The 43,831-nt window shown below is 68.8% G+C and carries 39 protein-coding genes (1 of these 39 running past the window's edge); 22 read left to right on the forward strand and 17 right to left on the reverse strand.

Annotation, left to right across the window (positions count from 1 at the left end; all coding sequences use genetic code 11):
• From ACTJIL_RS07465 to ACTJIL_RS07510, 10 genes are all read left to right on the forward strand, one after another.
• Window positions 1–18: the end of a chemotaxis protein CheA gene (locus ACTJIL_RS07465; RefSeq protein WP_440754906.1), read on the forward strand. Its footprint begins 1,803 nt before the window's first position; 18 of the gene's 1,821 nt are visible here — the last part of the coding sequence; the start codon falls outside the window, past its left edge; the stop codon is at window positions 16–18.
• Window positions 19–25: 7 nt separating this feature from the next.
• The gene (locus ACTJIL_RS07470) at window positions 26–766 is read left to right on the forward strand and encodes a flagellar motor protein (RefSeq protein WP_440754907.1); all 741 of its coding nucleotides are present in this window, start codon (window positions 26–28) and stop codon (window positions 764–766) included.
• A 6-nt stretch (window positions 767–772) separates the two neighbouring features.
• A complete protein-coding gene (gene motD, locus ACTJIL_RS07475; RefSeq protein ID WP_440754908.1) occupies window positions 773–1,879 on the forward strand; it encodes a flagellar motor protein MotD in 1,107 nt (368 codons plus the stop codon).
• A gap of 1 nt (window position 1,880) precedes the next feature.
• Complete coding sequence (locus tag ACTJIL_RS07480) at window positions 1,881–2,654, forward strand: ParA family protein (protein ID WP_440754909.1); 774 nt, start codon at window positions 1,881–1,883, stop codon at window positions 2,652–2,654.
• Entirely contained in the window at window positions 2,651–3,349 is a 699-nt protein-coding gene (locus ACTJIL_RS07485) for a chemotaxis protein CheW (RefSeq protein ID WP_440754910.1), read from the forward strand. Before ACTJIL_RS07480 ends, ACTJIL_RS07485 begins: the two co-directional genes overlap by 4 nt.
• Window positions 3,350–3,560: 211 nt before the next feature.
• On the forward strand, window positions 3,561–3,845 hold the full coding sequence (locus ACTJIL_RS07490; protein ID WP_440754911.1) for an STAS domain-containing protein: 285 nt from the start codon (window positions 3,561–3,563) through the stop codon (window positions 3,843–3,845).
• A gap of 87 nt (window positions 3,846–3,932) precedes the next feature.
• Complete coding sequence (locus ACTJIL_RS07495; protein ID WP_440754912.1) at window positions 3,933–4,304, forward strand: response regulator; 372 nt, start codon at window positions 3,933–3,935, stop codon at window positions 4,302–4,304.
• 23 nt (window positions 4,305–4,327) lie between these two features.
• A complete protein-coding gene (locus ACTJIL_RS07500) occupies window positions 4,328–6,319 on the forward strand; it encodes a chemotaxis protein CheA (protein WP_440754913.1) in 1,992 nt (663 codons plus the stop codon).
• A 50-nt stretch (window positions 6,320–6,369) separates the two neighbouring features.
• On the forward strand, window positions 6,370–6,891 hold the full coding sequence (locus ACTJIL_RS07505) for a chemotaxis protein CheW (RefSeq protein ID WP_440754914.1): 522 nt from the start codon (window positions 6,370–6,372) through the stop codon (window positions 6,889–6,891).
• A 233-nt stretch (window positions 6,892–7,124) separates the two neighbouring features.
• A complete protein-coding gene (locus tag ACTJIL_RS07510; RefSeq protein WP_440754915.1) occupies window positions 7,125–9,401 on the forward strand; it encodes a diguanylate cyclase domain-containing protein in 2,277 nt (758 codons plus the stop codon).
• A 230-nt stretch (window positions 9,402–9,631) separates the two neighbouring features.
• On the opposite strand, the gene ACTJIL_RS07515 is transcribed toward ACTJIL_RS07510, so the two are convergent.
• Entirely contained in the window at window positions 9,632–9,940 is a 309-nt protein-coding gene (locus tag ACTJIL_RS07515) for an energy transducer TonB (RefSeq protein WP_440754916.1), read from the reverse strand.
• 208 nt (window positions 9,941–10,148) lie between these two features.
• Window positions 10,149–10,460, reverse strand: coding sequence for an energy transducer TonB (locus ACTJIL_RS07520; RefSeq protein WP_440754917.1), 312 nt, complete (start codon window positions 10,458–10,460; stop codon window positions 10,149–10,151).
• A gap of 220 nt (window positions 10,461–10,680) precedes the next feature.
• Here ACTJIL_RS07520 and ACTJIL_RS07525 point away from each other — a divergent pair, with 220 nt between their 5' ends.
• The 10 genes from ACTJIL_RS07525 to tsf all read left to right on the forward strand — a co-directional run bounded on the left by ACTJIL_RS07525 (window position 10,681) and on the right by tsf (window position 24,656).
• Window positions 10,681–13,335, forward strand: a complete 2,655-nt coding sequence (locus tag ACTJIL_RS07525) for a methyl-accepting chemotaxis protein (RefSeq protein WP_440754918.1) — start codon at window positions 10,681–10,683, stop codon at window positions 13,333–13,335.
• A gap of 90 nt (window positions 13,336–13,425) precedes the next feature.
• On the forward strand, window positions 13,426–15,294 hold the full coding sequence (locus tag ACTJIL_RS07530; RefSeq protein WP_440754919.1) for a putative bifunctional diguanylate cyclase/phosphodiesterase: 1,869 nt from the start codon (window positions 13,426–13,428) through the stop codon (window positions 15,292–15,294).
• Window positions 15,295–15,316: 22 nt separating this feature from the next.
• Window positions 15,317–16,195 carry a CheR family methyltransferase gene (locus ACTJIL_RS07535; protein WP_440754920.1) on the forward strand — a complete coding sequence of 293 codons (879 nt, stop codon included), beginning with the start codon at window positions 15,317–15,319 and terminating at the stop codon, window positions 16,193–16,195.
• A complete protein-coding gene (cheD, locus tag ACTJIL_RS07540) occupies window positions 16,192–16,785 on the forward strand; it encodes a chemoreceptor glutamine deamidase CheD (protein ID WP_440754921.1) in 594 nt (197 codons plus the stop codon). Before ACTJIL_RS07535 ends, cheD begins: the two co-directional genes overlap by 4 nt.
• Window positions 16,786–17,889, forward strand: a complete 1,104-nt coding sequence (locus ACTJIL_RS07545) for a protein-glutamate methylesterase/protein-glutamine glutaminase (protein WP_440754922.1) — start codon at window positions 16,786–16,788, stop codon at window positions 17,887–17,889.
• Between the two features lie 54 nt (window positions 17,890–17,943).
• Complete coding sequence (locus tag ACTJIL_RS07550; protein ID WP_440754923.1) at window positions 17,944–19,125, forward strand: methyl-accepting chemotaxis protein; 1,182 nt, start codon at window positions 17,944–17,946, stop codon at window positions 19,123–19,125.
• Window positions 19,126–19,222: 97 nt separating this feature from the next.
• Window positions 19,223–21,013 carry an ATP-binding protein gene (locus ACTJIL_RS07555; RefSeq protein WP_440754924.1) on the forward strand — a complete coding sequence of 597 codons (1,791 nt, stop codon included), beginning with the start codon at window positions 19,223–19,225 and terminating at the stop codon, window positions 21,011–21,013.
• 199 nt (window positions 21,014–21,212) lie between these two features.
• Window positions 21,213–22,271: an HDOD domain-containing protein gene (locus tag ACTJIL_RS07560; protein WP_440754925.1), complete on the forward strand. Its 1,059-nt coding sequence runs from the start codon at window positions 21,213–21,215 to the stop codon at window positions 22,269–22,271.
• Between the two features lie 442 nt (window positions 22,272–22,713).
• Window positions 22,714–23,580, forward strand: coding sequence for a 30S ribosomal protein S2 (gene rpsB / locus ACTJIL_RS07565; RefSeq protein ID WP_440754926.1), 867 nt, complete (start codon window positions 22,714–22,716; stop codon window positions 23,578–23,580).
• 203 nt (window positions 23,581–23,783) lie between these two features.
• Window positions 23,784–24,656, forward strand: coding sequence for a translation elongation factor Ts (tsf, locus tag ACTJIL_RS07570; RefSeq protein WP_440754927.1), 873 nt, complete (start codon window positions 23,784–23,786; stop codon window positions 24,654–24,656).
• Between the two features lie 530 nt (window positions 24,657–25,186).
• Here tsf and ACTJIL_RS07575 read toward each other — a convergent pair.
• From ACTJIL_RS07575 to ACTJIL_RS07600, 6 genes are all read right to left on the reverse strand, one after another.
• A complete protein-coding gene (locus ACTJIL_RS07575) occupies window positions 25,187–25,747 on the reverse strand; it encodes a hypoxanthine-guanine phosphoribosyltransferase (RefSeq protein WP_440754928.1) in 561 nt (186 codons plus the stop codon).
• The gene (nagZ, locus tag ACTJIL_RS07580; RefSeq protein ID WP_440754929.1) at window positions 25,744–26,739 is read right to left on the reverse strand and encodes a beta-N-acetylhexosaminidase; all 996 of its coding nucleotides are present in this window, start codon (window positions 26,737–26,739) and stop codon (window positions 25,744–25,746) included. Before nagZ ends, ACTJIL_RS07575 begins: the two co-directional genes overlap by 4 nt.
• Before the next feature lie 94 nt (window positions 26,740–26,833).
• A complete protein-coding gene (locus tag ACTJIL_RS07585) occupies window positions 26,834–27,319 on the reverse strand; it encodes a CYTH domain-containing protein (RefSeq protein ID WP_440754930.1) in 486 nt (161 codons plus the stop codon).
• Window positions 27,320–27,437: 118 nt separating this feature from the next.
• On the reverse strand, window positions 27,438–28,766 hold the full coding sequence (gene rlmD, locus ACTJIL_RS07590) for a 23S rRNA (uracil(1939)-C(5))-methyltransferase RlmD (RefSeq protein ID WP_440754931.1): 1,329 nt from the start codon (window positions 28,764–28,766) through the stop codon (window positions 27,438–27,440).
• Window positions 28,767–28,888: 122 nt separating this feature from the next.
• Window positions 28,889–29,491, reverse strand: a complete 603-nt coding sequence (locus tag ACTJIL_RS07595; protein WP_440754932.1) for a DUF1318 domain-containing protein — start codon at window positions 29,489–29,491, stop codon at window positions 28,889–28,891.
• Window positions 29,492–29,559: 68 nt separating this feature from the next.
• Window positions 29,560–31,578, reverse strand: coding sequence for a hypothetical protein (locus ACTJIL_RS07600; RefSeq protein WP_440754933.1), 2,019 nt, complete (start codon window positions 31,576–31,578; stop codon window positions 29,560–29,562).
• A gap of 91 nt (window positions 31,579–31,669) precedes the next feature.
• On the opposite strand from ACTJIL_RS07600, the gene ACTJIL_RS07605 reads away from it, so the two are divergent.
• Window positions 31,670–32,398: a response regulator gene (locus tag ACTJIL_RS07605; protein WP_440754934.1), complete on the forward strand. Its 729-nt coding sequence runs from the start codon at window positions 31,670–31,672 to the stop codon at window positions 32,396–32,398.
• Here the strand turns inward: ACTJIL_RS07605 and recO are convergent.
• The 9 genes from recO to rpoE all read right to left on the reverse strand — a co-directional run bounded on the left by recO (window position 32,356) and on the right by rpoE (window position 41,464).
• On the reverse strand, window positions 32,356–33,138 hold the full coding sequence (recO, locus tag ACTJIL_RS07610; protein WP_440754935.1) for a DNA repair protein RecO: 783 nt from the start codon (window positions 33,136–33,138) through the stop codon (window positions 32,356–32,358). The genes ACTJIL_RS07605 and recO overlap by 43 nt on opposite strands.
• Before the next feature lie 162 nt (window positions 33,139–33,300).
• The gene (gene era / locus ACTJIL_RS07615; RefSeq protein ID WP_440754936.1) at window positions 33,301–34,206 is read right to left on the reverse strand and encodes a GTPase Era; all 906 of its coding nucleotides are present in this window, start codon (window positions 34,204–34,206) and stop codon (window positions 33,301–33,303) included.
• A gap of 42 nt (window positions 34,207–34,248) precedes the next feature.
• The gene (gene rnc, locus ACTJIL_RS07620) at window positions 34,249–34,923 is read right to left on the reverse strand and encodes a ribonuclease III (protein ID WP_440754937.1); all 675 of its coding nucleotides are present in this window, start codon (window positions 34,921–34,923) and stop codon (window positions 34,249–34,251) included.
• Window positions 34,913–35,299: a DUF4845 domain-containing protein gene (locus ACTJIL_RS07625; protein ID WP_440754938.1), complete on the reverse strand. Its 387-nt coding sequence runs from the start codon at window positions 35,297–35,299 to the stop codon at window positions 34,913–34,915. The genes rnc and ACTJIL_RS07625 overlap by 11 nt, the downstream gene beginning before the upstream one ends.
• Before the next feature lie 31 nt (window positions 35,300–35,330).
• Window positions 35,331–36,140: a signal peptidase I gene (lepB, locus tag ACTJIL_RS07630; RefSeq protein ID WP_440754939.1), complete on the reverse strand. Its 810-nt coding sequence runs from the start codon at window positions 36,138–36,140 to the stop codon at window positions 35,331–35,333.
• A gap of 139 nt (window positions 36,141–36,279) precedes the next feature.
• On the reverse strand, window positions 36,280–38,070 hold the full coding sequence (gene lepA / locus ACTJIL_RS07635; protein WP_440755875.1) for a translation elongation factor 4: 1,791 nt from the start codon (window positions 38,068–38,070) through the stop codon (window positions 36,280–36,282).
• 190 nt (window positions 38,071–38,260) lie between these two features.
• On the reverse strand, window positions 38,261–39,769 hold the full coding sequence (locus tag ACTJIL_RS07640; RefSeq protein WP_440754940.1) for a DegQ family serine endoprotease: 1,509 nt from the start codon (window positions 39,767–39,769) through the stop codon (window positions 38,261–38,263).
• Between the two features lie 103 nt (window positions 39,770–39,872).
• On the reverse strand, window positions 39,873–40,841 hold the full coding sequence (locus tag ACTJIL_RS07645; protein ID WP_440754941.1) for a sigma-E factor negative regulatory protein: 969 nt from the start codon (window positions 40,839–40,841) through the stop codon (window positions 39,873–39,875).
• Entirely contained in the window at window positions 40,838–41,464 is a 627-nt protein-coding gene (rpoE, locus tag ACTJIL_RS07650) for an RNA polymerase sigma factor RpoE (protein ID WP_440754942.1), read from the reverse strand. Before rpoE ends, ACTJIL_RS07645 begins: the two co-directional genes overlap by 4 nt.
• Before the next feature lie 240 nt (window positions 41,465–41,704).
• On the opposite strand from rpoE, the gene ACTJIL_RS07655 reads away from it, so the two are divergent.
• Window positions 41,705–43,759, forward strand: coding sequence for a 3-hydroxyacyl-CoA dehydrogenase NAD-binding domain-containing protein (locus tag ACTJIL_RS07655; RefSeq protein ID WP_440754943.1), 2,055 nt, complete (start codon window positions 41,705–41,707; stop codon window positions 43,757–43,759).
• The last annotated feature ends 72 nt before the right edge of the window (window positions 43,760–43,831 follow it).

The following is a 43,831-nucleotide window of genomic DNA, read 5'->3' on the forward strand; positions in this document are numbered from 1 at the left end:
CCCCCAACCAACCGATAACGACCCCATGGACAGACTCAGCGTCATCGGCGCAGTGCTCGCCATCTCCGCCCTGCTCGGCGGCAGCATGCTCAAGGGCGCCGGCCTGTCCGGCCTGTGGTCGCCCGCCGCCTTCGTGATCGTGATCCTCGGCACGGTGGCGGCGATCCTGCTGCAAACCTCGATGCCGACATTCAGGCGCGCACTGAAGATGTTCCGCTGGGTGTTCCGGCCGCCCGCGCACGACCGCACGGCGGTAATCGCGCAGATCGTCGAATGGTCCGGCACCGCGCGCAAGCAGGGCCTGCTCGGCCTGGAGCCGCAGGTCGCGGCGCAGACCGACCCATTCCTGCGCAAGGGGTTGCAGATGGTGGTCGACGGCGTCGAACCCGAATCGATCCGGCAGATGCTGGAGATCGAACTCGACGGCTACAGCACGCGCGACCTCGCCGCGGCCAAGGTGTTCGAGGGCATGGGCATCTATGCGCCGACCCTCGGCATCATTGGCGCGGTGCTGGGCCTGATGGCGGTGATGAAGAACCTCGCCGACCCGAGCAAGCTCGGTCACGGGATCGCCGCGGCGTTCACCGCCACGATCTATGGCATCGGTTCGGCCAACCTGCTGCTGCTGCCGATCGGCAACAAGCTCAAGACCCTGGTCAATGCACAGACAGAAGAGCGCGAGATGATCATCGAGGGCCTGATCGGCATCGCCCAGGGCGACAATCCGCGCAACATCGAGTCCCGCCTCAACGGCTATCTCGGCTGAGCTGCAATGTCGCGTCGGCACCGCCATGAGGAGCACGCCAACCACGAAGCCTGGGCAATCCCCTATGGCGACCTGATGACGCTGCTGCTCGCCTTCTTCGTGGTGATGTACGCGATCTCCTCGCTCAACGAAGGCAAGTACCGCGTGCTGGCCGACGCGCTGTCGTCGGCGTTCGGCGGCGCGCCGCGCACCATCACCCCGATCCAGCTCGGCCGCACCCAGCTCCGCGGTTCCGCGTTCGATCGGCCGTCGCTGCTGACCCCGGACGCCAAGACCGGGCCGACCTCGGTCAGCCCGGTCAGCAGCGTGCACGTGCGCCAGCTCCTCGACATGCCCACGTTCGGGCGCAAGGGCCACGCGGCGGCAACACAGGCACCGGCGGAAGCGGAATCGATGGCAGCCGCGCGCGCGCGCGGCGAACGCCAGCTCAACTCGCTCGGCAAGCGGATCCAGCATGCGCTGGCCGAACTGGTGCGGCAGAAGCTGGTCACGGTGCGACGCGGCCGCACCTACCTCGAGGTCGAGATCCAGAGCGACATCCTGTTCGCCAGCGGCGTCGCCGCGCCGAGCCCGGTGGCGACGGCGACGGTGCGCAAGCTCGCCGCCGTGCTGCGCGACGAGCCCAATGCATTGCGCGTCGAAGGCTATACCGACAACCAGCCGATCCGCACCGTACAGTTCCCGTCCAACTGGGAACTGTCTTCGGCGCGCGCCGCCAGCGTCGTGCACGTGCTGATCGACGAGGGCGTCAGTGCCGGACGCATGGCCGTGGTCGGCTACGGCGAACACCAGCCAATCGCCGACAACGCCACGGCGGGTGGCCGTAATTCCAATCGGCGCGTGCTGCTGGTGATCCTGGCGGCGCCGCAGGGTGCGGATGCGGTTCCCGATACCGGCCCGACGATCGCGATGGAAGCCGTTTCCGAGAATGTCACGCCTGCCGCGACCTCGGCGCACGCCAGTGATACCGATGTCGCGACCATCGCCTTCCCCTCGGATCCGTCCCATGCGGACGGCATCGACAACGGTGCGAGTCCCGCCGATTCCGATACCGACAATGCGCCGATGGTCCTTTCCTCCGCGCGGGCCTTGCCGCCACCGGGAGCCGGTTGACATGCAGACCTGGGCGATCGCCAACCAGAAGGGCGGAGTCGGCAAGACCACCACCAGCCTGTGCCTGGCACGCGGGCTGGCACTGGCCGGCAACCGCGTGCTGCTGGTCGACCTCGATCCGCATGCCTCGTTGACACGTGCCTTTGGCATTCCGGCCAACCCGCCGCCGGCCGGCACCCACGACCTGTTCAGCGGTGGCAGCGCGTCGCTGGCCTCGCTCGCGCGCACCACCGACATCACCGGCCTGAAGCTGATCGCCGCACAACCGGCACTGGCGACCCTGGAACGCCGCGGTGCCACGCAGCCCGGACTCGGGCTCGCGCTCGGGCGCGCATTGCACGCCGTGCACACGCTTTACGACCACGTACTGCTGGATTGCCCGCCGACGCTCGGACTGCTGATGGTCAACGCACTGGCCGCCGCCGACCGGCTGGTGGTGCCGACGCAGACTGATCCGCTGGCATTGCACGGCCTTGCCGACATGCTGCGCACCGCGGCGATGGTCGAACGCTCACGCCACCGGACATTGCCGCAGCACGTGCTGCCGACCTTGTACGACCGCCGCACGCGTTCCGGCGTGCACAGCCTCGAGCAGTTGCACGCGCTCTACGAAGGCAAGGCATGGCCGAGCGCAGTGCCGATGGACACGCGCCTGCGCGACGCGCGCGCGCTCGCCGGTCCGGTCGCGCCGAGCGGCCGCGGCGCCGATGCCTACCTGCGCGCGTTGCGCTGGTTGCTGCAGCAGACCGATAAGCCGTCGAGAAAGGCCGCATGAACCCGGCCGCGACCATGGACGTGATCGACGATTACCTCGAGGCTCTGCTCGACGACACGCCGACCGCGGATGCCGATCCGGACACCCGGCGCGACGCCGCCGGCCACGACGTCATCGCCGCGCCTGCGGCGCAGCCGCCGCATCCTGCCACGATGCATTCGGCCGCGGCACAACCCGCACCGGCCATGGCAACGCTCGTTACCGGCGAATCCGCGCCAGCGACGACTACGCCAGTTCGGCTTGCACCCGCACCTGAACCGGCACCCCCAACGCCCAGCGCATCGGCCCAGCCGCCGCGCTGGGTGCGCGTCACCGTGGCCACGGACAGCTACGCACTTGAACTGCTGTGCGTGCAGGAGGTCGTCCGGGTCATGCCCATCGTCGCCATGCGCGGCGCCGACCGCGCGGTGCTGGGCGTGATGAACCTGCGCGGCCGCATCGTGCCGGTCTTCGACCTCGGCCTGTGGCTCGGCCTTGCCTGCGTGCAACCCGACGACCGCAGCCGGATCGTCGTGGTCGAGCGCGACGACGAATTGATCGGCGTGCTGGTCAGCACCGTCGAGGACGTGGTCACCCTTGGCCGCGACCGCATCGAACCGCCACTGCCTGGCAACGATCCCGGCGCCATCCTCGGTGTCGCCCGCGTCGGCGCCACGCCGACCGTACTGCTCGATGCCAACGCGTTGTATGGCTGATCACGCGGACCGGTAACGGCATCTGCAGCGCCCTTGGATGGTCGAGCCGAAGCGGTCTTGCTCCAAAGCACCGCCCTGGCCCCTTGCCAGGAATGCGCCGCAACTCCGCGGATACTGAATGCGGCAACCGGCTTCGATGCGCCCACGCCGCTCAAGTCGCGTCGCAGCGGGCCGTTATATCGGTCGGACACCTCCGCCTGCGGCCAAACCGATGTACCAGATTCCCTTGCAAGCCGACCTCGGCATCGAATGCCTCGCCGAACTCCAGGCGGCGCTGCAACCGCACCTGGACACGGACGGTCCGCTGGCGCTCAGCGGCGACCAGGTCCAACGCGTGCACGCCGCCGGCCTGCAGTTGCTGCATGCCTTCGTCCGCGACCGCGCCGCATGCGGGCGCCAGACCACCGTCACCGCGGCCTCACCCACCCTGGCCGAAGCCGCGCGCCAGCTGGCGCTCGCCGCCAGCCTCGGCGTCGACGCGGCGGCGCAGTCCTGACATGCGCACGCCGCGATTCTCCGCCTTGATCCTTTCCTCGAAGATGCCCGGTGCCCCCGCGCGCCGCGCCTACACCGGAGCTCCTGCATGAGCGCGCAAAAAGAACTGCTCGTCGTCGACGATTCCACCTCCATGCGGCAGATGGTCGCCTTCGCGCTGACCTCGGGCGGCTACCTCGTGCGCGAGGCCGAGGACGGCGAAGCCGCGCTCGAGATCGCCCGCACCCAGCGTTTCGACGCCGTCGTCACCGACGTCAACATGCCGCGCATGGACGGCATCGCGCTGATTCGCGAGTTGCGCCAGCTGCCGTCGTACAAGTTCACGCCGCTGCTGATGCTCACCACCGAGTCCGGTGGCGACAAGAAGATGGAAGGCAAGGCGGCCGGCGCCACCGGCTGGCTGGTCAAGCCGTTCGACCCGGACCAGCTGGTCGCGACGGTCCGCAAGGTGCTCGGCTGAGGCCATCCGGCCAAGGCCCGATCATGGACATCACCCGCTTCCACGCCGCGTTCTTCGAGGAGAGTCGCGAAGGCCTCGATGCAATGGAAAGCGGCCTGCTCGCGCTGGAAAGCCGCAGCGACGACCCGGAAACCATCAACGTCGTGTTCCGCGCGGCGCATTCGATCAAGGGTGGCGCTGCAACGTTCGGCTTCACCGCGATCACCGACCTCACTCACCTGCTGGAAACCCTGCTGGACGAGGCCCGAGGCTGCCGCCGTGCGCTCGATGCCGACGCGATCGGTGCGCTGCTGCTGGCCGTCGACGTGTTGCGCACGCTGCTCGCCGCGTGCGAACACGGTAGCGCCATCGACCAGACGGCTCTGGACCGCGCGCGCGCCGGCCTCGACCGCCTGCTCGCGGGCGCCGCGACGGCGACGACTGCCACGCCAGCCGCGCCATTCATCGCTGGCGACACGACTTCGGCGACCGGCGACTGGCGCATCGGTTTCGCTCCCGCGCCCTCCCTGTTCATGAGCGGCAACGACCCGCTGCGGATTCTGCGCGAGTTGGCCAGCCACGGCGAACTCGGCGTGAGCTGCGTCGACAACCGCCTGCCACCGTTCGCGGAGATGGACCCGTTCGAGGCCTATCTGGCCTGGGACCTCACCTTGCCGGGCACGGTGCCCCGCGCCGCGATCGACGAAGCCTTCGCCTGGGTCGAGGACGAGTGCGAGCTGTCGATCGACACCGTGCACGCCGCCGCCCCTTCGCTGCCGGCCACCGCGGCCGACGGCGATGCACTCGCCGCACCCCTCGAACCGGCCACGTCCGGCGGCCGCCGCGCCAGCGATGCCGACAATTCGATCCGCGTCGCGGTTGCCAAGGTCGATGCGCTGATCAACCTGGTCGGCGAACTGGTCATCACCCAGGCGATGCTGCGGCAGCGCTCCGAACAGCTCGATCCGATCGCCAACGAGGCGCTGTTGTCGGGTCTGGTGCAGCTCGAGCGCAACACCCGCGACCTGCAGGAATCGGTCATGGGCGTGCGCATGCTGCCGGTCGAGTTCGCGTTCAGCCGCTTCCCGCGCATGGTCCGCGACCTCGCCACCCGCCTCGGCAAGAAGGTCCGGCTGCGCACCCACGGCGAGGCCACCGAACTGGACAAGGGCGTGATCGAGAAGATCGTCGATCCGCTGGTGCACCTGGTGCGCAATGCCATCGACCACGGCCTGGAATCGCCCGAAGAGCGCATCGCCGCGGGCAAGGACCAGACCGGCACGGTCACGCTGGATGCCGCCCACCAGGGCGCCTGCATCATCATCGAGATCAGCGACGACGGTCGCGGCCTCGATCGCGAACGGATCCTGCGCAAGGCCGCCGAGCGCAACGTGCCGGTGCCGGACAATGCCAGCGACGCGCAGGTCTGGGACCTGGTGTTCGCACCGGGCTTCTCCACCGCCGAGGCACTCACCGACTTGTCGGGCCGTGGCGTCGGCATGGACGTGGTGCGCAAGAATATTGCTGCGCTCGGCGGCCAGGTCGAGATCGGCAGCCGCCATGGCCACGGCACCACGGTCACGATCCGCCTGCCGCTGACGTTGGCGATCGTTGACGGCATGTCGGTCGCGGTCGGCGACGAGGTGTTCATCGTGCCGCTGAGCATGGTCGTCGAATCGTTGCTGCCGGCCGCCACCGACGTGCGCACCATCGCCGGCGAAACCCGCGTGCTGCGCGTGCGCGAAGACTACCTGCCGCTGGTCAACCTCGCCGAGCAGTACGGCCTGCCCAGCGAACGCAGCGGCGGCGAAGCGCCGGCGCGGATCGCGGTGGTGGTGGAAAGCGATGGCCGCCGGCTCGCACTGGAGGTCGACGAACTGCTCGGCCAACAGCAGGTCGTGGTCAAGAACCTGGAAAGCAACTATCGCCGCGTGCCGGGCGTGTCCGGCGCCACCATCCTCGGCGACGGCCGCGTCGCGCTGATCGTCGATGCCGGCGGCCTGGTGCCCCCGGCGCGCCTGCCGGCCGCGGCCTGACCACCCGTACTGCGATCGCACACCACTCCAGACATCCGAAGGAATCCGCCATGCCCCATGCCCAGCAAGCCAGCGACGACCATCACACCGGCGCCGGCGCATCGTACGCCGCCGACGGCAACGGCGAGTTCCTCACCTTCGTCTTGGGCGAAGAGGAATACGGCGTCGACATCCTCAAGGTGCAGGAAATCCGCAGCTACGACACGGTCACCCGCCTGCCCGACGCGCCCGACTACATCAAGGGCGTGATCAACCTGCGCGGCATCATCGTGCCGGTGATCGACATGCGGCTGAAGTTCCGCCTGCAGAGCGCCGAGTACAACGCATTGACGGTGATGATCGTGCTCAGCGTCGGCGGCCGCGTAGTTGGCATGGTCGTTGACAGCGTGTCCGACGTGGTGCGCCTGGGCGACAAGCAGGTCCGCGCGGTACCGGAACTGGGCGCGACCATCGACCGCCAGTTCCTCACCGGCATCGGCACGCTCGACGAGCGGATGCTGATCCTGCTCGACATCGAGCGGCTGATGAGCAGCGCCGAGATGGGCCTGGTGGCCGACGCAGCGCTGCAGTGATCGCCGCCGCGCGCTGACCCATGCCGGCAACGCCAGCGGGATCTCCGGCAACGGAGCGGCTCCAGCAAACCCCGGGTGCCCCACGGGAACCAGTAAAGCTTGGCCCGACGCGGCCGATATAGGGACATGATCGATGCCGATGCAATTTTCCGCGCGGGTCGACCAGACTGCGCGCCCGCACGACGGGCGCTTTGCCCGATGCCAACGAACCAGGAAACACTCCCGGCACCAGAATGGACATTGCAGCACCCGATGCCTTGCCGACGCTACCCGTCCCGTCGCTGACGTGGCTCGAACCGTTGCTGGCAGCCACGACGCAACGAGCGGTCGCGCAGGCCACCGCCGACGCGATGGGCGCGCTGCCCGGATGCCTCGGCGCTCGCGTGCTGTGGGGGCTGGGTCCCGACGGGTCGCCGTCGTGCGAACCACCGCCGTCGCCAGGCATCGACGATACCGATACCGATGCCGACCTGCCCCTCGCCCGCAACGCCCTGGCCTGCGGTCGGCCGCGCATTCGGTCCGGTGGCCGCCTGACGCTCGCGATCCCGCTGCCGCGCAGCAATGCGGCGGTATTGCTGGCGCTTGCCGGGCAGGATCAAGCGCCCGGCCTGCTAGCGCTGGCCGCCGAACCGCTGCACGTCGTCGACCAGCGTCTGCTCGACACCAGGGTGGTCGCCGAACTCCATGGCAAAGTGCGGCAGCTGGAACATTCCGAACGCGTGCAGCGTGCACTGTTCGCGATCTCCGACCTTGCCGCATCCGACCGGGACGAACCCGACCTGCTCAAGGGCATCCACGGCATCGTCGGCACGCTGATGTATGCCGAAAACTTCTTCATCGTGCGGCTCGATAACGAAAGCGGCCGCATTCGCTTCCTCTACTACGCCGACGTCAAGGACGAACCACCGACCGGCGACACGGCCCTCGGCGAACTCGACGGCACGCTGACCGGCTACCTGCTGCGCGACGGCAGGCCCTTGCGCGGGGACTCGGTGCAGTTGCGCGCCCAGGTGTCCGGTCCGCTATACAGGATCGGCACCGGCAGCTGCAACTGGCTCGGCGTGCCGATGCTGCGCGACGACCTGGTCGAGGGCGCGCTGGTGGTGCAGAGTTACGAGCCCGGCATCGTGTATTCGGCTGACGACCAGGCGCTGCTGGAGTTCGTCGGCAGTCATATCCTCACCGCGCTGGAACGCAAGCATCGCCAGGAGGACCTCGAACGCTGCGTTCGCCAGCGCACCGTGGAACTGGCTGAAGCCAACCTCGGCCTGCACCAGGAAATCCTCGAGCGCAAGCGCGCCGAACGCCTGCAGGCGGCGCTGTTCCGGATCGCGCAGCTGGCCACGACCGACCTCGACGAGGAAGCCTTCCACCGCAACATCCACGAAGTGGTCGGCGAACTTATCAACGCGCGCAATTTCTTCATCGGCCTGCTCTCGGAAGACCGCCAGCGGCTCGAGTTCCCCTACTACGTCGACGACCTGCTGCGCAGCCCGAGCGCCCGATCGCTCGGCCGCGGCCTCAGCGAATACGTGCTCCGCAGCGCGCGGCCGCTGCTCGGCGACCGTGCCCGCCTCGCGGCACTCGTCGAGCAGGGCGAGGTCGAGGCATCGCCGGCGCCCAGGTCGGCGGTGTGCTGGCTGGGCGTGCCGTTGATCTTCGACGGCGAAGCGGTCGGCCTGGTCGCGGTGCAGAGCTACGACCCGGCCATGACCTACGGGCCGGCGGACCAGGAACTGCTCGGCTTCGTCGCCACGCAGATCGCCAACAGCCTGCATCGCCGCCGCGCCGCGAGGATCCAGCAGGAAGCACTCGTTTTGCTCGAGGAGCGCGTGCAGGCGCGCACCCACGAACTGCGCAAGGAGATCGGAGAACGCGAACGCATCGCGGCGCGGCTCAAGCACGAGGTCATGCACGACGCACTGACCGGACTGCCGAACCGCGGCTTCCTGCTCGGCAGGCTGAACCAGTTGCTGGGGCACCTCGACGACGATCCACGCAGCAAGTGCGCGCTGCTCTACATGGACGTCGACCGCTTCAAGGTCGTCAACGACAGTCTCGGCCACCTCGCCGGCGACGAGGTGCTCAAGCAGGTCGCCAGCCGCCTGCAGGCCTGCGTACGCGAACCGGACATGGTCGCGCGCCTGTCGGGCGACGAGTTCGTGATCCTGCTCGAGCGCATCGACACGCCCGCGACGGCAACCAGGGTCGCGCAACGCGTGCTCGACCTCATGCTCGAACCGGTGCTGGTCGACGGCAAGGTGCTGGACACCTCGACCAGCATCGGCATCGCCCTGGCCGACAGCAACCATGCCCATGCAGACGAGCTGCTGCGCGATGCCGACACGGCGCTGTACCGCGCCAAGTCGCTGGGAAGGAAGAACTATGTGGTCTATGACGCGTCGATGAAACGCGAGACCCAAGACGTGCTGTGGCTCGACGAAGGCGGCGATGACCACGACAGCGACGGTGGTGCAACGTCAGCGCCGGTGCTGTCACAGGCGCGTTAAGCTGCGGTCGGCCCCCGATAGCGTGGCCGCGGCCGACCTCGTCCACTCGACCATACCGACTCCGGAGCAGAAGATGCGCACCATCTCCGGCGCGTTCTTCGGGCGACTCCTGGACAAGCGTCATTTCGAGCGTGGCGGGAATCCATATCGTTGGTTCCTCGTGGTTCCCCGCTGCGCCCGGAATGACGCTACCGGCTTGTCCAGGTCTTTCCTGATGCCGGCCTGCCGGCTCAGAGCGTGAAGTCGAGTCGCACCTTGCCGCGGCCACCGGCGCCGGGTGCGAACTGCCACTGCTTGACCGCCTTCACCGCGGCGGTCTCGAAGGTGCGTGCCGGGCGGGCATTGACCACCGAGACATTGGCGACCTTGCCGGCCGCATCGATGGTGTATTCGATCTCGACGAAACCGCTGGTACCGGCACGCGCGGCTTCGACCGGATAGACCGGCTCCACGCGCTTGATCGGTTGGGGTTCGGCGTGTGCGGCAAAGGTGAACGCCAGCGCCAGCGCGGCGATGGCGAAGGGGGCGGGGTGACGCATGGGAAATCTCCTGGGGGTTGGGTCGGACGACCCCGCCGGTATCGACCGCGGAACGGATTTCTTGAACGGGTTTCCGGCCCTCCGTCCGCGCGAAGTGCAGCCTTGCTGGCAGCCCCGTGCGGGGCTGTCCGTTCGACTCCTGCTCGTCATTCCCGCGAAAGCAGGGATGACGGCCAGGGAATCCGTGAGTCCAATCCTGGAGCAGGTTCTAGAGATTGAAGTCCAGCCGCACCTTGCCGCGGCCATCCTCGCCCGGCGCGAATTTCCACTGCTTGACCGCCTTCACCGCGGCGCTCTCGAAAGTGCGCGCCGGCTTGGCGTCGACCACCGAAACGCTGGCGACCTTGCCGGTGGCATCGACGGTGAACTCGACTTCCACGAACCCGGTGATTTGCGAACGCGCCGCATCGGGCGGATAGACCGGGTCCACGCGGCTGATCGGCTTGAGTTCGGCATGAGCGGGCATGGCAAGGAGCATGGACAGGGCGATGGCACCGGCCAGCAGGATGCTTTGGCGCATGGGGTTCTCCCAGGTGATTTCGAACGACAACAAGGGAATCGACCGCCGTCGCGATTCCTTGAGCCCGGCGCACGCCATCGCGGCGGTTGCCGGCCTGCACGGCCCTAAAGTTTCCAGGTGCCACGCCGATTTCGAGGGGTGTCGACCCGCATCGGGTCCGTCTTCCTCATGCGAGGCCACCATGTCCGTTAGTTCCCCACGCGTGCTCGATCTTCTGTTGATGCCCGCCACCCGGCTGATGTCGCGATTGAGCTTCGGCCGCAAGGCGCTGCTGATCGGCGCTTCCTTCATGCTCACCTGCGGCGTGCTCGCCGGCGTGCTGCTGACGCGCTCGCTTGGCGAGATCGCGGAGGCGAAGACGGAACGTTCAACCACTGCCGGACTGGCGAGCCTGCACGACGCGATGCTGGCCATGCAGGACCGCCGCCAGTTGCTGGCGCGCGAGGTGGCGAAGGACAAGGTGCCGGATGACGCATTGGCCAGGGCGGCGACGGACGTCGAGCGCGCACTCGCCGCCGGCGACCGCTGGCGGGCGGCAAGCTTCGATGACGACGCATTGACCGGATCGGCGAAGGCAACGCGCGCCGCATGGGCCAGGGCGCTCGGCGCCCATGCCAGCGCCAGCGCCGCCATCTCGGACCACACCGCTGCGATCGACGCGGTACGCGCGCAGATGGGCATCGTGTCCGACGTCAGCGGCGCGGCGCATTCCCGCGCCCCGGCGGTGCTGTACATGGCGCGCGCGGCCAGTGAATGGCTGCCGACGCTGTCCGAATCGACATCGCTACAGGGTGCAGTCGGCATCCGCGTGCTCGGCGAGGGCGCGATCTGGGTGGACGACCGCATCGGCCTGGCGGTCTCGCGCAACATGCAGGACTTCCTGCGCGGCCGCATCGAACTCGAACTGAAGAACGCCGAGGAACGGATGCCGTCGCTGGCCAGCGGCATCGGCGTGCACCTGCGTGCCACCCAGGAACTCGTCGACAAGCAGAACCAGCTGATCCAGTCACAGGTGCTCGACGCCGACACGCCTGTCCTGCCGGTCAAGGCAATGGCCGCGCGCGACCATGCCACACGCCTGGCGATGGCGTCGGCGCTGCGCAGCGCGACCGAATCGCTGCAGGCCGCCGCCACCGCCGAAATCTCTCGCCTGCAGCAACGCGCGATCACCACCTCGCTGGTCATCGTGCTGGTGCTGTTGTTGTCTGCCTACCTGTTCCTCGGCTTCAGCCGCAGCACGCGCGCCTCGCTGCGCGTGATCCAGGATGCCGCCGAGCAATTGGCTGCCGGGCAGTTCCCGGAACGGGTGCGCGTCCACAGCCACGACGAACTGCGCGACATCGCTGCAAGCCTGCAGCGCGCGGCTGATGCGCTGCGCAACTTCTCCGGCGCCCAGCGCGTCCTGTTCGAGGCGCACCAGGAAGGCGAGATCGACGAGCGCCTCGACGCCGAAGCGTTTCCGGGCTCGTTCGGGGTGATGGCCGACGAGATCAACACCCTGGTCGGCTCGCACATCGCGGTGAAGATGCGGGTGATCGAGATCGTCGGCGCGTATGCGCGCGGCGACCTGTCGATGGACATCGAGCGCTACCCGGGCAAGAAGGCGCAGGTCACCGCTGCGGTCGATGCGGTCAAGGCCGGCATGCATGCGGTCAACGCCGAGCTCAAGGGCCTGGTCGACGCCGCGGTGGCCGGCGACTTCAGCCAGCGCGGCGATGCGCAACGCTTCGAGTTCGTTTATCGCGAAATGATCGAAAGCCTCAATGCGCTGATGACCAGCGCCGACGACGGCCTCGGCGACATCGGCGCGCTGCTGGCCGCGGTCGCCGAGGGCGACCTGACCCGCGAGGCCAACGCCGACCTGCCCGGCCAGTTCGGCCAGCTCGCCGCCAACGCCAACGGCACCGTCCGCCGGCTGGCGCAAGTCGTCGGCCAGATCCGCCTCGGCAGCGACGCGATCAGTACCGCCGCGGGCGAGATCGCGTCGGGCAACAACGACCTGTCGCAGCGCACGGAGCAGCAGGCAGCCTCGCTGGAGGAAACCGCCTCGTCGATGGAGGAGCTCACTTCCACCGTTCGCCAGAACGCCGACAACGCCCGCCAGGCCAACCAGCTCGCCGTTGGCGCCGTCGATGTCGCCTCCCTGGGCGGCGAGGTGGTCGGCAAGGTGGTCGAGACCATGACCGCGATCCACGAGTCCTCGCGCAAGGTGGTCGACATCATCGGAGTGATCGACGGCATCGCCTTCCAGACCAACATCCTGGCGCTTAACGCCGCGGTCGAGGCCGCGCGCGCCGGCGAACAGGGCCGCGGTTTTGCGGTGGTCGCCGCCGAAGTGCGCTCGCTTGCACAGCGCTCGGCCGGTGCAGCCAAGGAGATCAAGCAGCTGATCACCGATTCGGTCGACAAGGTCGAGCACGGCAACCAATTGGTCGACCAGGCCGGCAAGACGATGGGCGAGATCGTGACCAGCGTGAAGCGCGTCACTGACATCATCGCCGACATCTCGGCGGCCTCTCAGGAGCAGACCGCGGGCATCGAGCAGGTCAACCAGGCCATCACCCACATGGACGAAAGCACCCAGCAGAACGCAGCGTTGGTCGAGGAAGCCTCCGCTGCCGCACGCAGCATGGAGCAGCAGTCCGAACAGCTGGTGCAGACGGTGGCGGTGTTCCGTCTCGACACGCGGCCGGAACCGGTGGCGCATGCGTCCCCTGGAGCGCGGACCGAAGATGGCCGCGGGCAGCACGCCGCCAGCGTGGTCGAGATGCCGGGCACCGGGCGCAAGCCGGCAGTGGTCGCCAGCCGCGCCAAGCCGCGCCCGGGCGCAGCGCTCGTCGCCACCGGCAGCGACGCGCACTGGCAGGAATTCTGATGGCCATGCCCGTGCCCGGCGCGCGGTTCCAGTCCGGCGGGGATCGCGCCGGCGGCGGGCGGCCGCATCCATTGCGAACAGGTTGACGCCATGACCTTGCACTCCTTGTCCGGGACAGAGGCCGCAACGCCAGCCAACAGCGGCGGCTTCATGCCACGCACTCCAGTCCCGCTGGTGCTGCACGATCCCGCGAATGGCGGCGATCGCGACGACGGCGGCGGTGACGCCCTCGGCGATCTCGTCTGCCTGGCCGCGCAATTGCTGGGCTGCCCGACTGCATTGCTCTCGGTGACTGAAGGCGGGCGCCGCCTGCCCCTCGCCGCGCACGGGGCCTCGCTGCTGCCGGCCGGGCACGCGCTGTGCCACGGGCTCGGACACGACACGCCGCTGCTGTTGCTGCCCGACGCATCCGCCGATACACGTTTCCGTCACGACCCGGCGGTGACCGCTGTCGACGGCGTGCGCTTCTACCTCGGTATCGCACTGTTCGGCTTCGACGGCGCGCTGGCCGGCACGCTCGCGGTCGCAGACCACCGGCCACGCAACGACGTACCGGCACACGCGCCGGCGACGCTGCGCCGCCTCGCGCGGCTCGCGACGCAGCTGACCAGGCGACACGACGTCGGCGACGGTCGCCGCATCGAGCGGCGTGGCCAGCACGCCACGACGCAGGACCCACTGACCGGCCTGCCCGACCGCAATGCGCTGCTGGCCACCCTGGAAGCACTGCGCGTGCAGGAGACGCCGCTCGGCGTCGCGTTGCTCGGCCTGGACAATTTCCGCCTGGTCAACGACACGCTCGGCCATGCAATCGGCGACAGCGTGCTGCAGATCGTCTCCTCCCGGCTGCTGGCAAGATTGCCGCCCGACGCACACCTCGCGCGTTTCGGCGGCGACGAGTTCGCGATGATATTCCCGGCCGCGGCTGCCGACGGCATCGAGGAACAGTTGCAGGCGATGCTGCGTGAGCTCGCGAGGCCCTGCGAGGTCGACCACCATCGCGTGCACCCGGAGGCCCGTGTCGGCTTGGCCATGGACGATGGCATTGATGCCAGCGAACTGATGGCGCGGGCCGGACTTGCGATGCAGCAGGCCAAGCGCAGCGGGGGCCAGCGCCTGCGCTGGTTCTCCTCGGAACTGCTCAAGGACGCCATCGATCGCCGCCAGCTCGACCTCGAACTGCGCCGCGCCTGCCGCGATGGCGAGTTCGAACTGCATTACCAGCCGCAGATTGACCTCGCCAGCGGGCGCCCGACCGGCGCCGAGGCGTTGCTGCGCTGGCGCCATCCCGAGCGCGGCCTGCTGATGCCGGCCGAGTTCATCGACGCACTCGCGCATAGCGCTGTCGCGCTGGCCGTCGGCCGCTGGATCATGCAGCGTGCGTGCCGGGACGCGGCCGCGTGGCCGGAAGTCGACGGCCGCAGGATGACGGTCGGCGTCAACCTGTTCCCGGTGCAGTTCGACGACGAGCGCTTCCTCGACGAGGTTGACGATGCGCTCTCGGCAAGCGGGCTGTCGCCGGCCCAGCTCGAACTCGAACTGACCGAAACCATCGCGCTGCGCGATGACGGCATGGCCGAGTACTCACTGGCGCAGCTGCGTGCGCGCGGCATCCGGGTGGCCTACGACGACTTCGGCACCGGACATGCATCGCTGTCGATGCTGCATCGGCTGCCGGTCGACCGGGTCAAGATCGATCGTTCCTTCGTACGCAACGTGCTGGAAAACCGCGGCGACGAAGCGATCGTGCGCTCGATCGCACTGATCGCGCGCAACTTCGACCTGCAAGTGGTGGCCGAGGGCGTGGAGACGCCGTCGCAGGCAGCGTTCCTGAACGCACTGGGCTGCAAGGACGTGCAGGGGTTCCTGTACTCGAAGGCGATGGTATCGGCCGAGTTCGATCGTTGGCTGCTGCCACACCTCGCCGCGCCGGGCGCGCGGCAGGTGGCCCGTGGCTGAACCGGCACAAGCGGTGCACGGCATGCGTGCATCCGCGGAGCCAGGCCGCGAAGGGCATGCCCACGAAGCGCGCGCATTCGTGTTCGACCAGTGCGATTTCCGGCGCGTCTGCCGGATGATCCATGCCCGCGCCGGGATCCACCTCGGCGCGCACAAGCGCGACATGGTCTACAGCCGGCTCGCGCGCCTGCTGCGCGCGCGCGGGCTGGAGCGCTTCAGCGACTACCTCGACATGGTGGAGGCGGACGCCGGCAACGAGGCTCAGGACTTCGTCAACGCGCTCACCACCAACCTCACTTCCTTCTTCCGCGAAGACCATCACTTCGATGCGCTCGCGACGCAACTGCACGAGTCCCGCCGCGACGGCCGCACCTTGCTGTTGTGGTGCTGCGCGGCATCGACCGGCGAGGAGCCCTGGTCGCTGGCGATCACCGCCTGCGAGGCATTCGGCACGCTGGCGCCACCGGTGCGCATACTCGCCACCGACATCGACACCGGCGTGCTGCAGGTGGCGGCGCAAGGTATCTATCCGCTCGAGCGTATCGAGGCGATCGACATGCAGCGCAAGCGCCGCTACTTCCAGCGCGGCAGCGGACCGAACGCCGGCCAATGCCGGGTACGAGCGGAGCTGCAGGCGCTGGTCGAATTCCGGCCCTTGAACCTGCTCGATGCCGATTACGGCCTTCCCATTGCGGCGTATTCGGCGGTGTTCTGCCGGAACGTGATGATCTATTTCGACAAGCCGACCCAGTACCACGTGCTGCAGCGGATCGCACCGCTGCTGGCGCCCGAGGGGCGGCTGTATGCCGGTCATTCGGAAAGCTTCAATCACGCCCTCGACCTCGTGGTGCCATGCGGCCGCACCATCTACCGCGCAACGACGCCGGCCAGGCGCCGATGAACGTCGCATTCGCAGAAGCCGCGCCCGGCGATTACTACGACAGCGCGCTGCAGACGCGGGCGATCCGGCTGTTGCCGGCCGACTACATCGCCACGGACCAGCCGCTGGCGCTGGTGACCCTGCTCGGCTCGTGCGTTGCAGCCTGCCTGTACGACCCGGCGCTTGCGCTCGGCGGCATGAACCACTTCATGCTGCCCGGCGGTCCCGGCAACGACGCCATCTGCGCGCGCTACGGCGTGCATGCGATGGAACTGCTGATCAACGACCTGCTCAAGCGCGGCGCGCGGCGCCAGCGCCTGCTGGCCAAGGTCTTCGGCGGCGGCAACGTGCTCAGCGGCTTCCACAGCGCCCCGATCGGGACACGCAACGCCGACTTCGTGCTCGAATATCTCGCCGCCGAACGGATCCCGGTGATGGCGCAGGACCTCGGCGGCATCCATCCGCGCAAGGTCGGCTTCTTCGCCCAGACCGGACGCACCCTGGTCAGGCACCTGCCAGCCACGCGCGACGACGGCATCGTGGATGCCGAGCGCGCGCTGTACGGTCGCCTCGCCCGCGCCCCGGTCAGCGGCAGCGTGGAGCTGTTCTGAGTGGACGTCCCCCCGGGCAGCCCGGCCCGGCCGGTGCGGGTGCTGGTGATCGATGATTCGGCGCTGGTCCGCGCACTGATGACGGAATTGCTCGGTGCCGACCCCGGGATCGAGGTCGTCGGCAGCGCCGCCGATCCGTACATCGCGCGCGACAAGATCCGAAGGCTGTCGCCCGACGTGCTGACGCTGGACGTGGAAATGCCGCGCATGGACGGGCTCACTTTCCTGCGCAACCTGATGCGGCTGCGGCCGATGCCCGTGGTGATGGTGTCGACCCTGACCGAGGCCGGCGCGCAGGTCACGCTCGACGCGCTGGCGCTGGGCGCGGTCGATTTCGTCGCCAAGCCGAAGCTCGACGTCGCCCGCAGCCTCGCCGGTTACGACGGGTTGCTGGCCGAGAAGATCAGGCATGCGGCGCGCGCGCGCGTGGCGCGCATCGCGGCGCCACCGGCTGCGGTGGACTACGACGGTCCCCTGGGCTACCGCACCACCGAGCGCCTGCTCGCGGTCGGCGCCTCCGCCGGCGGCACCGAGGCGATCCGCGACCTGCTGTCGCGGATGCCCGCCGATGCGCCGGCCACGGTCATCGCGCAACACATCCCGGCTGCATTCAGTGGTCCGTTCGCAGAGCGCCTCGACCGCCACAGCCGCATGACCGTGGTCGAGGCGCGCGACGACCAGCCGTTGCTCGCCGGTCATGCCTACGTCGCTCCGGGTGGCCGGCATCTGCGCGTGGTGCGCAGCGGTGCCCGCTGGCATTGCCGGCTGGGAGACGACGAGCCGGTGCGCCGGCATCGTCCCAGCGTCGACGTGCTGTTCGAATCGGTCGCCGCCCACGCCGGCGGCAACGCCTGCGCCGTGCTGCTGACCGGGATGGGCGACGACGGCGCGCGCGGCCTGCTCGCACTGCGCCGGGCAGGCGCCTGCACGTTCGCGCAGGACGAGGCCAGCAGCGTGGTCTGGGGCATGCCGGGCGCCGCGGTCGCGCTCGGCGCGGTCGGGGCCGTGCTGCCGCTGCAGGAGCTGGCCCATCGCATGCTCGCCGCCGCTGCGGACGGACGGCCCGGCATTGCGGATCGTCGAACCTGTGCACGGATTCGCTAAAGCGTGCAGCCCCCCGGCCGTTATCGAAGCAGACCGCCCCCGACGAGATCGACGATGGACTCGCGCGTACTGATTCGCCTCGCAGCGCCGCTTGCGCTCACCCTGACCCTGGCATGCGCCGAAGCGTTCGGCCTGCCTCCGCCTATCCGCTGGGGCGCGCTGGTCGCCACGACCCTGGCCTGGCTCGGATTGGCCTGGAGTCTGCGCCCCGGCGCCCGCAACATGGCGTTGCTCGCCGAACAGACCCGCGTGCTCGACGAGCTGCGCAACTTCATCGGCGCCGAGGTACAGGGTTCGCGAACCGAGATCCAGCGCACCCGCGAACTGATCCGCGAATCGGTCGCCAGGCTCGGCGGCAGTTTCGAGGCGGTCAACCGCAAGTCGCGCCAGCAAAGCGAGGTGGTCGCACGCATCATCGACCGCAGGGGCGGCGACGGCGACAGCGGTGGTGGTGCCGACGTGCACCATTTCGCACAGCAGGCCAGCCAGCAGATGGAGCAGCTGGTGGAAGCCCTGGAAGCCGTCAGCGGCCAGAGCAATACCACCGTGACCCACATCGATGCGATGGCCGAACACCTCGATGGCATCTTCTCGCTGCTCGAGGACGTCAAGTCGATCGCCGACCAGACCAACCTGCTGGCCCTCAACGCGGCCATCGAGGCTGCGCGCGCCGGCGAGGCCGGTCGCGGCTTTGCAGTGGTGGCCGACGAGGTCCGCAACCTGTCCGAGCGCTCGACCGCGTTCAACGAACAGATCCGCAAGCTCGCGCACAGCTCCAAGGATTCGATCGCCCGCGTGCGCGACACCGTCAGCCAGATGGCGTCGCGCGACCTCGACCGTTCGCGCGGTGCGCGCGCCGAGGCCGCGGCCATGCTCGAGCGCGTCGACGGCATCAATCGCGGCCTCGGCAACGGCATGCGCGAGATCGCCGAGTGCGGCCGCGCGATCGACGGGTCGGTCGCCGAGGCGGTGCGCTCGCTGCAGTTCGAGGACATTGCCACGCAGGCGTTGACCGCAGCCAACGTGCACCTGGAACGGCTGGGCGCGATCAACCACGAAGCCAGCGCGCTGCAGGACCTGCTGCATCGTTGCGGCGGCCACGCCGGCGCCGAGGTGCACCGGGCGCTGGGCCAGCTCGGCGCACGCATCATGCAGATGCGAAGCGAATGGGAGCGTCCGCCGCACAAGCCCGTCATGCAGCAATCGATGGATGCCGGCAGCGTGGAACTGTTCTGACCGCGCCACGTTCGCGATTGCCGCGGCCGGCTCTGCGCCACATTTCCGGCACTCCGTGGTTGTGGCGAACCCGCGTGGGCAGGTAGCGTGGCGGGACATGCCCGCCATCGACACCCCGAACTCGACCCCGCCCGGCTGGGCGTTGCTGCCCGAGGTCACGCGCCTGCTGCTGGCCGTCGTGCTGCCGCTGCTGGCGCTGGCGGCGCTGATCCTCTGGTGGGGCACGACCACTGCACGCATGGGGACGCCCGTGCGGCTGGACACCGCGGCGGAGTCCAGCGGTCACGAGATCGACAACTTCCTGCGCTCACACCAGGCGATCCTGCAGGTGCTGGCCGAGCGGCGCAGCGCCACCGGCGACATCGACGACCGCGCGGCCTGGTCGGCCGACCTGAGCCGCATCCACGATCGCTACCCGGCCTTCGCCACGCTGCTGGTCGGCGGGCCTGACGGTCGGCTGTTGTTGACCGAGCCGGTCCTGCCAGGCCCGGCCGCCGGGCGTTCGATCGTCGACCGCGACTATTTCCGCGAGCCCCGGCGCAGCGGGATGGCGTATGTCTCCAACGTCTTCGGCGGCGGCGCAATGGATCGGCCTGCGCTGGTGGCCATTTCAGCGCCGCTGTACCGCGATGGCCGCTTCGCCGGCGTGGTCGTGGGCGTGATTGGCATCGATGCGTTGTCCTCGCGCGCCATGACCTTGCGCGAACGAGGTTACGAACTGCTGCTCCTGGATCGCAGTCACGCGGTCGTGCAGGCCAGCGAAGGATTGCCTTACCGGCCATTGGACGTGCTGGGCGACGACGGCCGCGACCACTCGCTGCTCGTGCTTCCGCAAGTCCGCGGCCACGAGCGCATGCAGCGGCTGCCGGATGTCCTTCGTGATGGCAGCGATGCGTATGCCCTGGCGGTGCCGTTGCAGGTCGGCTGGCAGCTGGTGCTGCTGCGCCCCGAGCGCCTGATCTCGGCCGAACCGATGCGCGGCGCCGCGCTTCTGCTCGGCCTGCTCGCACTGGTATTGCTCGGCATCCTGGCGGTCGTCGGCATCAAGATGCGCAAGCTCGGTCGCAGCGTGCACGGCCTGCTCGAACGCATGCAGCTGTTCGCCCTGGACCGCACCCCGACGCAGATCCCGGTCGACACCCTGCCACGCGAGCTGGCGCCGGTGGCCGAGGCGATGAACGAACTCGCCGCGCGCGCCCGCCTCGCCTACGACGACATCAGCAGCGGCCTCCACGAGCAAAGCCGTCTGCGTGAGGAATTGCAGGCCATGGCGCAGCGACTGTTGACCGCGCAGGAGGACGAACGCCGCACGCTCTCGCGTGAACTGCACGACGACATCGGCCAGGCGATTACCGCGATCAAGCTCGGTGCCACCGCCTTGCTCGACGATGATCCGGCGCGGCGGGAAATCATCGACGAGATCGTCGCCGTCGCCGATCAGACCGTGGTCAAATTGCGCAACCTGTCCCTGCTGCTGAGGCCGCCGCAGCTCGACTCGCTCGGGCTGGAGGCGGCGTTGCGCGGCCAGGTCGCACTGCTGGCACGCAACGCACGCACCCGTATCACGCTACAGGTCTCGCCCTTGCCGCAGCGTCCACCGCCGGCGCTGGAGCTCGCCGCCTTCCGCATCGCGCAGGAAGCGCTGACCAATGCCATGCGCCACGCCAACGCCAGCGAGATCGACGTGTCGATCGAAGTCGACGAGCAGGCCCTGCGCCTGCATGTCAACGATGACGGCAATGGCTTCGATCCGGATCAGGTGCGCGGACTGGGACTGCTGACGATGCGCGAGCGCGTTCAGCAGCTCGGCGGCACGCTGGTCATCGACACCTCTCCCGGCGCCGGCACCCGCATCTGCGCGAGTTTGCCGATGCCCGCCGCGGAATGATGATTGCGACGGTGACGCGCATGGGCGGTTGCCGCCGCTTCGCGTCACGGTTGTCGACGTCAAGGTCCCGCGATGGAGAGTCTGAACTGTGCGCGTGTTTGTACTTTGTATGGAACGTGCTTTGGCGCCTCGCCGCCTGCGGTATCGTTGCAGGCTGTACTGCACGAACATGGGCAAAGGGGGCGCGGTGCTGATCCTGATGGTGAATGAAAACGGTGGCCAGGCCGCGCAGATCGAACGCGAACTGGTCGAACAGGACCTGGACTGGCAGCTTGCCCACGCGGAGAGCGCGGCGACCGCACTGGACATGGCGGCGGAGCTCGCCCCCGACGTGCTGATCTGCAGCGAGCGCATCGGCTCCACCCAGGGCCTCGCGCTGCTGGCGCAGTTGCGCGAGCGCCATCCGGAAACCGTCCGCGTCCTGCTGATGGATGCCGGCCGGGAACACGACGCGATGCAGGCGCTGGAAATCGCCCATCGGGTGTTGCCGGAACCCCCGGAGGCGCTGGCGTTGATCGAGGCGGTGGAAAGCGTGATGGAACTGCGCGCGCTGCTCGACGACCCCGGCCTGAAGCAGGCGATCAGCCGCGTCGGCGCGCTGCCCGCGGCGCCGCGCCAGTACCTGGCATTGACCCGCCTGCTGCGCGATCCCGATACCTCCGCTGCGCGCATCGCCGAGGTGGTCGCCCAGGATCCGACGGTCGCCGCGCGGGTTCTGCGCCTGAGCAATTCGGCGTACTACTCCGGCGGACGCGAGATCAGCGACCTGCGCACGGCGGTCACCCGGCTTGGCCAGAACGCGCTGCGCCAGATGGTGCTGGCGAGCGAGGTGTTCGCCGCCGGCGCGGACGCCGATGCCATGCGCGACCGCTCGCTGCGGATCTCGCAGCTCGCCGGCCAGCTGCTGGCGGGTCCCAGCGCGGAACTGGCTGCCACCGCGGGCCTGCTGTCCGAGGTCGGCCTGCTGCTGCCCACTCCCGGAGTCCAGGGCGGTGACAGCACCGTTGCCCCCTACAGTGTCACCGGCGCATATCTGCTCGGCCTGTGGGGCCTGCCGGCACCGATCGTGGAAGCGGTGGCGTTCCACTTGCAGCCGGCGCGGATCCGCGGCAGTTTCTGGGTCACCGGCGCTGTGCACGTGGCCGCGGCGCTGGTCAACGACCGGGAGGTCGACTCGAACTACCTGCGCACGGTCGGCCAGCTGGACCGGTTGCCGCGATGGCGGGCGATGGCGGACGCGTTGATCGAAGCCGCCTGAGGCATCAGGACCGCCACGCGGGTCGACGCGACGCAACGGCGCGATGCCGTAGCCGTACAGCGCTTCTTTCATTCCGCGCCCCGCGGCACCCTGCTCCGGTGGCCGCTGGCGCTGCCAATATCGTCGTAACCACCCGTGACCGACCACCGGGTTGGTACGGAACACGCAGGTTGCCCGAATCCACGCGCATCCCTATAATCGTCAGGTTCGCTCGGGCCAATCCCCCGATCAGCCGCCCACGACGGGCGTCACCGTCGAATCCACACCCGCTGCAACCACCCGTGCCGGGGTGTCCCTCGCCCTTCAGGGCGAGGGATCTGGACACGGAGGCAGCGGGGAGGCCCAACCCCGGAACCTTTCGCCCAAGCCGCCCATGCGGGCTGCGACGGCGAGCCGCCCCACCCTTTCCGGCGGCCGGGTTCCCCATCAGGAGTCACCAGCAATGCCCCAGATCACCATGCGCCAGATGCTGGAAGCCGGCGTGCATTTCGGCCACCAGACCCGCTACTGGAATCCCAAGATGGCGCCGTACATCTTCGGCGCCCGCGGCAAGATCCACATCATCAACCTCGAAAAGACCATGCCGCTGTTCGGCGATGCGATGAACTTCATCTCCGGCATCGCCCAGAAGCGCGGCATGATCCTGTTCGTCGGCACCAAGCGCAGCGCGCGCGACGCGATCAAGGAAGAAGCCGAGCGCTGCGGCATGCCGTACATGACCCAGCGCTGGCTGGGCGGCACGCTGACCAACTTCCGCACCGTGAAGGCCTCGGTGTCGCGCCTGAAGACGCTGGAAGCCGGCGAGACCGACGGCAGCTTCGACAAGCTGGTCAAGCACGAAGTGCTGGGCCTGCGCCGCGAGCGCGAGAAGCTGCTGGCCTCGCTCGGCGGCATCAAGGAAATGAACCGCCTGCCCGACGCGCTGTTCGTCATCGACATCGGCCATGAAGACATCGCCATCAAGGAAGCCAAGAAGCTCGGCATCCCGGTGATCGCCGTGGTCGATACCAACTACGACCCGGCCCTGGTCGACTACCCGATCCCGGGCAACGACGACGCCATCCGCGCCGTGCAGCTGTACGCCGCCGCCGCCGCCGACGCGGTGCTGGAAGGCAAGGCCGCCGCGCCGAACGTCGCCAGCGTGCGCGAGGAAGAGTTCGCCGACGCCGATGGCGACAAGCCCGCCCGCCGCGCCCCGGCGAAGAAGGCCCCGGCCAAGCGCGCATCGGCCAAGGACGACGGCGTAGCCGAGGTTCCGGCTGCCGCGGAAGCGACGCCGGCTGCAGACGCCACCCCCGCCGCCGAGTAATCCGGTGGTCACGCAGCCGCGCGACGATGCGCGGCTGCACTCCAAATCCGTGCAGGCGCGGCTTCAGCCGCGAGCTTTTGCCGGCCCCGGGCAGCGCCACACGCCCGGAAGCCCATCGGAATCGCATGCCGATTCACGCCCCAAGAGCTCGCGGCTGAAGCCGCTCCCGCAGAACACCACAAACGAATCACGAGGTATTACCCATGGCTGAAATCACCGCATCCCTGGTCAAGGAACTGCGCGAGCGCACCGGCGCCGGCATGATGGAATGCAAGAAGGCGCTCACCGAAGCCAACGGCGACGTCGACGCGGCCGCCGAGGCGCTGCGCAAGTCCGGCCTGGCGAAGGCCGACAAGAAGGCCGGCCGCATCGCCGCCGAGGGTCGCGTCGCGATGGCGCAGGAAGCCGGCAAGGCGGTCCTGGTCGAGATCAACTCCGAGACCGACTTCGTCGCCAAGGACGCAGGCTTCGTCGCCTTCACCGAGGCCGTTGCCAATGCCGCGCTGGGCGCCGCCGACGTCGAAGCACTGAAGTCCGCCAGCATCGATGGCAAGACCGTCGAGGAAACCCGCGCCGAGCTGATCGCCAAGGTCGGCGAGAACGTGCAGGTGCGCCGCATGGCCCGCATCGACAGCGCCAACAACGTCGCTGCCTACGTGCACGGCGGGCGCATCGGCGTGCTGGTCGAGGTCAAGGGCGGCGATGCCGAACTGGCCCGCGGCCTGGCGATGCACATCGCGGCGATGAACCCGCCGCACGTCAAGGCCTCCGATGTCCCGGCCGACTTCGTCGCCAAGGAAAAGGAAATCGAGCTGGCCAAGATGTCCGAGAAGGACCGCGCCAAGCCGGCCGAAATCCTGGAGAAGATCATCGGCGGCAAGATCGCCAAGATCGTCAACGAGGTCACGCTCTACGGCCAGGACTACGTGCTCGACACCAACCAGAAGGTCGAGGCCGTGCTCAAGGCCGCCGGCGCCGAAGTGGTCGGCTTCCAGCGCCTGGCCGTTGGCGAGGGCATCGAGAAGGTGGTCGAGGACTACGCCGCCGAAGTGATGAAGCAGGCCGGCCTGGCGTAATCGCCGCCGCGCATGTTGCAGTGGAAAGGGCCGCGATATCGCGGCCTTTTCTTTGATTCTTCTCTCGCCTGGCTTGGAAACGCGCGGCCGCAATGACCCGGCGCCGGGTGCGAATGCCCTTGAATGCGAATGTCCTCCGGCGTCGGCCTTGGCCGACGCCTCCCCCTTGATTTCGCACCCAAGGACATTCGCACCCGCGTTCCGACTGGCACAGAGCTCCACACCGAAAAGCAAAGAAGCTTGGCTTTTCAGCGAGTCTGCAATCCGCAGCCCGACGTGGCCTGCAGGCCTTCGGGGCGAAATCAAGGAGGAGGCATCCGCCGCCAGGCGGATGCCGGAGGACATTCGCTCCGAAGGCCTGCAGGTCGCGACGGGCCCGTCAGGTCACGATGCGATGTGCAATCGGACAAGAAAAGAGGTGGACAGCGTCTGTTGCAACAGGCCGAGCTCGGCCCAGGCTAGGACGCCAGCGTGGCCGCTCATCAGCTCCCTCGGATGGGAGAAGAATCTTCTCCACCCCGCCGAAGCGATTACTCCGCCAGCGCGTAGATCGCCGGCAGATTGCGACCCTGTTCGTGGAAATCCATGCCGTAGCCGAATACATAGCGGTCCGGTACCTCCACGCCCACGTAGTCCGCGCAGACGCCATCGACGCAGCGGTCGTGCACCTTCACCGCCAGCACCGCCATGCGCACGTCCGTCGCACCCTGGTCCTCGCACCAGCGGCCGACCGCCTTCAACGTATGGCCTTCGTCGAGGATGTCGTCGACCAGCAGCACGCGCCTCCCCGCCATCGGCGTGGCCGGGCGATGCAGCCATGCCAGCCCAGACCCCGACGTGTTGCCGCGGTAACGGGTGGCGTGCAGGTAGTCGAATTCGACATCGAGCCCGCGCTCGCCGAGCGCGAACGCCAGCTGCGCGGCGAACGGCATGCCGCCGTGCATGATGGTGACGAACAGCGGCGGTTGCGCGTCGTCGGCGTAGTCGCCGCGGATCGCATCGGCCATGCCCGCGATGGCGGCCTCCAGCGTTGCGCGGTCGTGGATGACATCGGCGTCGCCGAGGACATCGGCCAGGCGCGGCGTGCTCATGCGATGCTCCCGAAGCGCGACTGCGACTGCGTGTAATGGGCGTCCGCCAGCAGCCCATCCCAGCCCAGCGCGCCACGGCCGATCAGGCCGGTCAGCGCCATGGTGTTCAACTTGCGGCCCTGCACCGCCGCCAGCGATTCGGCCACCAGGTCCGGATGGCACACCAGCACCACGTCGCAACCGGCGTCAAGGTGGGCATCGACGCGCGCTTTCACGCCGCCGGCGGAGAACGCCGCCGCCATGCCGATGTCGTCCGAGAACACCACGCCGCGGAAGCCCATCTCTGCACGCAGGATGTCCTCGATCCAGATCCGCGAGTACCCGGCCGGTTCCGGCGCCACCTGCGGATAGCTGATGTGGGCGAGCATCACCGCGTCCGCGCCTGCGGCGATGCCGGCGGCGAACGGGATCAGGTCGGTTGCGCGCATTTCGTCGAGCGTGCGGTTGTCGACGGCGTTGTCGAAATGGGTGTCCTCGCGCACCGTGCCGTGACCCGGGAAGTGCTTGATCGTGGCCGCCATGCCCGCGGCGTGCATGCCGCGGATGTAGGCGCGGGTAAATTCGGCGACCACCTGCGGGTCGTCTGAAAACGCGCGGTCGGCGATGGCGAGATTGCCGCGCCCGAGGTCGACCACCGGTGCGAAGCTCAGGTCGACGCCGCTGGCGCGCACCTCGCTGGCCATCACCCAGGCGTGTTCCTGCGCGCGTTCCAGCGCGGCGGCCGGGTCGGTGGCGTATTGCCGGCCGAACTCCTCCAGCGGCGGCAGCGCGCTGTAGCCTTCGCGGAAGCGCTGTACGCGCCCGCCCTCCTGGTCGACGCAGACCAGCTGCGGCCGTGGCGCGGCTTCGCGGATCGCGGCGGACAGCTCGGCCACCTGCGCCTTCGAGGCGAAATTGCGCTTGAACAGGATCACGCCGGCGCAGGCGTCATGCTGCAGCCAGTCGCGTTCCTGGGCGTTCAGTTCGGTGCCGGCGACGCCGATCACGAGCATGCGGGGTGGACCTCAATCGATGACGGACCGCATTGTCGCGCAGTCCGGGTGACGGGTGTAGGGCGGGCCCGGACTGCCGCCTGCGGCCCGGCGATCACCAGCGGGCGAAGGGATGCGAAGCGAGCGCGAGGTTGTAGTAGCGGACATCGTCGGTGACTTCAGCACCCAGCCACGCCGGATGTTCGAAGCGTTCATCGGCGGCCCCAAGCTCGATCTCCGCCACCACCAGGCCGGCGTTCTCGCCCAGGAATTCATCCACTTCCCACAGGTGTCCGGCATGGTCGACATGGTGGCGGCGCTTTTCGACGATGCCACCCACGCACAGCGCCAGCAGCGCGCGGCCGTCCTCGACCGGGATCGGGTAGTCGAACTCCTGGCGCGTGTGGCCGGCTTCGCGGGACTTCAGGTTCAGGAATGCCTCGTCGCCGGCGATGCGCACCCGCACCGAGGCGCGCTGCGCGCCGCTGTCCATCGCCGCCTGGTCGTTGATGTAGCCTTGGGCCATCGACACGACCTTGTGCGCCTGCGCGCGCCAAGCGTCATTGGTGACGAGGAACTTGCGTTCGATTTCGATGGGCATGTGGCTGGCAACTGGAAAATGAGTTTGCAGGAGCGGCTTCAGCCGCGAGCTTTTCGAACGATCCTGCATCCTGACAACGCTCGCGGCTGAAGCCGCTCCTGCAGGATCCGCATTCCGATCAGGGCTCGAACATCGCGATCGACTCGACGTGCGCGGTATGCGGGAACATGTCCATCACGCCCGCCGCGCGCAGCTTCCAGCCGCGCTCGTTGACGAGGTAGCCGGCATCGCGGGCCAGCGATGCAGGATGGCAGCTCACGTACACGATCCGCTTCAGGCCCTTGAGCGGCAACTGCTTCAGCACCACGTCGGCACCGGAGCGCGGCGGATCCAGCAGCAGCCGGTCGAAGCCGGCGCGCATCCAGGCGTGCCCCGACAGGTCCTGCGCGAGGTCGGCGGCATGGAACTGCGCATTGGGCAGCTGGTTGTGCGCAGCGTTCTCGCGCGCACGCGCCACCAGGCCCGAATCGCCTTCCACGCCCACCACCGCGTCCGCAACGCGCGCCAGCGGCAGGGTGAAGTTGCCCAGTCCGCAGAACAGGTCCAGCACCCGCTCGCCTGGCTGCACATCCAGCAGTTCGAGCGTGCGCGCGATCATCTTGTCATTGAGCCCGGCATTGACCTGGATGAAGTCGAGCGGGCGGAACCTGAGCTCGATGTCCCACGCGGGCAGCTGGAACGCCAGCTGGGGGTCGGCTGGCCACAGCGGATGCACCGAATCCACTCCGCCCGGCTGCAGGAACAGCGCGAACCGATGCGCCTGCGCGAAGGCGAGCAGCGCGGCGCGGTCGTCGTCCGACAGCGGCTGCAGATGGCGGAACACCAGCGCGATGCCGTCGTGGTCGGCAGTGGCATCACCGGCGATGAACTCGACCTGCGGGATGTCGCGGCGCGCGTCCAGGCCATCGATCAGCGCCGACAACTGCGGGATCGCGGCGCCGATCGCGGGGATCACGGTGTGGCATTCGGACAGATCGGCGACGAAGCGTGGATCGCGCTCGCGGAATCCGACCAGGGTCTTGTCCTTTTTCTCCACCCGCCGCACCGAGAAGCGACCCTTGCGGCGATAACCCCAGGCCGCATCGGTCAGCGGCAGCAGCACGGCGCCGGGGGTGACGTGGCCGATGCGCTCGAGATTCTCCAGCAGCACCCGCTGCTTGGCGAGGATCTGCTTCGACTCTTCCAGGTGCTGCAACGCGCAGCCGCCACAGGTGCCGAAGTGGATGCAGCGCGGTTCGACGCGGTCCGGCGAGGCCTCCAGTACGTCCAGCGTCACCGCCTCGTCGAAGCTGCGCGAACGCGTGGTCTGCTTCGCCATCACCCGTTCGCCCGGCAGCGCGCCGGCGATGAACACGGCCTTGCCGTTGTCGCGACGGGCGACGCCGCGGCCATCGTGGCTCAGGTCGAGGATATCGGCGGGAAACGGCGTCTGGTCGAGTCGGGCCACGTGGCGAAGGCTGCGTGCACAGGGCCGCGTATTGTCGCAGATGCGCCGTTCCCCGTAGGAGCGCCCATGGGACGCTCCTACGGGATGTGAGAACACCGTCGGGGGCGTCGCCCCGACCTACGTCATTTCTGCTTCCAGCTGCCGCCGGACTGGTACCACCAGCCGGATTTCGCGCTCGCCACCCACTGCTTCGCGAAAACCTCGCGGATCTGCGATTCCCACTCCGGATGCTTGTTGGCCACCGCGATCTCGCGGTACACCGCCTTGGAATCGCGATTCTGGTCGGCAACCGCCTGGTTGACCTTCACCCGGTCGGGCAGCGCGATCTTCGACGCGTCGCGCACCGCGACCTCGCCGTTGCCGGTGAACCCGAGCGCACCCGAATCGAAATGCTTGCGCAACGTACCGTCGAAGCGCCCGGCCATGCGCGCCTGGATCGCCTGGATCGCCGGCGTCTTGATGGTGATGTCCGGCGTGCCCTGCGCGTGCGCGGTGCCGATGCCCAGCAACATCAGCGGGTCGAAGCGCAGTGCCATGCCACCACCGCTGTCCTGGTCTTCGGGCGCCGGTGCCGGCGCCGAGGGTTGCGCGTCCTCGCCGATGACCTTGTCGACGAATTCCTTCGCCGCCTCCCGCGCTTCGGCGGCGGGGAAGTAGACGTTGATGGTGACGCAGGCCGTCAGGGCCAGTGCGGCGGCGATCGGCATTCCCATCCAGCGGCGCATGTGTCTCTCCTCGGTGCGTGGTGCGATTGTGCGAACAGGTGATTCGAGCATGGTCATTCGGACATGGATCATTCGAACACGGGCTTGACGTCGCCGCTGCCCACCGCGGCCAGGCGCTCGACCAGGGTTGGCCAGTCGACGTTGCGGTTGAAGCCGACCACATCGAGCCGCGGGATGCCGGCGCCATCGACGATAGTAAATCCCTCGCCCGATGAATGCAGGCCACCCATTGCGCAGACCTGGTTCGCCAGCCGGCAGGAAATGCCGATGCGGGCATAGCCGAAGTCGTCGAACAGGCCGATCAGGCGCGCCTGCAGGCTGCCGACGAACGAGGCGTCGCCGACGCTGGAGATGTTCTGCACCGCGCGCTGGCTGATGCGCTGGCGCACGCCGCGGCGACGCACCGTGTGCAACTCGGCGTCGAAGGTCACCGGCGACCAGTCGACCAGGCGCAGGTCGTCGATGCGGCCATCGAGGCGGCCGCTGATGCTGCCGAAGTCGAACACCTCGGTGATCGCCATCAGGTCCAGGCCGTGCAGGGCGAAATCGGCGGAGAGCGTCGGGGCGACGCCGAACGGGCGCTCCATCGACAGAGCGGTGACGTCGACGCTGCCGTCGAAGACCTGCATCGACAGCCCGCCGTCGAAGTCGAGGCGGTCGTCGGCGTAGCGCGCGGCCGGGATGCGGCCGTCCAGCGTGCCGCGGAACGCCGGCCCGCCCAGCGACTGCGACAGCTCGCCCAGTTGCAGGCCCTGCAGCGCCAATCCGAATCCGATCCGCAAGCCCTCCCCGCCCGCCGGCGGGTGCACGACCAGGTCGTCGAACCGGACCTGTCCGCCCAGCATCGACATGCTGACCGGCGCGCGCGCGCGCAGTGCGCCATCGGCGCTGCGCCATGGCAACTTCGCGGCGCCGAACGCGATGCCCTGCAGCGCACCCGAGCGCCAGCGCAGCTCGCTGTCGACCGGCGCACCACCGGACAGGCGCAGGTCGCCGTCCAGCCCGGCGAACGCCAGCCCCTTGCCCGGCGCGCCAATCGTGATGTCATGCAGTTGCGCATCCACCGACGACAGGCCGCCGCCGGACAGGCGCACGCGCGCATCCAGCGCACCGCTGGCCTCGAGGTCGGGCAGCCCGGCGATACCGAGCCAGCCGGACAGGTAGCGCGCGCCGAGCGCGGACAGGTCGCGGCTGTGCAGCTCGATGTCGAGATCCTGCAGTTCCGCGTCCGGGCCAAACGCCGCCGTGCCCTGTGCGGCCAACGCGGTGCCGTCGTCCCAGCGGATCGACGACAGCGACCAGCCCCGGTCGCCGTGCTGCATGGCATCGAGGCCGAACGGCAGTGGCTGCTCCGGCAGCACGACATAGGTGGTGCCGTACAGGAACTGGCCGCCGTGCAGCTCGCCGTCGAGCGACAGCAGCGTGGCATCGGCAGGCTTGCGATAGTCGATGCGGAAGCGGCCGCCGAGCTGGGCCGCCGCGATGCTGCCATCGGGGGTTTCGAGCCCGCCATCGGCCAGTACCAGCGTGCCGTCGACGCGCAACGGGCGCCGTTCCGGCGTGCGCACGGCGAGCCGGCCGCCGAGGGTGCCCGCCGTCAGCCGGCCGTCGCCCCAGGCCTGCGATGACAGCGCCTGCGCCCAGGCCACGGGCACCCGGGCCAGGTCGATGATCGTGTCGTCCGGGGTCGCCGCATTGCGGTGCAGGGCAAGACTGGCGCCCCCTTGCGACAGCGTGGCATCGGTACTCCCGCTGGCCAGCGCCACGGAAAGCAGGAAAGGCTTGCCGCCGGCCGCGCGCAGTTCGCCATCGCAGCGCCAGCCGCCCTGGCCGTCGCGCGCGAGCGGACAACGCCATTCGAGCGAGCGGAAGCGGTAGCCCAGGTCCGGCGCATCGACGCGGGTCGCGCGCAGCCGCAGTTCGCCGCTCGCGGCCTGCGCGGGCCAGTCCAGCCGCACTTCCACGCCTTCCAGCGTCGCCACCGCCGTGGTCACGCGCGCGATCTTCGCGGTCATCGTCCGCGCCTGCGCGGGCATCGCGCAGGCGAGCAACAGCAGCGGCAGCAGGTGTAGGATCGCCCGTGGCATGGATGCAGCATACCCAGCGCACGTGAGCACCCGCTGATGCGCCGCGGGCATCCATCCCCGACGGGTGCCCGTCAAGTCAATGGAGGACCGGATGACGACAAGACTCCTGCTGGTCGAGGACGACCCCACCACCGCGGCATTCCTTGCCGCCGCCGCGCAAGGCGTGCCTGCCGAAGTCGATGTCGCCGGCAGCTGCGCGGCAGCGCTCGCCCTCGCCGGCCACCAGGACCGGCATGACCTGTGGCTGATCGACGCCAACCTGCCCGACGGCGACGGTGCCGGTTTGCTGGCGACGCTGCGCGCGCGCGGACTGCGGGCGCCGGCACTGGCGCATACGGCCGCGCTGGAACCCGACATCCTCGCCGCGCTGCGCGAAGCCGGCTTCCGCGAGGTGCTGGTCAAGCCGATGCCGGCCACGACGCTGCAGGTCGCGGTACGCGATGTGCTTGGCCTGCGCGTCTCGGAAGCCGCGCCTCCCGCATTCCGCACTGGCGCAATTGAAGGCACCTGGGATGATGCCGCCGCACTGGCCGCGCTCAATGGCGAGCGCGCGCACGTGGATGCGCTGCGCAAGCTGTTCCTCGGCGAGCTTCCGGATGCCTGCGACAACGTGCGCAGCGCAGCGCATGCCGGCAACGTCGATACCCTGCGCGCGGCCCTGCACCGGCTGCGCGCGAGCTGCGGCTTCGTCGGCGCCGCGCGCATGGCGGCCGCCGTGGCCGGGCTGCAGGAGTCGCCGCATTCCGGGCAGGCGCTGGCGCACTTTCTCCAGGCCGCTCAGGACACGCTGTCGTCGGCATCGGTCCCCGACGAGGCCTGAATCTCCTTCGGGGCAGCGGCGATGCGCCCCAGTTCGCCCATCAGCTCCCACGACTTCAATCCACGGCCACCGAGGTGATGCGCCAGCACCTCGCGCAGGGCACGCCGCAGGCCCTGCAGGTCGTCGGCTACCGGCGCCTGGTCGCCGGCCAGCGCGAGCAGCGCACGGCCAGTCGCGGTGCGGCTGCGACCGCCTGCGTCGATGCGTTCGCTCAGCACGCGACGCGGGCCGTGTTCGGGATCGAGGCGGTAGCGCGCGGCCGGGTCGACCGGCGCGCCATCGCCGTCGTGCGACAGGTCGAAGCCAAAGCCGAGCGCTTCGAGCAGGTCGCGTTCGAAGCGACGCAGGGTCCACGCCAGCGGCGCGCCTTCGCGCAGGCGCTCGCGCACCTGCCCGTAGAGTTCGTACAGGCCGGAATGCGGATCCTGGCGCGGCGCCAGCCGCAGCATCAGTTCGCTGACGTAGAAGCCGGCCAGCGCGGCGTCACTGGACAGGCGCGGCGCGGCATCGATCGCCTCGGCACCGCGCAGTTGCGCGAGTTCGCCGCGTTGCACGCCGTCGAAGCGGATGTGCTGCAGGGGTTGCAGCGCGGCGCGCAGCACATGCCGCTTCGGCCCCTGCACGCCGCGCGCGACCATGCCGATGCGGCCGTGGTGCTCGGTCAGCAGTTCCAGCAGCACGCTGGTCTCGCGCCAGGGGCGTGCATGCAGGACGTAGGCGGGTTCGGCGTCGTAGCGCATGCTCAGCCCGTTGAGGGGCAGCTCTCGCGGGGACGGCTCTCGTGGGAGCAGCCCCTGCAGGAACGGTCGCGGTGGAAGCTGCGCCTGCGGGAGCGGCCATGGCCGCGATGGCTTTTCCAGCAGCAGCCCATCGCGGCAATGGCCGCTCCCAAAGGCGTTGTTCTATTCGTAACCAAACGTCTTCAGCGCCGCCTCGTCGTCCGACCAGCCGGCGCGTACGCGCACCCAGGTTTCGAGGAACACCTTGCTGCCGAACAATCGCTCCATCGCCAGCCGCGCCTTGCTGCCGATCTCGCGCAGGCGCGTGCCGCCCTTGCCGATGACGATCGCCTTCTGGCCCTCACGCTCGACCCAGATCACCGCGCCGATGCGCAGCATGGTGCCGTCGACGGTGAACGATTCGATCTCCACCGTCGTCGCATACGGCAGTTCGGCGCCGAGCTGGCGCATGAGCTGCTCGCGCACCAGTTCGCCGGCGAGGAAGCGCTGGCTCTTGTCGGTGATCTCGTCCTCGCCATAGAGCGCCGGCTGCTCGGGCATCAGTGCCAGCAGCGCGGCGACCAGCGCTTCCAGCCCGTTGCGCTTGAGCGCCGAAACCGGATGCACGCCGGCGAACTCGCGCCCCTCGGTAGCCTTCTGCAGGTACGGCAGCAACGTGGTCTTGTCGCGGATGCGGTCGACCTGGTTGACCGCCAGCACCACCGGCACGCCGGCGTCGCGCAGGGCCTCGAACGCCAGCGTGTCCTCCTCGTCCCAGCGCCCGGCCTCGACCACCAGCACCGCGGCGTCCACGCCCTCGAGCGCACCGCGGGCGGCACGGTTCATCATCCGGTGCATCGCCGTGGACGACTGCTTGCCCTCGCCGCGGTGGATGCCGGGCGTGTCGACCAGCAGCAGCTGGCCCTCGGGGAAGGTCGCGATGCCCAGCAGCCGGTGACGCGTGGTCTGCGGGCGGTTGGACACGATGCTGACCTTGGCCCCGACCAGGGCATTGACCAGGGTGGACTTGCCTACGTTGGGGCGGCCGATGACGGCGACGTGGCCGGCGCGATGGGGGGCTGGATTCATGCGCGCATTGTAGGCGTGTGGAAGCAGCCCTTGTGGCAACGCCTACGCGCGCTCCAGCTGCACCAGCACGGCTTCGGCGGCGGCCTGCTCGGCAGCGCGGCGCGAACCGCCCTCGCCTTCGGCGGTCATGGCCGGTTCGGCCAGCGTGCAGGCGACGCGGAAGATCTTGGCGTGGTCGTCGCCGGATTCGGAGACCAGCTCATAGGCCGGCAGTGCGCGCTGCCGCGCCTGCAGCCACTCCTGCAGCCGGGTCTTGGCGTCCTTGCCGACCTTGCCGGCGGGCGTCTCGTTGATCGCCGCCTCGAACCACGGCAGCACCACGGCGCGGCAGGCCTCGAACCCGGCATCCAGGTAGATCGCCCCGACCAGCGCCTCCAGCGCGTCGGACAGGATCGAGTCGCGGCGGTGGCCACCGGACTTCATCTCGCCGGGCCCGAGGATCAGCTTCGCGCCCAAGTCCAGCGTGCGCGCGACGGTCGCCAGCGATGATTCGCGCACCAGTTCGGCGCGGGCGCGGGTCAATGCGCCCTCGTCGGCCTTCGGCCAGCGCTTGTACAGCGCCTCGGCGACGATCAGCCCCACCACCGCGTCACCGAGGAATTCCAGCCGCTCGTTGTGCGGCACCCCGGCGCTGCGATGGGTCATCGCCTGGGCGAGCAGGTCCTGGTCGGCGAAGGCGTGCCCGGCGAAGCGGACCGGCTCGACGTCAGCCGCCATCGCCCACGTTGGTCAGCTTCTCCTCGGCGTGGAACTTGCCGACGACGTCGAGGTTGCCGACCAGTTCCTTGCGGACTTCGTAATCGACCGTCATGTCCCAGCCGGGGCCGTTCTTGCTGCGCTGCAGCTTCACGTTCTCGGGCTTCACGTTGTCCGAATAGCTGATGTAGAGGCGACGGAAGAACAGGTCCTTGATCTTGGCCGGATCCTGGTTGGCGATGCCCACCTCCTGGTGCAGGCCCTTGAGCGCCTGCTTGACCGAGTAGTACTCGGAGTACATCGGGAACAGCTTCATGCAGATGTAGGCGAAGAAGCCGACCACGGCCAGCACGATCACAAAGCTCAGCAAGGTCATGCCGCGTTGCGTGCGTTTCATCATTTTTCCCCAAATGGATGGCGTACTGCGGTCAAGGAATCCGGTTGCCGATTCGCGACGTGTCGAAGTTGTGCTTGCACAGGCTCGTCACGCTGTCGCAATTCAACCAGATCAGGAACGCCTTGCCCCGGATGTTCTGCTCGGGCAGGAACCCCCAGAACCGGCTGTCGTCGCTTCTATCACGATTGTCGCCCATGACGAAATAGTGCCCGGCCGGGACCACCTGCTGGCCCCGCTCGCCCTGGTCGACGAACGGCAGGCGGTCGATCTCCAGGATCTGGTGCGGATGCCCGGGGATCTGCTCGGTCAGCAAGCTGGCCCCGGTCATTTCGGCGCCACTGCCCACTCCGACGTAGTCGCCCACGCGCTCGTAGCCGAACGGCTTGCCGTTCACGAAGACCTGGTTCTGCTTGTATTCGATGGTGTCGCCGGGCAGGCCGATCACGCGCTTGATCCAGTCCTGCTCCGGATGCTGAGGCGGCTTGAACACCACCACGTCGCCGCGCTGCGGCTCCCCGATCGGCACGATCTTGGTGTTGCTGATCGGCAGCCGCAGGCCGTAGGCGAACTTGTTGACCAGGATGAAATCGCCGGTCAGCAGCGTGGGCATCATCGAGTTGGACGGGATCCGGAACGGCTCGGCGACGAAGCTGCGCAGCACCAGCACGATCGCCAGCACCGGGAAGAACGCCTTGGCGTAATCGACGTACCACGGCTCCCTGCCATCGTCGAGCAGGCCGGCATGGGCCGCGCGCCGCCTGGCGAGGAACAGCTTGTCCAGCAGCCAGACCAGGCCACTGAGGAGGGTCAGGACGACCAGGGCGATTTCAAACCAGCGCATCGTTGCTCCTTTGGAGCCGGGAGTCGGGAGTGGGGAATGGGGAATCGGAAAGACGGACTCGTGGAATCCTGGGCCATCGCCTCGACGCGGTCGGTGCGACAGCTCCCGGTTCAAACAATTCGCTATCCCCCATTCCCGGCTACTTGTCCTGCTGCAACACGGCGAGGAAGGCTTCCTGCGGGATCTCCACGCGGCCGACCTGCTTCATCCGCTTCTTGCCTTCCTTCTGCTTTTCCAACAGCTTCTTCTTGCGCGAAACGTCGCCACCATAGCATTTGGCCAGCACGTTCTTGCGCATCGCCTTGACCGTGGTCCGGGCGATGACCTGCGAGCCGACCGCGGCCTGGATCGCGACGTCGAACATCTGTCGCGGGATCAGTTCCTTCATCTTTTCGGTCAGTTCGCGGCCGCGGCGGTCGGCGTGGCTGCGGTGCACGATCAGCGACAGCGCATCAACCTTGTCGCCGTTGATCAGCGTGTCTACGCGCACGAACGGGCCGGCGTCGAAACGCAGGAAGTGGTAGTCGAGCGACGCATAGCCGCGCGAGACGGACTTGAGGCGGTCGAAGAAGTCCAGCACCACTTCCGCCATCGGCAGCTCGTAGGCCACCTGCACCTGGCTGCCCATGTAGGTGATGCCCACCTGGCTGCCGCGCTTCTCCTCGCACAAGGTGATCACGTTGCCGACGTAGTCCGGCGGGGTGAGGATGTTGGCGCGGATGATCGGCTCGCGGACTTCCTCGATCTGGTTCACCGGCGGCAGCTTGGCCGGGTTGTCCAGCGGCAGGATGGTGCCATCGGTCTTCAGCACCTCGTAGATCACCGTCGGCGCGGTGCTGATCAGGTTGAGGTCGTACTCGCGCTCCAGCCGCTCCTGCACGATTTCCATGTGCAGCATGCCCAGGAAGCCGCAGCGGAAGCCGAAGCCCATCGCCTCCGAGCTCTCCGGCTCGAAGCGCAGCGCGGCGTCGTTCAGGCGCAGCTTGTCCAGCGCCTCGCGCAGGTCCGGGTAATCGTCCGCGTCGACCGGGAACAGGCCGGCGAACACGCGCGGCTGCATTTCCTGGAAGCCGGGCAGCGGTTTCGGTGCCGGGTCGGCGGCGAGGGTCAGCGTGTCGCCGACCGGCGCGCCGTGCACGTCCTTGATCGAGGCGTTGATCCAGCCCACTTCGCCCGCGCGCAGCGCCGGCATGTCCTTGCGCTTGGGCGTGAACACGCCGACCTTGTCGACCTGGTGGGTGCGCCCGGTGGACATCACCAGGATCTTGTCGCCGGGCTTGATCTCGCCCTGCATCACGCGCACCAGCGAGACCACGCCCAGGTAGTTGTCGAACCACGAATCGATGATCAGCGCCTGCAGCTTGTCGGTGTCGCGCGGCTTCGGCGGCGGGATGCGGGTGACGATCGCCTCCAGCACGTCCTCGACGTTGAGACCGGTCTTGGCGCTGACCGCGACCGCGTCGGAAGCATCGATGCCGATCACCGCCTCGATCTCTGCCTTGGCGCGCTCGATGTCGGCGGTGGGCAGGTCGATCTTGTTGAGCACCGGCACCACTTCCAGCCCCTGCTCCACCGCGGTGTAGCAGTTGGCGACCGACTGCGCCTCGACGCCCTGCGCGGCGTCGACCACCAGCAGCGCGCCCTCGCAGGCGGCCAGCGAGCGGCTGACCTCGTAGCTGAAGTCGACGTGGCCGGGGGTGTCGATGAAGTTCAGGTGGTAGACCTGCCCGTCCTTCGCCGTATACGGCAGCGACACGGATTGGGCCTTGATGGTGATGCCGCGTTCGCGCTCGATCGGGTTGTTGTCGAGCACCTGCGATTCCATCTCGCGCGCGGTCAGGCCACCGCAGATCTGGATGATGCGATCGGCCAGCGTCGACTTGCCGTGGTCGACGTGGGCGATGATGGAGAAGTTGCGGATGTTCCGCATCGAATCGGACATGAGTGGGCGTCGGTGGTGGCCGACGTCGCGGCCTTGCGGGGTAAACGCGGCATTATCGCATGGCACGTGCCCCGCCCCGACCGCAATGACGTTCCGGCGTCCTGCGCGGGCCACGACGCGGCCACGCGCGGTCGTCCCTCCACCCGCTGCCTCTCCGGGCCGCCGGAGAGGCCGCCACTCACTGCGCGTCGTCCGCCCGCGGGGTGACCGCGAAGAAGCGGGTCGAGTTGCCGCGCCGGACCAGCAGCATCACCGTCTGGCCCGGCTTGACCCCGGCCAGGGCGCGATCGAGCCCGGACACGCTGGCCACCGCCTCGCTGCCCACGCGCAGCACGATGTCGCCCGGCTGCAGGCCGGCCTCGCGTGCGGCCAGGCCGTCGATGCGGGCGATGCCAACGCCCTCGCCCGGCTTCAGCCCGGCCTGGCGGCGGTCGTCGGCATCCAGGTCCTGGCCCACCAGGCCCAGCGGGTTGGCCGAAGTCTCGGCCCGGCCCTGCGGCCCGCGCGGCATCGGCTGCTGCGACGCACCGGGCAGCAGGCTGGGATCGAGCTCCTCGAGCGTCACGCGGACCTCCTTCGGCTTGCCGTCGCGAAGGATGCCGAGCGTGGTCTTCGTGCCCGGAGGCATCGCGCCGATGATCGGCGGCAGGTCACTGGACTGGCGGATCTGCGTCCCGTCGATGGAGCGGACGACGTCGCCGATGCGCAGGCCGGCCTTCTCGCCCGCGCTGCCGGGGGTGACGTCGTTGATCAGCGCGCCGCGCGTATCGGGCAGGCCCAGGCCCTTGGCCGACTCGGCGTCGATCGGCTGCAAGGTCACGCCGATCATGCCGCGGCTGACCTTGCCGGTCGCCTTGAGCTGCTTGACCGCGCCCATCGCCAGGTCGATCGGGATCGCGAAGCTCACGCCCATGTAGCCGCCGGAGGCGCTGAAGATCTGCGAGTTGATGCCGATCACCTCGCCGCGCACGTTGAGCAGCGGGCCACCGGAGTTGCCCTGGTTGATCGCCACATCGGTCTGGATGAACGGCACGTACTGCTGCCCGGCATACGGGTTGCTGCGCCCGACCGCGCTGACGATGCCGGCGGTGACGGAATGGTCGAGGCCGAACGGCGAGCCGATCGCGATCGCCCACTGCCCCGGCTTGAGCGCGTTGGAGTCACCGATGCGCAGCGCCGGCAATCCCGTGGCCGGGATCTTGAGCAACGCGACGTCGGACTGCTCGTCGCTGCCCACGACCTTGGCGGTGAATTCGCGACCGTCGGACAGCTTGACCTTCACCTCGTCCGCACCATCGACGACATGGTGGTTGGTCAGCACATAGCCATCGGGGGAAATGATGAAGCCGCTGCCCATCGACTCGCCGCGCGGCTGCGGGCCGTGGCCCTGCCCCGGCGCGCCGGGGAACGGGAAATCGTCGGGGCCGAAGAAGCGGCGGAAGATTTCGGGGATGTCCTGCTGCACCTGGCGTTGGCGCGGCGAAGCCTTGCCGCCGATCTCCGCCATCACGTTGACCACGCCCGGGCCGACCTGCTCGACCAACTGGGAGAAGTCCGGCAGGCCGGCCACCGGCGTCGGCGCGGTCGACAGCGTCGATTGCTGCGCAGTGGCGACAGGAAGCACCACCGCAGTGGTGGCGGCAGCGGTGAGGATGACCAGGACAGCGGCTTGCAACGGGGCTTTCATCGGCGAAGCACCTTCAACGTCAGGCAATGGGGGAAAACTGGCTCGGGCGCCGCACGCGATGCCAGGCGGCGCGAAGGAACAGGGTACGCGGCAGGCCGCGGGGTCAGCGTGGCCCGCTGGCGGTGGGCTGCTCCGGTGCCGGCTGCAGTTCCACCCGCGGCTCGAACGGGTGGAACGGATGCTCCTGCACCGTGCCGCCATAGCTGGCCGTGAACGCGCCATCCGCCGGGAAGCCCGGCAGGATCGCCCGCGGCCACGGACGCGCCTGCGCCGGCCGCGTGGCGAACAGATCGGTCACGGGGGCGGCGGAAACCGGGGCATCGAGCTCGGCCAGCGTCGTCGGCACCGGCGGCGCCATCGCAGGCGCGCCGCCAACGGCGGCTACCCGTACCGGCGCTTCGACTGCGGAGGCCGCGCGACGGACACGCGAAGCCGCCCGCTGCTGCTGGGAACGCGCAGCGCGGCGCTCAGCCGCGCGGCGCGGTACTTCGGCTACCGCGACGGCGGTTGCCAGCGTAGTGGCGGCATCGGGTGCCGGTGCCGGTGCCTGCGCAGGCGCGACCGGGGTGGGGGCCGGCGACACGGATGCCACCGGATTCCCGACTGTCCCGGGTGCTTCCGCAGCCGTGCTGGCGATCACCTGGGTCTGCGCGGCCGCCCCGGAATCGGGTCCGGGCACCTGGCGGCCGACGAACAGCGCGACCATCGCCACCGACGCGGCGAGCGCGGCACCGCCGCCCCAGCGCGCCCAGCGCGGTTGCCTTGCCGTCACCGGCGCGGTGGCCGCCGATGCGGCCTGGTCCTGGCCGGCGATGGCGTTGGCCACGCGACGCGAGAAATCCGCCGGCAGCAAGGCGTCGTGGCGGCCGCGCAGGATGTCGCCGCAGACCTGCCAGCGCTCCCAGCACGCGGCCAACTCGCCGTCGTGCTCAAGCCGGCGCAGCATGAACTTCGCCTGGTCGGGCAGCAGCTCGCCGTCGAGCATCGCCGACAGCTGCTGGCGGTGGTGGTCGTGGAGCTTGTCGGTGTTTGGTTCGTTGCCGGGCTGGATCATTTCGTCACGCTGGGTCATCTGGCTGCACGCTCTGGCCTGGTTTCGACATCCATCAGCGGCTTGAGTTCCGCATCGATCGCTTCGCGGGCGCGGAAGATGCGTGAACGCACCGTTCCGATCGGGCAATCCATGCGCTGCGCGATCTCGTCGTAGCTCAATCCCTCGACCTCGCGCAGGGTGATGGCGGTGCGCAGTTCCTCGGGCAACGCGTCAACGGCGCGCATCACCACCTGCTCCATCTGCTGGCGGGCCAGCTCGCGGTCGGGGGTGTCGGTATCGCGCAGGCGGATGCCCGAATCGAACTGCTCGGCGTCGCTGACGTCGATGTCCTCGGTGGGCGGGCGGCGCTTGTGCGCGACGAGGTGGTTCTTGGCGGTGTTCACGGCGATGCGGTGCAACCAGGTATAGAACTGGGCGTCACCGCGGAAATTCCCGATCGCGCGGTAGGCGCGGATGAAGGTGTCCTGGGCCACGTCCTGGCATTCGCTCCAGTCGGCGATGTAGCGCCCGATCAACGCCGCGATCCGGTGCTGGTACTTGCGCACCAGCAGGTCGAACGCCGCGCTGTCGCCGCGCTGCACGCGCCGGACCAATTCCTGGTCCAGGTCCTGTCCTTGCTGTGTGTCCACGACTTCGGCCATCGGGCCGGTGCTCCCTGGGGGCCCGGCCTTCCGGCTGGGCGTTATGACATGGGCGTGCGAAGGAAAGTTCCGCGACATCCTCCTGCGGCATCCTCATCCACTTGGGGCCGGGTCGCGCCTGCCACAAGCCATGCAGGCCCGAATGGCGCTCGAACGACGCGTTTCAAGCGCCGATTTGACGCCGATCGAACATCATCTGGATGATAACGGGCTCCCAGGCACCGTAACGGATCAAATCCCATGATTGCAGGGCTCGACGGACTGCGCTTCAGCCACTGGCAAGCCGAGCAACGCGAGGACGGCATCGTCGTGCTCACGTTCGACCGCGCCGGCGAGTCGGTCAACACCTTCGCCCAGGACGTTCTGATCGAACTGGAGGCGCTGGTCGAGCGCCTCTCGCTGGACCCGCCCCGGGGCCTGATCCTGCGCTCGGGCAAGGCCAGGGGCTTCATCGCCGGCGCTGACATCCGCGAGTTCGCCGAGTTCGACGCCAAGGGCACGATCGGCGACTCCATCCGCCGCGGCCAGCAGGCGTTCCAGCGCCTGGCCGAACTGCGCTGCCCGACCGTTTCCGCGATCCACGGCTTCTGCATGGGCGGCGGCACCGAGATCTCGCTGGCCTGTGACTACCGGGTGGCCTCGAACGACCCGTCCACGCGCATCGGCCTGCCGGAAGTGAAGCTGGGCATCTATCCCGGCTGGGGCGGCAGCGTGCGCCTGCCGCGGTTGGTGGGCGCGCCGGCGGCGTTCGACATGATGCTCACCGGCCGCACGCTGTCGGCATCGGCGGCGAAGGCGATCGGGCTGGTCGACAAGGTGGTCGAACCGGCGCTGCTGGTGGATACCGCCGTGGCGCTGGTGCTCAAGGGCACCACGCGCCCGTTCAAGCAACGCTTCCTCGCCTGGATCACCAACACCTGGCCGGCGCGGCAGATCCTGGCGCCGCAGATGGCCAAGCAGGTCGCGCGCAAGGCGCGCCGCGAGCACTACCCTGCCCCGTACGCACTGATCGAGACCTGGCGCCGCAGCAGCGGCGGCACCCAGGCGCTGCTGGCAGCCGAGCGCAAGTCGGTGGTCAAGCTGGCCGGCACGTCCACGGCCCGAAACCTGACCCGCGTGTTCTTCCTGCAGGAGCGGCTGAAAGGCCTCGGCGGCAAGGACTCGGGCATCAAGCGGGTGCACGTGATCGGCGCCGGCGTGATGGGTGGCGACATCGCCGCGTGGTCGGCCTACAAGGGCTTCGAGGTGACCCTGCAGGACCGCGAGCAGCGGTTCATCGACGGCGCGCAGGTGCGCGCGCAGGAGCTGTTCGCGAAGAAGGTCAAGGACGAGGCCAAGCGTCCCGAGGTGGCGGCGCGGCTGAAGTCCGACCTCAACGGCGACGGCATCCCCGAGGCTGACCTGGTGATCGAGGCGATCATCGAGCAGGCCGAGGCCAAGCGCGAACTCTACGCGACAGTTGAGCCGCGACTGAAAGCCGACGCATTGCTGACCACCAACACCTCGTCGATCCCGCTGACCGAGCTGCGCGGACACATCCAGCGCCCTGCGCAGTTCGCCGGCCTGCACTACTTCAACCCGGTCGCGCTGATGCCGCTGGTGGAGATCATCCACCACGACGCGATGGCGCCGGAAACCGAAAAACGCCTGGCCGCATTCTGCAAGGCGATCGACAAGCTGCCGGTGCCGGTGGCGGGCACGCCCGGCTTCCTGGTCAACCGATTGTTGTTCCCGTACATGCTCGAAGCCGCGACTGCGTACTCGGAAGGCATCCCGGGCGCGGTGATCGACAAGGCGGCGGTGAAGTTCGGCATGCCGATGGGACCGATCGAATTGATCGACACGGTGGGCCTGGATGTCGCTTCCGGCGTCGGCCAGGAGCTGGCGCCATTCCTCGGCCTGCAGATCCCACCTGCGCTGGCCACGCCGCCCGAGCCGGGCAAGCGCGGCAAGAAGGACGGACAGGGCCTGTACGCATGGGTCGAGGGCAAGCCGAAGAAGCCCGAAGTGCCGAAGGACTACAAGACGCCCGAGGATCTCGAAGACCGGCTGATCCTGCCGCTGCTCAACGAGGCCGTCGCCGCGCTGCACGACGGCGTGGTGGCCGACGCGGACCTGCTCGATGCAGGCGTGATCTTCGGCACCGGCTTCGCGCCGTTCCGCGGCGGCCCGATCCAGTACATCCGCGAGACCGGCGCCGATGCCGTACTGGCGCGACTGCAGGCGCTGCAGGCGAAACATGGCGATCGCTTCGCGCCGCGGCCTGGCTGGGATTCGCTGGCGCTGCGCGCCTGAGGCACCGTGCTTTCGTAGGAGCGGCGGAAGCCGCGAGCTTTTCGTATCCGACCGGAAAGCTCGCGGCTTCCG

The organism is Luteimonas sp. 22616 (assembly GCF_052044325.1).
Classification (GTDB): Bacteria; Pseudomonadota; Gammaproteobacteria; order Xanthomonadales; family Xanthomonadaceae; genus Luteimonas.

Bases quoted from the DNA above. Each gene is read 5' to 3' on its own strand.
- ACTJIL_RS07470 (WP_440754907.1), top strand. From the start codon at position 26: ATGGACAGACTCAGCGTCATCGGCGCAGTGCTCGCCATCTCCGCCCTG.
- motD (WP_440754908.1), top strand. From the start codon at position 773: ATGTCGCGTCGGCACCGCCATGAGGAGCACGCCAACCACGAAGCCTGG.
- ACTJIL_RS07480 (WP_440754909.1), top strand. From the start codon at position 1,881: ATGCAGACCTGGGCGATCGCCAACCAGAAGGGCGGAGTCGGCAAGACC.
- ACTJIL_RS07485 (WP_440754910.1), top strand. From the start codon at position 2,651: ATGAACCCGGCCGCGACCATGGACGTGATCGACGATTACCTCGAGGCT.
- ACTJIL_RS07490 (WP_440754911.1), top strand. From the start codon at position 3,561: ATGTACCAGATTCCCTTGCAAGCCGACCTCGGCATCGAATGCCTCGCC.
- ACTJIL_RS07495 (WP_440754912.1), top strand. From the start codon at position 3,933: ATGAGCGCGCAAAAAGAACTGCTCGTCGTCGACGATTCCACCTCCATG.
- ACTJIL_RS07500 (WP_440754913.1), top strand. From the start codon at position 4,328: ATGGACATCACCCGCTTCCACGCCGCGTTCTTCGAGGAGAGTCGCGAA.
- ACTJIL_RS07505 (WP_440754914.1), top strand. From the start codon at position 6,370: ATGCCCCATGCCCAGCAAGCCAGCGACGACCATCACACCGGCGCCGGC.
- ACTJIL_RS07510 (WP_440754915.1), top strand. From the start codon at position 7,125: ATGGACATTGCAGCACCCGATGCCTTGCCGACGCTACCCGTCCCGTCG.
- ACTJIL_RS07515 (WP_440754916.1), bottom strand. From the start codon at position 9,940: ATGCGTCACCCCGCCCCCTTCGCCATCGCCGCGCTGGCGCTGGCGTTC.
- ACTJIL_RS07520 (WP_440754917.1), bottom strand. From the start codon at position 10,460: ATGCGCCAAAGCATCCTGCTGGCCGGTGCCATCGCCCTGTCCATGCTC.
- ACTJIL_RS07525 (WP_440754918.1), top strand. From the start codon at position 10,681: ATGCCCGCCACCCGGCTGATGTCGCGATTGAGCTTCGGCCGCAAGGCG.
- ACTJIL_RS07530 (WP_440754919.1), top strand. From the start codon at position 13,426: ATGACCTTGCACTCCTTGTCCGGGACAGAGGCCGCAACGCCAGCCAAC.
- ACTJIL_RS07535 (WP_440754920.1), top strand. From the start codon at position 15,317: ATGCGTGCATCCGCGGAGCCAGGCCGCGAAGGGCATGCCCACGAAGCG.
- cheD (WP_440754921.1), top strand. From the start codon at position 16,192: ATGAACGTCGCATTCGCAGAAGCCGCGCCCGGCGATTACTACGACAGC.
- ACTJIL_RS07550 (WP_440754923.1), top strand. From the start codon at position 17,944: ATGGACTCGCGCGTACTGATTCGCCTCGCAGCGCCGCTTGCGCTCACC.
- ACTJIL_RS07555 (WP_440754924.1), top strand. From the start codon at position 19,223: ATGCCCGCCATCGACACCCCGAACTCGACCCCGCCCGGCTGGGCGTTG.
- ACTJIL_RS07560 (WP_440754925.1), top strand. From the start codon at position 21,213: ATGGTGAATGAAAACGGTGGCCAGGCCGCGCAGATCGAACGCGAACTG.
- rpsB (WP_440754926.1), top strand. From the start codon at position 22,714: ATGCCCCAGATCACCATGCGCCAGATGCTGGAAGCCGGCGTGCATTTC.
- tsf (WP_440754927.1), top strand. From the start codon at position 23,784: ATGGCTGAAATCACCGCATCCCTGGTCAAGGAACTGCGCGAGCGCACC.
- ACTJIL_RS07575 (WP_440754928.1), bottom strand. From the start codon at position 25,747: ATGAGCACGCCGCGCCTGGCCGATGTCCTCGGCGACGCCGATGTCATC.
- nagZ (WP_440754929.1), bottom strand. From the start codon at position 26,739: ATGCTCGTGATCGGCGTCGCCGGCACCGAACTGAACGCCCAGGAACGC.
- ACTJIL_RS07585 (WP_440754930.1), bottom strand. From the start codon at position 27,319: ATGCCCATCGAAATCGAACGCAAGTTCCTCGTCACCAATGACGCTTGG.
- ACTJIL_RS07595 (WP_440754932.1), bottom strand. From the start codon at position 29,491: ATGCGCCGCTGGATGGGAATGCCGATCGCCGCCGCACTGGCCCTGACG.
- ACTJIL_RS07600 (WP_440754933.1), bottom strand. From the start codon at position 31,578: ATGCCACGGGCGATCCTACACCTGCTGCCGCTGCTGTTGCTCGCCTGC.
- ACTJIL_RS07605 (WP_440754934.1), top strand. From the start codon at position 31,670: ATGACGACAAGACTCCTGCTGGTCGAGGACGACCCCACCACCGCGGCA.
- recO (WP_440754935.1), bottom strand. From the start codon at position 33,138: ATGCGCTACGACGCCGAACCCGCCTACGTCCTGCATGCACGCCCCTGG.
- era (WP_440754936.1), bottom strand. From the start codon at position 34,206: ATGAATCCAGCCCCCCATCGCGCCGGCCACGTCGCCGTCATCGGCCGC.
- rnc (WP_440754937.1), bottom strand. From the start codon at position 34,923: ATGGCGGCTGACGTCGAGCCGGTCCGCTTCGCCGGGCACGCCTTCGCC.
- ACTJIL_RS07625 (WP_440754938.1), bottom strand. From the start codon at position 35,299: ATGAAACGCACGCAACGCGGCATGACCTTGCTGAGCTTTGTGATCGTG.
- lepB (WP_440754939.1), bottom strand. From the start codon at position 36,140: ATGCGCTGGTTTGAAATCGCCCTGGTCGTCCTGACCCTCCTCAGTGGC.
- lepA (WP_440755875.1), bottom strand. From the start codon at position 38,070: ATGCGGAACATCCGCAACTTCTCCATCATCGCCCACGTCGACCACGGC.
- ACTJIL_RS07640 (WP_440754940.1), bottom strand. From the start codon at position 39,769: ATGAAAGCCCCGTTGCAAGCCGCTGTCCTGGTCATCCTCACCGCTGCC.
- ACTJIL_RS07645 (WP_440754941.1), bottom strand. From the start codon at position 40,841: ATGACCCAGCGTGACGAAATGATCCAGCCCGGCAACGAACCAAACACC.
- rpoE (WP_440754942.1), bottom strand. From the start codon at position 41,464: ATGGCCGAAGTCGTGGACACACAGCAAGGACAGGACCTGGACCAGGAA.
- ACTJIL_RS07655 (WP_440754943.1), top strand. From the start codon at position 41,705: ATGATTGCAGGGCTCGACGGACTGCGCTTCAGCCACTGGCAAGCCGAG.